Below are 57,671 nucleotides of genomic sequence, written 5' to 3' on the forward strand. Positions count from 1 at the left end.
CCTGGGAAAACACTCACTTGCGCCAAAACCTTGCCCTGGGTGCGGTCGGTCTCAATTTTGAATTTGCTTTAAAACTCAAAAAAATTCCTCTGGGGGCGCCCCGCTACGGGGGCCCGCTTCGGCCGCCGGAGCCAAGGCTGGCGGATGGTTGCGATCGAAGAGTGAACTCTATATACTTAAGGTAAGTTACCTTTGGTATATAGGCATGTCAAGCATACCGAACAAAAGCCAAGCCACGGAGAAACGCGTTCGTCTCAGTCGCGAGCAGCGGCTAAGCCAGCTCCTTGAGGTGGCAAGGTGGCTGGTTCGCGAAGAAGGCACCGACGCGTTGACGCTGCCGCGCCTGGCCGAACAGGCCGGTGTCGCCAAGCCGGTGGTCTATGACCATTTCCGGACGCGCAACGGTTTGCTGACCGCCCTCTATCAGGATTTCGACGCGCGCCAGACGGCGCTGATCGACGCCGCCCTTGAAGGAAGCGCTCCGGGTTTGGAGGAGAAAGCTTCTGTCATCGCATCGTCCTACGTCGAATGCGTGCTGGCCCAGGGCCGTGAGATCCCCGGCGTGCTGGCCGCGCTGGCAGGCTCGCCCGAACTGGAGACCGTCAAGCGGGATTACCAACTGGATTTTATCGAGAGGTGCCGTACGGCGTTGGCCCCGTTTATCGGGCCAAGGGGGGTTATGCAGGCCGGTTTTTGGGCAATGCTGGGCGCGGCCGACACCTTGTCCAATGCTGCCGCGACGGGAGAAATCACCGCTCAACAGGCGCAGGACGAACTTCACGAGACGATCGTTGCTATGATCGAGAGAAGCAATCGTTGACGCATGCGTCCTGGCCAAAGGTTGGAGTTCCACCCGATCCATCGGAGATCAGGTTCTAATCCTTTCCCCAATGAGGCCGGCGCATCGAGAAGATCTCGCTGACGCTGGCATAATCCATATAGCCGAGACGGCCGACATTGCCCGCGCTGACGATATCGAAGATGCCGTCTTTCAGGAAGGCATCGTCGATATGCACGCCGACGACTTCGCCGGCGACGACGATGGCGCCGGTCGGTGTCCCGTCCAGCGCCTTTGGACGCATGATCTCCGTCACCCGGCATTCAAGCGCCGCGGGCGCCGCCGCCACGCGGGGTGGCGCAACCAGCCGCGACGGCGCCATGGCGAGATCGGCATAGTCGAATTCGGTGACGCCGCGCGGCGCATCGACTGCGGTGCGGACCATTTTTTCAGCGAGATCGCGGCTGACGAGATTGGCGACGAACTCGCCCGTTTCTTCGGCGAAGGTGGCGCTGTCCTTCTCGCCTTCGGACGAAAACCAGACGATGAAGGGCCGCGTCGAAAACGCATTGAAGAACGAATAGGGGGCGAGGTTGACCTCGCCGGCCTTGTTCACCGTCGAGATCCAGCCGATCGGCCGTGGCGCCACGATCGCCTTGGACGGATCATGCGGCAGCCCATGCCCCTTTGCCGGCTCGTAGAACATTCAGCCCACCCATGGCCCTGCATAATCGGCATAGAGTTTTGCCGGATCCGGCCGCGGCCGCTCCGGCGCCGGCCCTTGGTAGGTGCCGATATGGATGAAGCCGACCACCCGCTCATGCGGCGCCAGCCCCAGGATCGCCCTGCCCTCCGGCACGTCGGAATACCAGTTGCTGATCATGTTGGTGCCATAGCCCAGCGCATTGGCGGATAGCATCAGGTTCATCGCCGCCATGCCGCCGGACAGGAACATCTCCCATTGCGGGATTTTTGGGTTCTCCTTCGGGCTCGACACCACGCCGATCACCAGCGGCGCGCGCGAAAAACGCGCCAGTTCCTGGTTATGGCGGCCATCCGGCAGCGGCCCTTCGCGCTGTGCGGCAAGGGCTGCCAGCTTCTTGCCGATCTCGACGCGCGCCTCGCCCCGGTAGAGGATGAAGCGCCAGGGCTCGAGCCGGCCGTGGTCCGGCACCCGCGAGGCGGCTGCAATCATCGTCGCGATGTCAGCGTCGCTGGGCGCCGGTTCCTTCAACTCCGGGATCGGCGCGGAATTTCGGGTCATCAGAAAGTCGATGATCGGCGACGCCATGGGCGCAAGACTCCTTGGAATTTAAGCTGAAGCGCACCATCGGGGCATCGGGCGGCTCGGGCATTGGCGCGGCGCGCCGACAAAGAGCCTCTAGCAGAAGCTGATCAGACTCTTAAGCCTTGAAATTGCCACCGCCTTGGGCTTCAACGCAAGCCATGTTTGAGGGGACATTGCGACTTTTCCCGATCTGGCTCGCAGCCGCACTGTTGATGGTGCCGGTGTCGCTTGCCGTCGCGCAGGATGCGGACGGCCTCGGTGATCTGAAACTTCCCGGAATGTCGAACTATGCGCCCCCGAAAAGCGATGCACCGCTGGCAGCGGCGAGCAGCGGGGCGATCACGCTGTCGGCGCAATTGACCGACAAGGGCGCCGACATCACACGCGGCATCGTCTGGCGCGTCTTCAAGCCTGACGCCACCGGCGACGGCAAGCTGCCGATGGTCGCTTCCGCCCATGGCGGCAGCGCGGTGTTCCAGCTCGAGCCCGGCAGCTATCTGGTCCACGCCTCTTACGGCCGGGCCGGAGCCACCAAGCGCATCACCGTCGGCAAAGACGCCAAGCGCGAAAGCCTCGTGCTCGATGCCGGCGGACTCAAGCTCGACGCCGTGCTGTCAGGCGGGGTGCGCATACCGCCGAAGAAATTGCGCTTTTCGATCTATGAAGGTCAGGCCGAGGCCAATCACGATCGCGCCCTGATCATACCCGACGTCGAGCCGAACAGCGTCGTGCGGCTGAACGCGGGCGTCTATCACGTCGTCTCGACTTATGGCTCGGTGAATGCGGTCATCCGCTCAGACATCCGCGTCGAGGCCGGCAAGCTGACCGAAGCGGCCGTCGAGCATCGTGCGGCGGAGATCACCATGAAGCTGGTGCGCGAGCCGGGCGGTGAGGCGATCGCCGACACCTCCTGGTCGTTGCTCAACGAATCCGGCGACCCCATCCAGGAAACCGTCGGCGCCTTTGCTTCGATGGTGCTTGCCGAGGGCGATTACACCATCATCGCCAAGAACCGCGACCGCATCTACCAGAAAGATTTTACGGTCGTGGCCGGGCAGAACAAGGAAATCCAGGTTTTGGCCACGGAGGCCTCGGCGATCGATCCCCAGGAAGGCGCGGACTAGACATCCGAACCCTGTGCGGGAACCGGTCCAGCAGCGTGTGATTTGCCGATCAGGCCGCGTTACGCATGCGTCGCGGCAAAAACTGGCCGCGGCCGCGGGGTTCGGCCGGAGCCAGATCGAAGACAGCCCCGTATAGCCGCTCGAGCAAAGCCTTGCGGTCGCGCACCGGCTCCAGTTCGTCCCATCCCAGTACGTCGCCGACGCGCACATCGATCGATTTGCCGGACAGCCGACCGAATTCGTGGATGAGCAGCGAAGTACGCAGCGTCAGCGAAGCCCTGCCGACGAACTTCGCCACGCGCCCGTCACGCTCGGCCAGGTTCATGGGTCCGCTGACCAGGTGGAACAGCCGCCCGTTCTGGCCGGAAAAGTGCATTGGGACAACCGACGCCTTGGCATCCCTAACGAGACGGGCCGGAAACATCTTCCACGGCAGGTCGCGCGCCCGGCCAAAACCTTTCGGCGCGGTGGCGACGCCGCCCGCGGGGAAGACAACGATGATGACGCCGTCTTTCAGCAGCCGCACCGCCTCATGGCGCACCGCCATGTTGTTCCTGAGCGCGTCCTTGGTCTCGGAAAAGTCGATCGGCAGCGAATAGGGCCTCCATCTCGCGGATCTTGAGCAGATCCTTGTGGATCATGACACGGAACGGGCGCTGAAGCTGCTCGGCCAGCGACAGCACCGCAATGCCGTCGCCGATGCCGAACGGGTGGTTGGCGACGATCACCAGCGGCGTGTCAGGCAATTTTTCCGGCGGCCATTGGCCGGTGGTCCGCACCCTGACATCGATCAGCTCCAGCATGCGGCTGAACACGCGCTCGCCGCTCGGCGCCACATGGCGGCGCCAAAAGTCATAGAGCGCCGCGAAGCGATCGCGGCCGGACAGGCCTTCGATGGAGTGGATGAACCAGCGCGTCAATGCCGGCTGATGCGAGCTGGCATAGGAGAGCTCCGGAAACGGTCTTTCGCGCATCTTCAGCTTGAGCATGAGGCTCGTTACTAGGCTGGCGTGACAAGCGAATGAATTGGCGGGTATCTGAAAATGGCGGTGGATCGCTCCACCGCCATTTCGTCGACAATCCGGCTGAACTCAGGCCACTCGTTTGCGCCTGCGGTCGGGCGTCACCGCTTCTTCGGCAAGCATCGCCACCGCCTGGCCAAGGCCGAGCGACTCCTGGTCGCGCGAGCCGAGCCGACGGATGTTGACCGTCTCTTCCTCCGCCTCGCGCTTGCCGCAGACGAGGATGACCGGAACCTTGGCCAGGCTGTGCTCGCGGACCTTGTAGTTGATCTTCTCGTTGCGAAGATCGGCTTCCGTCAACAGTCCGGCCGCCTTCAGTTGCGCGACGACTTTTTGCGCGTAGTCGTCGGCATCGGAGGTGATAGTTGCAACCACCACTTGCAGCGGCGCGAACCACAGCGGGAAATGGCCGGAATAGTTCTCGATCAGGATGCCGAGGAAGCGCTCCATCGAACCGCAGATGGCGCGATGCACCATCACCGGCTGCTTTTTTTCCGAATCCGAGCCGATGTAGAAGGCGCCGAACCGTTCCGGCAGGTTGAAATCGACCTGCGTGGTCCCGCATTGCCAATCGCGGCCGATGGCGTCCTTCAGCACATATTCGAATTTTGGCCCGTAGAACGTGCCCTCGCCCGGATTGACGCCGGTCTTGATCCGGTTGCCCGACCGCGCTGCGATCTTGTCGAGCACGTCCTGCAGCACGCCCTCGGCATGATCCCACATAGCGTCGGTGCCGACCCGTTTTTCGGGACGCGTCGCCAGCTTGACGGTGATTTCGTCGAAGCCGAAATCGGCATAGGTCGACAGGATCAGGTCGTTGATCTTGATGCACTCGTCGGCGAGCTGTTCCTCGGTGCAGAAGATGTGGGCATCGTCCTGGGTAAAGCCGCGCACGCGCATCAGCCCATGCAGCGCGCCGGACGGCTCATAGCGATGCACATTGCCGAATTCCGCAAGTTTTACCGGCAGATCGCGGTAGGACTTCAGCCCGTGCTTGAAGATCTGGACGTGGCCGGGGCAGTTCATCGGCTTCAGTGCAAACATCCGGTCGTCGTCGGTGTCGTCGCCGGCAACCGTCACCTTGAACATATTGTCCCGGTACCAGCCCCAGTGACCTGACGTCTCCCACAGACTCTTGTCGAGCACTTGCGGCGCGTTGACTTCCTGATAGCCCTGCTCGTCGAGGCGGCGGCGCATGTAGTTGACCAGGTTCTGGAACAGTCTCCAGCCCTTGGCATGCCAAAAGACGACGCCCGGCCCCTCCTCCTGGAAATGGAATAGGTCCATCTCGCGGCCGAGCTTCCTGTGGTCGCGCTTTTCGGCTTCCTCCAGCATGGTCTGATAGGCATCGAGCTGCGCCTGATCGGCCCAGGCCGTGCCATAAATGCGGGTCAGCATCGGGTTGTTCGAATCGCCGCGCCAATAGGCGCCGGCCACCTTCATCAGCTTGAAGGCGCTGCCGATCTGTCCGGTCGAGACCATATGCGGGCCGCGGCAGAGGTCGAACCAATCGCCCTGCGCATAGATCTTGAGCTCCTGATCTTCGGGAACGGCGTCGATCAGTTCCAGCTTGTAGCGCTCGCCCTTGTCGGCAAAGATCTTCTTCGCCTTCTCGCGCGACCAGACCTCTTTGGTGAACGGCTTGTTACGCGCGATGATCTCGCGCATCTTCTTCTCGATCACCGGGAAATCGTCGGGCGTGAACGGCTCGTTGCGGGCAAAATCATAGTAGAACCCGTTCTCGATCACCGGGCCGATGGTCACCTGCGTGCCCGGCCACAATTCCTGCACGGCTTCGGCCAGCACGTGCGCTGCGTCATGTCGGATGAGCTCCAGTGCGCGCGGGTCTTCGCGGGTGATGATCTCGACCTTGCCGGACTTGCCGAGCGGGTCAGAAAGATCGCGCACCACGCCATCAATCGAGTAGGCGACCGCCTTCCTGGCCAGCGACTTCGAGATCGATTCCGCCAGGCCGGCGCCGGTCATCGCCGCTTCGTAGTCGCGGACGGAGCCATCGGGAAATGTCAGGGAAACGGAATTCAGCATAAAATTCTCCTATCCAGTCCCGCAAACGAGCGCGGGTGGTGAAATGCATGTCGCCCAAAAGTGTGCAGCGGTTTTTGGCCGACGACATGCATAAAGTAAAAAGCCGGATGCGTCCGGCGGCAGTCTTTTATGGGCAGATTTTCGTGCCGTAAAGGCGAATGGCCGATCACTTGCTGTTGTTGATGAGATTCGGCAGCTCTTTCAGGAACATCGCCCGCGCCTGAGGCCCCTTCGGCGTATCGGAACGTTTCGTATCGATTACCAGGCGGGCAAAGACGATGTTGCGCGTATCCTTGTTCGCCCAGCCGACAAACCAGCCAAGCGAGCGCCAGCCAAGCGAGGACTTGTCGGCGCTGTCGCCAAGCCTGGTGGTCCCGGTCTTGCCCTGCACCGTCCAGCCACCTGACCGGAAGGTCGGCAAGATCGCTTTGGTCATCGCGTGGGCCTTGTCGGAAACCGGCAGTTCGCCGGCAAGCAGCCGGCGCATGAAATTCACCTGTTCGACCGGCGATATCTCAAGCGAAGAATTCACCCAGGACCGGGTGAGGCCATCATTCTTGCCGGCATTGCCGGCAACATCGGTGTTGCCGTAGTCGAATTTCGAGACATAGCCGGCAAACCGCTCGTTGCCGAGCCGGCGGGTGATTTCCTGCGAAAACCATATCACCGAGTCTTTTTCCCAGATCGTCGGGTCGACGGTTTTCTGATCCCGCTTTGCCGCCTTGAACTCGGGCTTGTAGTCCCAAACCGGCGTGTGCTCGTCGCTCAGGATTCCCGCGTCATAGCCGATCAGGGCCAAGGGGACCTTGAAAGTCGAGGCGGGACTGAAGCGCTGGTCGCAGACCCCGTCCCGATACAGCGTTTCACCGCTTGCGGCATCCAGGATCAGCGTGCATTCGACCTTTCCCAGCGGCGCCGATTGTGCGCGGATCGGAAAACCAAAAAGCCAGGCCAGAAGGTAGATAACCACTGCGAAAACGAATGGACGGCGGTCTATCTGGCGCATTGGCAATCTCTCCTGATGGCTATCAGGAGCGGCTTAGCGAGGCGTCTTGTCTCGATTTTGTCTTAAATGCGCAACGTGCGGTTAAGGTTTGCAAATCGTAAATAGTCATTGCAATTGACGTAATTTCTCTAGCGCCTTGGGTGCCGGTGCATAGCCCATCTTAGCGGCCTTTCGCAGCCAGGACTCACCCTCGCTAACATTTCTGGCCACGCCCAGGCCATATGCATACGCAAGTCCTAAATTGTGAATTCCGCTCATTTGATTTTGCGCAGCGGCTTTACGAAACCAGACAACAGATTCAGTATAGTCTTGCTTTACGCCGCGGCCATCTCGAAGCATTTCTCCGAGCCCGTTCTGTGCAGGTGCGAAACCTTGTTCGGCCGCTTGTCGATACAGCCTCGCAGCCTCTTCTTCATTCTTTAGCAGCCCGCGGCCCCTCTGATACATAGAAGCCAAACTTGTTATGGCTGGCGCATTTCCCTGTTCAGCCGCCTTGCGGTACCAGATAGCAGCTTGGTGGTAGTCTTCCCGCAGACCGTAACCGAAGTCATAGGCTGCACCTAAATAGCTTTGTGCGTTGGCATAACCTTGGTCGGCGGCTTTACGAAACCAGGCTACCGACTCTACATCATTTTTAGGAATGCCCCTACCAACCAAGAGCATTGCGCCTAACCGAGTTTGTGCATCCGCGAGTCCCTGATCCGCGGCCCTACGGTACCAAATGGCTGCCTGCGAAGGATCTTTGGCCACTCCCAGCCATCGTTCAAGCATTTCGCCCAGTGCCACCTCAGCGTTCGCAAAGCCTTGATCGGCAGCTTTGCGATACAGTTCAACTGCCTTTCCATCATCCTGCGGCACACCCTGACCATTGTAAAAAAGGATAGCCAAATTAGTTTGAGCAGGAGCGAACCCTTGGTCGGCGGCTTTGCGATACAACTCTGCCGCCTTTCCATAATCCTGCGGTACACCCTGACCATTGTAAAAAAGGATAGCCAAACCGGTTTGAGCAGGAGCGAACCCTTGGTCGGCGGCCTTGCGATACAACTCTGTCGCCTTTCCATAATCCTGCGGCACACCCTGACCACTACGAAAAGCGTTCGCCAAATTAGTTTGAGCAGGAGCGAAACCTTGGTCGGCGGCCTTGCGGTATAGTTCTATTGCCTTGGCAACATCCTTAGAAACTCCGTCACCTTGCACGTAAAGCACAGCCAGGTTATTATGCGCCCGAGCGAACCTCTGAGCAGCCGATTTGCTGTACCATTCGGCGGCTTTTTTCAGGTCTTTCTTTATTGCGCCTTGGCCGAAGTGATACATTCGACCGATGTGAAATTCAGCCTCAGGGTCTCCCTTGTCGGCACGCGGCTGAAACAGCTCCAATGCTGTGGCAAAATCACCTTTTTCGTAGGCGTCACGTGCATCGTCGGCCCAGGCTGAAATAGACAAGGACAGCACCAAGCAAGCAGCTGACCAAGATCTCTTCAGCATTAATTTCCCCAACCACCACCATCTTCGCCCGGTGAACGGTAACACCGCTGAATTGATACGGGAAGCTCAGCCGTTTGCGGCCGGATCCTTTTTCCCGATCCGCCAGTACCGCCAGGGCGTGAACCAGACATAGCGCTCGGCCAGCACCTCCGGGACACGGTCGATGCCATGCGTTCCTCCCGGCCCGCAGCGCAGCACGCGGAAAAACCCCATCCAGCCGCCGGCCCATAGCCCATGGCGGGCGATCGCTTCGTGCGCGTATTCGGAACAGGTCGGCAAATGCCGGCAGGAATTGCCCACAAAGCCGGACAGCGTCAGCTGGTAGAAGCGCACGAGTGAGGTGCCGAGGATTCGGCCGGGCGTCTTGCGCCAAGGGCCCGGCCAGTTGCGTGTATATCGCCGCCTCTGATGCGTGTGATCCGTCGCCATTTGACGGCTACGCCGCCTGTTCGGCGCGCTTCTTCTCGATCTGGCCGATCGCGTCGACCACCGCATCGAAGGTCAGCATGGTCGAGGCATGGCGCGCCTTGTAGTCACGCACCGGCTCGAGATATCTGAGATCGGCGAAGCGGCCTTGCGGCGGTGCGCCGTTTTCCTTCAGCATCTTCAGCATCGTCTCGCGAACGCTGCGCAACTCATCCGCGCTGGCGCCGACGACATGCTGCGCCATGATCGAGGACGACGCCTGGCCAAGCGCGCAGGCTTTGACGTCATGGGCGAAATCGGTGACGACGCCGTCGTCCATCTTCAGATCGACGGTCACCGTCGAGCCGCACAGCTTGGAATGCGCGCGCGCGGTTGCATCGGGATGGTCGAGCCGGCCGATCCGCGCGATATTCCCGGCAAATCCCAGAATTTTCGCATTGTAGACGTCGTCGATCATATTTTTCCAATCCGTCGCCGCCAAGCGAACAGCGATTGCCGCTGACGGTCTTCCTTTCGCTCGCAACGATCATATATAATGCTGGTACTCGGGTATGGACAAGGCAACCAACGACCGCGTCCCTGCTCAAATCACTTCACGCCGCTTACGGGCTGGAAACAGGGCACGTTTCTAACACCCGAAAGGTCGTGGTCCGTTCAACTCGTTCCTCCTGAGAGGGGAACTACGGGAGACGCCTTTATGGATGCCGTCATCAAGAAATTCATGCCCCCTTCCGTCTATATGGAAAAGCCGGTCACCGATCGACCGACCGAAGCCGAAGCCGAGGCCGCGGTTCGCACGCTGTTGCGCTGGACCGGCGACAATCCGGACCGGGAGGGCCTGGTCGATACGCCAAAGCGTGTGGTGAAGGCCTATCGCGAAATGTTCGGCGGTTACGACAAATGCCCGGCCGAAGAACTCGGCCGCACCTTCGAGGAGGTCGCCGGCTATGACGATCTTGTTCTCGTCAAGGATATAACGTTCCATTCGCATTGCGAGCACCACATGGTGCCGATCATCGGCAAGGCGCATGTCGGCTATCTGCCGGACGGCAAGGTCGTCGGCCTGTCCAAGATCGCCCGCGTCGTCGATATCTTTGCCCAGCGCCTGCAGACCCAGGAAGCGATGACCGCACAGATCGCCGGCGTCATCCAGGATGTGCTCAATCCGCGCGGCGTCGCCGTCATGCTCGAAGCCGAGCATATGTGCATGGCCATGCGCGGCATCCGCAAGGAAGGCTCGACGACGCTGACCTCGACCTTCACTGGCGTCTTCAAGGACACGCCCGAGGAACAGGTCCGTTTCGTCACCATGGTGCGCGGCGGCAGGGGCTGAACGAGCCTCGCCGGCCGCCAGCCGTGGTCGCGAGAAATGAGAACCGGTTCTCGGATCAGATCATGGCCAAACAACAAGACAGAGCCTCGCCCGTTCCGATCCGATCGTGCTCGGCGAGGCTCTGAACAAGGACCGGCGATGTCGGCAGTGGAATTTCCGAAAGCTCCATCAGACAAGAAAGCACTGGAAGAAAGCACGGTCTTTTCGCCGCGCTTCGATGCCGGCGGCCTGGTCACCGTCGTCGTCACCGATGCCGAAGACGGCATGCTGCTGATGGTCGCGCATATGAACGCCGAGGCGCTGGCGCTGACGCTGGAAACTGGCATCGCCCACTACTGGTCGCGCTCGCGCAGCGCTCTGTGGAAGAAGGGCGAAACATCCGGGAATGTCCAGAAAATCGTCGAGATGCTCACGGATTGTGACCAGGACGCAATATGGCTGCGCGTCAAAGTGATGGGCCACGACGCAACCTGCCACACCGGCCGGCGTTCATGCTTTTATCGGACGGTGGGACTGATCGACGGCAAGGGGATGCTTGCCAACGATGGCAGCAAGCCGCTGTTCGATGCGCAAGAAACGTATCGAAAGCCTCATGAACCATCCATTTGAACCATTCGCCGAACTGCAATCACGTATATTCATGATTTCGATACGGCCTGCCGATAATTTAGCCGCGGGACAAGGGAGATTGTGATGCTCGAATGGGCGTCATTGCATAACAGACCAGACGTTCGGGAGGCCAATGGCCTGTCATCCTCCGCCGGTGCATCCGAAAAGAGCCCCGCCAGGAAAACAGGCATTTCGCTGGCGCTGGGCGGCGGCTGCGCGCGTGGCTGGGCCCATATCGGCGTGCTGCGCGCGCTCGACGAAGCCGGCATCGAAGTGTCGATGATCGCCGGCACCTCGATCGGCGCGCTGGTCGGCGGCTGCTATCTTGCCGGCAAGCTGGATGAGCTGGAAGAATTCGCCAGAAGCCTGACCAAGCGACGCATTTTTGGTCTTCTCGATCTCAACCTGCGCGGCAGCGGACTGTTCGGCGGCATGAAGCTCGATGCACGGCTGCGCGAGCACATGGCCGGCATCCGTTTCGAGGATCTGCCAAAACCTTTCGTCTGCGTCACCACGGAGATCCGCACCGGCCATGAAATCTGGCTGTCGGGCGGCTCGCTGATCACCGCCATGCGCGCCTCCTATGCCCTGCCCGGCGTATTCGAACCGGTCAGTTGCAACGGTCGCGTGCTGGTCGACGGTGCGCTGGTCAATCCGGTCCCGGTCTCGGTCTGCCGCGCCTACGAGCAGCCGCTCGTGGTCGCGGTGAACCTTCACTACGATCTGTTCGGCCGCGCCGCCGTCATCAAGCACAGCGCCGGCGAACTGGTCGTCGAGAAGGACGCGCCAAGGCCCGGCCTGATCGACACAGGGCACCAGTACCAGACACGGCTCGGCATCACCGGGGTTATGGTCGAAGCCTTCAACATCATCCAGGATCGCATTTCGCGGGCGCGACTTGCCGGCGACCCGCCCGATATGTCGCTGCAGCCAAAACTCAGCCACATCGGCCTGACCGAATTCCATCGCGCCGACGAGGCGATCCGCATCGGCTATCAGGTGACGATGGCGCAGATCGACGAGTTGGCCCGCCTGCAGGCGGTTCTCGCCTGAAGCGCGACCCGAACTGAAGGTCCGCGCAGAAAACGGAAGCTGTCCTCAGGCGCGAGCGGCATCGACGATGCGGAACTGCACCGTGCGGTTGCCGTTCCAGTGATTGCCCGACAGCGAACCGGCGACATGCACCGGCTTGCCCCTGTTCTTGAACAGGAATTCGCCGAGCGCCGTATCGACGGCGCGAAACGCGATCGCCTGGATGCGGCCGCCGCTTTCCGACTGCAACTCGGCGCGGATGTGATTGGTGCCGACCGGCCTCGCATCGGCAAGGCGATGGCGCGGCAGCGCGAAGACCGGTGCGACATGCCCGGCGCCGAACGGGCCGGCTTTCTCCAGTGCATCGAGCAGGCCAAGCGTCGCGCCTTCGGCGGCCAGCGCGCCGTCGATCGCCAGGCTTTCCTCGCCTTGCAGCCGGAACACCTCGGCCGCCGCTCGTTCCTCGAAGAAGGCCCTGAGCGCGCCAAGTTTCACCCGCTCCACCGTGATGCCGGCCGCCATGCCATGGCCGCCGCCCTTGACGATCAGCCCGGCAATGGCCGCCTCGCGCACCAGCCGGCCAAGATCGAAGCCCGACACCGAACGGCCGGACCCGGTGCCGACACCATTGGCGTTGAAGGCGATGGCGAAAGCCGGCCGGCGCGCATGGTCCTTGAGCCGCGAGGCCAGCAGGCCGACGATGCCCGGATGCCAGTTGGAGCTGGCGGTGACGACGATGGCCGGGCCATTGCCGCCGGCAAGCTCGGCATCGGCCTCGACGCGCGCCGCGGCCAGCATTTCCAGTTCCATCTGCTGCCGCTCCTGATTGAGCCGATCCAGCGTCTCGGCGATGGTGCGGGCCTCGACGGGATCGTCGGTGGCGAGCAGGCGGCTGCCGAGTGCTGCGTCGCCGATGCGCCCACCGGCATTGATGCGCGGGCCGATCAGATAGGCCAGATGAAACGTGCTGACCGGCTCGCCGATGCGCGAGACCCGCGCCAACGCCGCCAATCCTTCGTTCCTCTGCTGGCGTGCGATCTGCAGTCCCTTGACCACGAAGGCGCGGTTGACGCCGGTCAGCGGCACCACGTCGCAAACGGTGGCCAGCGCAACGAGGTCGAGCAAACCGAGCAGGTCCGGCGGTGCGGCATCGGGCAACCGGCCGCGCAGGATCCTCGCCGTCTGCACCAGCGCCAGGAAGACGACGCCAGCGGCACAAAGATGGCCCTGCCCCGAAAGGTCGTCCTCTCGATTGGGATTAACGACCGCAACCGCTGCCGGCAGCGGACCGCCGAGCTGGTGATGATCGAGCACCACGACATCGGCGCCGGCAGCGTTCGCCGCGTCGACGGAGACGGCGCTGTTGGTGCCGCAATCGACGGTGACGATCAGCGTCGCGCCGCGCGAGACGAGTTCGCGCATCGCTTCCGGATTGGGGCCGTACCCTTCGAAGATACGGTCCGGTATGTAGATCTCCGCAGGCACCGAGAAATGCGTGAGGAACCGCTTGAGCAGCGCCGACGAGGCCCCGCCATCGACATCGTAGTCGCCGAAGATCGCCACCTTTTCCCTGGCAACGACTGCCCCGGCGATGCGGGCGGCGGCCTTTTCCATGTCGGTCAGCGACGCCGGGTCCGGCAAAAGGTCGCGGATGGTCGGATCAAGGAACCGCTCGGTCTGCTCGGCGGCAACACCGCGCCCGGCAAGCACGCGCGCAACGATGTCCGGCACGCCATAGCCTTGCGCTATGGCAAGCGCGGTCATGTCCTGCCGCTCGGTCAACCGGTGCTCCCAGGAAACACCTGATGCCGACTGCCTGACATCGAGGAAGATACGGTTTTCGCCCGTCATGCGACGCGCCGTCTGCGGATTGTCATTTCTCACAATATGCGACGGCAAACCCGAGTCGGGAATCAAAACTTTTCCAGATCCTGGTGCCTGGCCTTGATCTCGCGCACGGTGCGCGACGACGAGCGCAGCACGATCGTATGCGTGGTGATAAAATTGCGGCCGAACTTGACGCCGGCCAGCATGTTGCCGTCGGTCACGCCGGTTGCCGCGAACAGCACGTCGCCGCGCGCCATGTCTTGCGCGCGGTAGACCCGCTTCGGGTCGAGGATGCCCATCTTCGCCGCGCGCGCCAGCTTTTGCGGCGTGTCGAGGATCAGCCTTCCCTGCATCTGGCCGCCGGTGCAACGCAACGCTGCCGCCGCCAGCACACCCTCCGGCGCGCCGCCGGTGCCGAGATAGATGTCGATGCCGGTTTCGTCCGGATCGGTGGTATGGATGACGCCGGCGACGTCACCATCGCCGATCAGCCGGATCGCAGCGCCCGTGGCGCGCACCGCCTCGATCAGCGCGCCATGGCGCGGCCGGTCGAGGATGCAGGCGGTGATCTCCGACACCGCCACGCCCTTGGCCCTGGCCAGGCTGGCGATGTTTTCGGCCGGCGCGGCATCGATGTCGATGACGCCGTCCGCATAACCCGGGCCAATGGCGATCTTGTCCATATAGACGTCGGGCGCGAACAGAAGGCTGCCCTTTTCCGCAATGGCGATGACCGCCAGTGCGTTGGGCAGGTTCTTGGCGCAGATCGTCGTGCCTTCGAGCGGATCGAGCGCAATATCGACCGCCGGGCCTTTGCCGGAACCGACCTCTTCGCCGATATAGAGCATCGGCGCCTCGTCGCGCTCGCCTTCGCCGATCACCACCGTGCCGTTGATGGCGAGGCGGTTGAGCTCTTCGCGCATCGCGTCGACCGCGACCTGGTCGGCGGCCTTTTCGTCGCCGCGTCCGCGCAATCTGGCTGCCGCAACGGCGGCGCGTTCGGTGACACGCACCAGTTCCATTGTGAGTATCCGGTCAAGGCCGGCGACGATGTTCTGGGCAACGTTCATCGGTGGACAATCCTCGTTGGCACATTGCCTCCCGCCAGAGGCGCGCCGGTTGTGTCAAAGCTCCATGACAACAGCAAGACCTCTGCGGGTCTTTTTTGAAAACACAACGAGATCAATCGATTGAAGGAGAAAAGCGATACGCCTATTCCGCCCGCTCGATGCGGATGACCTGCGGCTTGTCGGTCAGATGGTCGTCCCTGGTGATGCCGTCGACGGCCTTGCGGACCGCCGCTTCCGTCGTCTCGTGGGTGACGAGAATCACTGTCTTCTGCAAGGCGGTATCCGGCCCGGCGGCGTGCTGCACGATCGATTCCAGCGAAATCTCGTTGTCGGCCATGCGCTTGGCGATGGCGGCAAAGACCCCGATGCGGTCATGCACGGTCAGCCGGATGAAATAGCCGCCCGCATGGCTGCGCATCTGCGCCTTCTTGTACGGCCGCAATTCCTTCGCCGGCAGGCCGAACACCGGACCGTGCTGGAAGCCGGGCCGGCTCTTAGCGATGTCGGCAATGTCGCCGACCACCGCCGATGCGGTGGCGTTGCCGCCGGCACCGGGACCGGAGAGCAAAAGCTCGCCAAGGATATCGGTTTCGATGGCCACCGCATTGGTGACGCCGTGCACCTGCGCGATGACCGAGGCCGTCGGCACCATGGTCGGGTGCACGCGCTGTTCGATACCGCTTTCCGTGCGCTGGGCGACGCCGAGCAGCTTTATCCGGTAGCCGAGATCGCCGGCCGCGCGGATGTCGGCCTGGCTGATGTTGGAAATGCCTTCCATATAGATGTCGTTGGCGGCAATCCTCGTGCCGAAGGCAAGGCTGGTCAGGATCGACAGCTTGTGCGCGGTATCGTGGCCCTCGATGTCGAAGGTCGGGTCGGCCTCGGCATAGCCCAGCCGCTGCGCATCTTTCAGGCAGTCGTCGAACGACAGGCCCTCGGCTTCCATGCGGGTCAGGATGTAGTTGCAGGTGCCGTTGAGGATGCCGAAGACGCGGGTCACCGAATTGCCGGCCATCGCCTCGCGCATCGTCTTGATGACCGGAATGCCGCCCGCCACCGCCGCCTCGTAATTGAGCAGCACGCCCTTCTTCTCGGCGGTCTCGGCCAGCGCCACGCCATGTTTGGCGAGCAGCGCCTTGTTGGCGGTGACGACGTGGCGGCCGGCTTCAAGCGCCGCTTTCACCGATGAATGCGACGGCCCTTCGTCGCCGCCGATCAGTTCGACGAAAACATCGATCTCGGCGGTCTGCGCCATTCTTACCGGATCGTCGAACCACTTGGCCGCGCCGAGATCGACGCCGCGGTCGCGTTTGGGATCGCGGGCCGAAACGGCCGACACGACGACCTCGCGGCCGCATTGCCGAGTCAGTTCCGCCGCCTTGTCGCGCAGCACGCGCGCCACCGAAGCGCCGACAGTGCCGAGACCGGCGATTCCAACACGCAACGCTTCAGCCATGTCCGGCGACGCCCCTCAAGAATTTGGTCGATGTGATCTGTGGCAACTCAACGATGCGCGGCGAGCGGCACCACATTGTTGGGCTGTTTGGCGCTGGACGCCAGGAAGCGCTTGATGTTGCGCGCCGCCTGCCGGATCCGGTGCTCGTTCTCGACCAGCGCGATGCGCACATGATCGTCGCCATGCTCGCCGAAGCCGACGCCCGGCGCCACCGCCACGTCGGCGTGCTCGATCAGAAGCTTGGAGAATTCGAGCGAGCCGAGATGCTTGAACGGCTCCGGGATCGGCGCCCAGGCGAACATCGACGCCGCCGGCGCCGGGACGACCCAGCCGGCGCGGCTGAAGGCGTCGACCATGACGTCGCGGCGCTTGTGGTAGATGTCGCGCACTTCCGCGATATCGGCGCCGTCGCCGTTGAGCGCGTGCGCGGCAGCCACCTGGATCGGCGTGAAGGCGCCGTAGTCGAGATAGGATTTCACCCGCGTCAGCGCCGAGATCAGCCGCTCGTTGCCGACGGCAAAACCCATGCGCCAGCCGGGCATCGAAAAGGTCTTCGACATCGAGGTGAACTCGACCGCCACGTCGATCGCGCCCGGCACCTGCAGCACCGAGGGCGGCGGATTGCCGTCGAAATAGATTTCCGAATAGGCAAGGTCAGACAGGATGATGATGTCGTTCTTCTTGGCGAAGGCCACCACCTCCTTGTAGAAATCGAGCGAGGCGACCTGCGCCGTCGGGTTCGACGGATAATTGAGGATCAACGCCAGCGGCTTCGGGATCGAATGGCGGATGCCGCGCTCCAGCGCCGGAATGAAGCCGTCGTCCGGTTCCACCTGCAACGAGCGGATGACGCCGCCAGACATGATGAAGCCGAAAGCGTGGATCGGATAGGTCGGATTTGGGCACAGGATCACGTCGCCGGGCGCGGTGATCGCCTGCGCCATATTGGCGAAGCCCTCCTTCGAGCCCAGCGTCGCCACCACTTGCGTGTCCGGGTCGAGTTTCACGCCGAAACGGCGGGCATAGTAATTGGCCTGGGCGCGGCGCAGGCCCGGAATGCCGCGCGACGATGAATAGCGGTGCGTGCGCGGGTCGCGCACGACCTCGCACAATTTGTCGACGATGGCCTTGGGCGTCGGCAGGTCCGGATTGCCCATGCCAAGGTCGATGATGTCGGCGCCGCGCGAGCGGGCACTGGCCTTCAGCCGGTTGACCTGCTCGAAGACGTAGGGCGGAAGCCGGCGGACCTTGTGAAATTCTTCCATGTCGTTTCCAGTGGTGGGTTCAATTCCAGACGGTCAAAGTGGTTTTTGGCAAAGGTGCCCGTCGGTGGTGCTTGTCGGTCGCGCGATATAATCCTATTTGCAGGTAGGGTCGAGGGCGGGATCGCATTTGGCTTCGATCTGCTTCAGCGCATCGGCGCCATGCTGCTTCGCCAATGTGTTCAGCGCCGCCGGGTTCGCGACCTTGACCGCGCCGCCCTTTGAGCCCTGCGCCTGTGCCTCCGCCTTCAACTGGGCGAGCTTGGCGTTCTTTTCCGCCTCGGTGAATTGCTCCGCCGCCGCCTGCGGCGAGATATTCAGGTTCGGATAGGTGCCGGTGTTCTTCGGCCCGTCGGTAGCCGCGACAGGCGTGGCGCCCTCGATGTTGGTGCTCGAACAGCCGGCGATCGCCAAAAAGACGACCGCCGCGCCCATGTGGCAAAAACGACCAGTGCCAGAAAAAACAGTCTTGCCAGTACCAGTCGTCATATTGTTTCCCGGGCAGCCAAGATAGAGCGCGTTGGACCCTGTTGGATGTGCCATGATACTATGTCAAGAAAACGCTTCGGGAGGAACCCCGCGAACCATGTCCAAAACACCCGATTCGGGCAAAGCGGAAGATGACCGGCCTTCGACCGTCGAGCAATATCTGGTCAAGGATCCGGAGCGCTTCGCCTTGAACATGGCGCGCATGATCGAGCAGGCCGGCAAGGCGGCTTCCGCATGGGCCGAGCCGCGCGAGAAAGGCGACGTGCGCGATCATGTCGCCGAGCCGGTCGTCGATATGGTGAAAACCTTCTCCAAGCTCAGCGAATACTGGCTTTCCGATCCGCAGCGCGCGCTGGAGGCGCAAACGCGGCTGTTTTCCGGCTACATGACCGTCTGGGCCAACTCCATCCAGCGCCTCAGCGACGGCGGCGAAGACGCCGAAGGCGCGTTCAAGCCCGAGCCCGGCGACAAGCGTTTCCAGGACCCGGAATGGGGCCGCAATGCCTTTTTCGATTTCCTCAAACAGGCCTATCTCGTCACCTCGCGCTGGGCGAACGACCTGGTCGAGCACGCCGATGGCCTGGACGAGCACACCCGCCACAAGGCTGGTTTTTACGTCAAGCAGGTGTCCAACGCCATCTCGCCGTCGAATTTCATCCTGACCAACCCGGAACTGTTTCGCGAGACCATCGCTTCGAATGGCGAAAACCTGGTGCGCGGCATGAAGATGCTGGCCGAGGACATCGCCGCCGGCAAGGGCGACCTGAAACTGAGGCAGGCCGACTATTCGTCCTTCGAGATCGGCAAGAACCTGGCCACGACACCCGGCAAGGTGGTGGGCCGCAGCGACGTCGCCGAGATCCTGCAATATGATCCGGCGACCGAGACCGTGCTCAAGCGGCCGCTGCTGATCTGCCCGCCATGGATCAACAAATTCTACATTCTCGATCTCAACCCGCAAAAATCCTTCATCCGCTGGGCGGTCGAGCAGGGCCACACCGTCTTCGTCATCTCCTGGATCAACCCGGACGAGCGGCACGGCACCAAGAGCTGGGAGGCCTATATCAGAGAGGGCCTGCAATACGGCCTGGACACGATCGAAAAGGCCACCGGCGAACAGGACGTCAACGCCGTCGGCTATTGCGTCGGCGGCACGTTGCTGGCAGCCGCCCTGGCGCTTTTGGCGCAGGAGGGCGACCACCGCATCAAATCGGCCACCTTCTTCACCACGCAGGTCGATTTCACCCATGCCGGCGACCTGAAAGTGTTCGTCGACGAGGAGCAGGTCGCGGCCGTCGAAAAGGCGATGAACGAGAAAGGCTATCTCGACGGCACCAAGATGGCGACCGCCTTCAACATGCTGCGCTCGGGCGACCTGATCTGGCCCTATGTCGTCAACAACTACATGCGCGGCAAGGATCCCCTGCCCTTCGACCTGCTCTACTGGAACGCCGATTCGACCCGCATGGCCGCAGCCAACCACTCCTTCTACCTGCGCAATTGCTATCTCGAGAACAGACTTTCGCAAGGCGAGATGGAACTGGCGGGCCACGTCGTATCGCTGAAGGATGTCACCATCCCGGTCTACAACCTCGCCTCCAAGGAAGACCATATCGCGCCGGCGCTTTCGGTGTTCCTCGGTTCGAAATATTTCGGGGGCGAGGTCGACTACGTCCTGGCCGGCTCCGGCCACATCGCCGGCGTCGTCAATCCGCCGGCGGCGCAGAAATATCACTTCTGGACCGGCGGCAAGCCAACCGGCGACTTCAACGAGTGGCTCGCCAAGGCCACCAACCATCCCGGCTCCTGGTGGTCGCACTGGCAACGCTGGATCGAGGCCAGGGACGACACCCGCGTGCCGGCCCGCAAACCCGGCAAGCACATGAAAACCCTGGGCGATGCGCCGGGCACCTATGTCAAGGTGCGTGTGTAACCTTCTGTAATGTGTGGTGAGTTGACGCGCCGGTAAAAGAGGGCGAAATGGTGTCGTCAACCCTTAAGCACTCCCGATTCTTCTCTAGCCGTCGAATTACTCTGGGGCTTGCGGATTTGACACAGGTCTCGTTTCCGTTCGGGGACAAGGGTTTATTGCGGCGAGACGTTTCGGTGCCGCCAATGAAGTACCGACCGGACATCGAGGGGGAATTTTGTTTTGAAATCAGCAGGATCGCGCCTCGCGAAGGGAGAAAGCCGCGCCATTGCGGCCGCGCTTTTCTCCGTGCTCCTGGCGTCCTGCACCTCGGCCGGCGACCCGTCGCTGTCCGTCGGCATGCCTGGCTACAATGCCTCCGCTACGGACACGGCCGCCGGCACCCAACAGGTCACCACCGATTCATCGTCGCAGATGACGACTTCGCAAATGACGATGACCGCCAAGGGCGACGCAAGCCTTCCCGAGCAGGTCGCTTCTGTGCCGGCGGCCAAGCCAGGGGCGCAGGCCCTCCAGGGAGGCGCCAAATCGGATGCCGGCTTCCCCGTCGCGGCTACAGCGGGCGCAGAGACGGCTGCGGGCCAAACGCCGCAGCCACAGGCGGCGCAGACGGTTGAACAGGCCGACGCTGCTGCGCAGAAGACTGAAACCGCCGATGCCGGCACGGCCACGCCGAAGTCGCCGAAATCAAAGGCCGAGGCCGCCGCGCCGGCGATGAACAACCCGGTCTATGTGACCGCCGCAGAGCCACAGGCCTATGCGCCGAGGAAAAAGGGGTTTTTCGCCTCTTTGTTCAGCGCCACGCCCGCCTCGGCAGCCCCGCAGGCCAACAACAGGTCGGGCGAGCAACCGTCGGCGGCGCAGCCCAAGGCCGCGCAGCCCAAGGCGGTGGCAAAACCCGCCATCACCCTGGCCTCGGCCAAACCGGCTGAAAAGCCGGTGCAACTGGCTTCGCTCGGCGATACCAGCCGTTTCACCGAGGACGCGCTGCCTGGCGTGCGCAAGACCGCGCTTTTCGAGATCAAGCGCAAATCCGGCCTCGACGACGACAGCGACGTCGACCTGAACGAGGATGACGCCTATCAGGTGGCATACGCTCCCGGACTTGCCCGGCTGGCGCCCAACGGTCTTTTGAAGCAGACCGAGAATGTCGACGTTGCCTGCCTGAAACCTTCGCTGGTCCGCGTGCTGAAGACGATCGAGGGCCACTACGGCAAGAAGATGATCGTCACCTCCGGCTATCGTGACCCGGCCCGCAACCGCCGCGCCAACGGCGCCAAGAATTCGCTGCACATGTATTGCGCCGCCGCCGATATCCAGGTTCCAGGCGTCTCGAAAGCGCAATTGGCAAGCTACATCCGCAGCATGCCAGGGCGCGGCGGGGTCGGCACCTACTGCCATACCGAATCCGTCCACATCGACGTCGGTCCCGAGCGCGACTGGAACTGGCGCTGCCGTCGGCGGCGGTAAAGGCTGGTTCTCCTCTCGTCCATGCAACGCCCGCAGTGCTGTCTCAGCACGGCACGCGATGCTGCGTCGAACCGGGGAAATCGCCGAAAATGCGCGGTTTTGCGGTCACCGAAAAAAGTTGTCGCAGGTAGCGGCAGACGGGTTGCCGGTTTGGTGCAACGCAACTATAAGCGCTCACATCTGAGCGCGCCCATCGTCTAGCGGTCAGGACACCGCCCTTTCACGGCGGTAACAGGGGTTCGATTCCCCTTGGGCGTACCAGATAAAGTCAAGCTGGCTGCTTCCCCCATCCTGCCACGTCGAATCCAGGTCGAACAACTGTCAGTGAACGCTGGCGGACTTTCCCGCTATTTCCATTCAAACCTGTCGGTCGGCTCAAGGCTGGATTGAAACGTTTGGCGAAGCGCCGCCAGAGCCGCCGTGTTCCCATTCAGGTAGGCATCGAAGAACGCCACTGCTCCATCTTGGACGACGCGCGTGTAGCGGGTCTCCTCCTCGGGGCCGTGGGCGTGTGGTCCGTGCTTCAGGCCGGAAAACGCATTGTGGCCAGCACCGTCGAGAACGAGCAGATATTGATGAGGGATGGTCAGCGCTGCGTAAGGGAGGGTCCGCTGTATCGGATCGAATTCCTTGTTGCCGGGCACCGCATTGCCATCTTTTGTGCCGGTGATGTGAAAGAGCGGGATATCGATATCGCGGTAAAGGGCGGCCAAGTCGCCGCCCTGGATGGGTATGTTCGGGCTCATGACCAGGCCAGCGCGAATTGTTGGCTCCTTGAACGACCACTGCCCGCCCGGGCCCATTCTCTGCCCTGCTGCAACCATCGTCGAGACGCCTCCATAAGAATGTCCGGCCATGCCGATGCGTGTCAAATTTAGGCGGCCGGCGAGCCGCCCCTCGCCGTTCATGCGTGCAAGCTCGCGCAGGGCAAAGGGCACGTCCTGAAATCGCGCGCGCGCCGCATTGGCGTCCCACATGGCTTCACGAAGAATGCGGTAGACTTCCGCAAGAGAGTTTGCGTGTTGCCAGATCGAACTGTCCGTCCCGGTATGCTGCAGTTGCACCGCCACGTAACCGCTTTCCGCCAGGCGCCGCCCGAGGTAAGGCATCGCCTCGCGCGATCCGCCAATGCCATGCGACACAAGGATCACCGGGTAAGCGCCAGAGAGGGGAGCCGGGGCATAAAGCCGGTATGGCACCGAACGGCTGCGCGATTCGTCGCGAAAGGCGCCATCAATGATAGTATATCCCGAAGGTGAATCGTCCACGCTTTCGTTCATCCGCCAGTCTCACAAGAGTGTATGCTCGAGAGCCTCTATTGTTCGCCCGGTTCCTTGACCCGCTGGGCCGAAAGCATTAAGGCAATTTCAGGTGGAATCCACATCCAAGACAATCTATTACCCGCTAGGTCCGTGCTATGGTGGTGTTTGAAACAAGCGCTCACTATTACCGCTTCTTTGCCAACGAGTCTCGTCGTGGCGGCTCTCCCCTCTATGAAAAGCTGTCGCTTGGGATGGCGGACAACGTCGCGCTGCAGCGCCTGGCGGCAGGGCGCAGGAAGGGTCAGCCGGCGGCGAACCTTGTCTTCGGCGCGGTACAGTATCTCCTGCTCGGCGGCGTCGACCATCCGCTCAAGGATTATTATCCGAGTCTGGGCGGAACGCGGCCGGCCGACGATCGCGCATTCGAACTTTTCGCCGCTTTTTGCGGTGCCCACGAAGCCGAACTCGTCGACATCATCTCGAAGCGCGCCACCAACACCAACGAGGCTGGCCGCAGCGCGCTGCTGCTGCCCGCATTCGATCTGGTTGCGCGCGAAGCCGCCGCTCCGCTTGGCCTCGTCGAGATCGGATCCAGCGCCGGCCTGAACCTGAACTTTGACAGCTATGGATATCGGTATACGGACGGGACAGGCGCTCCGAAGCTGGAGCGGTGGACCGATGCGGATTTCGTCCTTTCCTGCATCCTTGAAGGGCCTGGCGTGCCTGTTTTGGGGATGTTCCCGCCCCCCGTTTCATCGAGGATCGGCCTCGAACTTTATCCGACCGATGTTCGGGATGAAAATGAACGCCGGTGGCTCAAGGCGCTTGTCTGGCCCGAGCGCATTGACCGGCTTACAAAACTGGATGGCGCCTTGAAGGTCGCCGCCGCGCATCCGCCCCGGATCAAAGGCGGCGACGCCGTGCTGAACCTGGCCTCTGCGCTGGCGGAGATTCCGCCTTACCAAGCCCGGTGCGTGTATCACACGATAATGGGCTATCAGCTTTCCGGCGAACAACACCGACGCATAAACGATATCCTGTTGGAGGCGAGCAAGACGGCGCCGGTCTGGCGCGTCACCGTGGAAGGCGAGGTCGCACACCCCAACCCCACTGAGACGTTCAATCCTCTCAAGGTCAGCAGATACTTCAATGGCGAGCGCAGGGTCAAAACGCTCGCGATCTGCGATCCGCATGGGCTGTCGATGGAGTGGAAAGGTTAGCAGGTCGACGGTTTATCCGGCCATTCCTGTCCTTGACCAGATGCAAACGCGATGCGCTTTACTCTAAGGTGTCCACATCATCGGCGATGGACAAACGATCGCGCGGCAGGGGCACACGCAACTGGTTGCGATTGGACAAGGCCTTGGTAAAGTCCGGTTTGAGCGTCAGCGCCTCGTCAAAGCTGGCGAGTGCCTCATCAATGCGCCCCAACGCCCGCAACGTCACCCCCCGATTGTTCATTGCCTGCACGAAATCGGGTTTCACCCCGATGGCTTTCTCGTAGCACGCGAGAGCCTCGTCATACCGTTTCAGGCCGCGCAAGGCATGCCCCCTGTTGTTGTACGCAGCTGCGGCTTTCGGATTGATCTCAGTGGCGCGAGCGAGGTAGGTGTCCGCTGCCTGATACCGACCGGCCTGAAGACATAGAACGCCCAACAGATAATTAGCGTCGTAATGCCGGGGATTTGCTGTCAGTACCTGCAGATAAATCCTCTGGGCATCCAAAAATTGCTTGCTCCGATGGCATTGCAGCGCACGCGCAAATTGCTCCTCGATACGCCTAGCCGCCACAAGCTCGTCCAGAAGCCGGCGCGCCTCCAGATTGCTCGGTTCAGTTTCGAGCACCTGCCTGCAACCGCGCTCGGCCAGATGGAACTTCCCCTCCTGACGCAGCTTTCGCACCGACGAAATCACCGAGGGAAGGCTTCTTCGATCCAGCCTGTTTCCGCGGCTGTTGGTGGAGTCGATCCGGACACCCTCTACAAGCCGCTCCTTCGATCCGAAACTGTACTTGTAAGAAAAATCTCCAGTGCCAAGGTCGTAGGTCCTGAGGCCGTTTTGAATTGCCCAACGGATGCTGTAGGCGTGAAGCACCAAGCCCGGTGGAGGCTTCCGAATTGCGAGATTGCGGCTGACAAGGAAACAGACGAGTGAACCCTTTGACCTGTCGATAAACGTAATGTGTACTCCTAATGGAGTATCGCCTTTCCACAATACGGGCGCGAACAGCACACCCGTTTTGTGGCACTCAAGTAACATATGGCGGCAGTTGGCAATAACACCCTGAGCATAGACGCGGCTTTTGGCCTCCCACTGCGCAAGCCAAAGTTGATAGAAAACCTCCAGGTCGCTTTGGATTGTCTCGAAGTCCGCCAAACTTATCCGGTATTCTCCGCTATTTTCGACCTGACGAAGAAAATGGCGGACATCACGACGGGTTTTCGGGCCAAGGTTGCCATCCAGGAATTCGTCCCAATCGGCTGGCAAATCGACATACATATAGATGTCATGATTTATGTTTTCGCCTGTTCGGGTTGTATGGCGACGTCGTTCAATCTTTTCTTTCACAAAATCATTGTCGGAAAAGCTTCCAAGCAGCATTTGACGGCGCCTGGCCGATATCGAAATGTCGTCGCAGTGTAACGTTGCCCAATTCAGCGCCTGCAGGCGATCGGCGAACGACGAAATGACTTGCTCTTCGAATTCGGGAACGCAGATGAAGCCCGTATAGGTGGCGAAATACGAGCCGGCCATCCTTATGCTGCTATAAAACCCCGTCTGCTCATCAAGCCCGGTGACGAGTTGCAAAGGGAAGAAGGCGACATACTCGTTCGACCCGGGAGATCGCGCAGCCAAAATCACCCAATTTGGGCGTCGCAGCCAATTCGACATCCATGGCCACGACAGGAAGAAGTTCGCCTCCGGATCGGAGTCATATACCCGGTCCCAATTCTCTCTCAGCGGCTGCAACGCTTCGAATTTGTCGACCATATCGATTTGCATGCGCTGACCATCACTGAAGTGCCCTATCGAGCGTTGCGGCTATCTTTGCCGCTTTCTCTGACGCCTGAGACTGTGCGTCAAAACATGTCCCACCAGTTCTTCATACTTGATCCCATGCAGGGCGGCCGAACGATAGACCGCCGAGGCCGGCGCCATGTTGCAGGCGATGTTCACTTCGATGAAAACGGTCCGCCGCGTGTCGGGATCATAACGGAAGTCGAAGCGGGCATAATCGAATGGCGACATCTCGGCCACCATTCGTGCGGTTGCCTCCGAAACCTCTTCAGCTCCCGGTCCGTCGTAAGGAGCGGACTTGTAGGAACTGTTGAGCCCTCGCTTTGCTTCATTGGTCAGAACATTGTCGCCAGGGCGGCCGCGCTCCTCGAAGACCGCCAATGAACCCGGGGGGAAGCCCTCGACAATTGGAACCGTCAGATTGAGGCCCGGCACAAACTCTTCTGCAATGAATTCACGGCCGCCGTGACGCGGATCCGAGATGGTTGTCAGCGCATCCCGCCAATCCGCTTCGTTCTCGACCTTTACAATTGCGTCGGAAGCGATACCCCCTCGCGGCTTGACAATCCACGAACCGGGCAGGCTGAACTTGTCATTGCTGACCTCACCGGGCTGCATGATCCTGTGCTTGGCGACATCGAGCCCCAGCGAAGCAGCCAGTTGCTTGGCCAATACCTTGTCTTCCGAGACCGCCCGACTTGACGCCGATGCGCCGAGACACGGGACGCCACGATAGGCCGCGATTGCCGGCGCCAGGAGCTCGTGACCATCGAATATCGCATGCGAATGAATGGCATAGAGGAAATCAAAGTCGAAAGGCCCGAACAGCACCTCGTGCTCGCTCGCCGGCGTGACCCTGAAACCCAGCCCGCGCAGCGTTTCGAGCATGATGGCATGGTAGACGACGTGGTAGCCGTACTTGGCCCTGCGCTCCGGGCTGGAGTCGAGGGCATGACGCGCCAAAAACAGCACATGGGTTTGCGCCAGCTCTTCCGGCGATGGGGTCAACAGGTATTCCAACGTCGGCATTTATGAGCCTGATGTGTTCAAAACGCTTTTCCATGCTTGCATCATGGCTTGAGCCGGTCAAGCAGAACCATGGGCAATATTTTGGGTGGCGTTGAAGGTCGAAATGGTACAGATCCAGACTGGGTTGCTGGCCGCACTGCCCGGGTGAAGAAACGCAGGAGCAGTTCGGGGCTCCCGGCTGTCCTTTGACGGGAGTCAAAGCCCCAGCTCGAATGTAGAAGCCTGCTTGCTTCCGAGAAAATTCCCCAAGGCCTGGATAGCGTCTATCGTATGCTGGGCATTGTCTATGCGAGCCCACCTATTTTTCTCTGCATTGGTCCTGATGGCTCCTCGGTACGCATAAAAAGGAAGAGAAGATTCATCCAGTTTTTCTCTATACTGCAAAGATGCGATGTTTTTCAACGAGAGCATAATAGCGTCAAGGTATCGCCCTGCCCTCACCTCATCCCCTGTCCGCTGCGCCATCTCGAATGCATAAGCCAGCCCCTCGGTATAAACTCCGTCCGAGGACGCGTGCGGAAGGCCGTACTGAGGGGTTTCTGGATTGAAGAATCGTCCAATCCTGTACGACCGGTCCTGAAGTTCAAGCAATTTGTCGTTCAGAGTAAACACCGCCTCGGCGAATTTATCGGCTTTCGTCAACTCATATAGATGCCGATAAGCGATGGTGTGCCAAGGCACGTATGCCGGGTAATAATTATCTGCGATATTGCGGACATATTCATCTAAATAGAATTCTGCACTGCGCGCCGCTTCGTCAAAATAACGGGTTAATCCAGTTCGGAAATAATATTCCAGCAAAGCTACCAGTGCTTCCCCTGAGTAAAATGTTAAGAGATATTTTGCGTCGAAGGAATAATTCGGCTCCTTTAGCCAAGGGCGAAAAGACCCGTCTGCATTCTGGAGCGCAAGGATGCCCTCCGCGGCTGCCCTAGCCTTTGACTGGAACTGTCCAAAATGAGGGCTTGCCGCGAATGTGCGAAGCAGCATCGCATTCGCCCCGAGTTTTGACTTGCCATCATATTCAATATAACCAATGCCACGCTCTTCCCTATACCATGTATTCATGATGAACGATAAATTGCGGCGATGAACAGGGCGAAGCGAGAGATTTCCTACGCTCATTTCCGCCAACGTGCGCGATGACATAAGCTGTCTCAGTTCATTGTTTTTTTCGGATTTCTCGCCCGTATACGGATTGATACTGTAGGTAAACAGGCCCTTTTTTCCAATATTACGGATTGTCCAGGCTTCCGCCAAGTCTCGGATCCTTGCCATCTCCTCCGGCAGCGACACGTCCGTCCGTCGTTCGGGAGACCGTTCGGCGCGATGAAAGCTCGTCTTCGGCATGAGGCGTTTGGAGGTTTGAACCCGGTGGGCGGACATGGTTTCGCCGAGATTGATCGAGATTTGGGCTGCTCTTCAACCGTCGACTGTAATGGCAGGGTCTATGCGGTGGCAACGGCCTCGGCTGTAGGGCCGGGCTCCAAATGAGCGTAGAGAGCCGTGAAGATCCTGGTTTGTCGCTGCAATTGAAGGGCCGGTCTGCGACGAAGCCCGGCGCGGAGGAGTGAAGATAGCTTCGCGGCCGATAGTCACCCTCGCGCCGGCCCTCCAGTTCAGTATCCTAAACGGAAGGTGAGCGCCTTTAGACGCTCACCTTCGCGATTATCGAGCGAACATCTGGTGGGGTCGTTAGCCGCCGCTGCCGCCGCCACCGCCGCTGCCGCCGCTACCACCGCCGCCGCCGCCGCCGCCACTGCCGCCACTGCCGCCGCTGCCGCCACTGCCGCCACTGCCGCCGCTGCCGCCGCCGCCGCCATTGCCGCCGTCGCCGTCACCATCGCCGTCGCCGTCACCGTCGCCATCGCCGTCGCCGTCACCATCGCCGTCACCATCGCCGTCGCCGCCATTGCCGCCGCCGCCGCCATTGCCGCCGTCACCATCGCCGCCATCGTTCAAGGCGGCGGTGATAAGGGCCGTGGTAACCGGCGGGCACATGTCGATTTGCGCGGCGGAAAGAATGCTGGTGCGGTTGGCTGCAATACAGCAAAGCGCGAAATTGGCTTCAGTGAGAGGTTGGCACTGTGCAGCCGCAAGCCGAGGACGTTGACTCTGCTGTGCGGTGGCCGGTGTGATCATTGCCACCGTGAAGGCAGCGGATGAAAGGAGCAGTATTCTTAGAATCGTGCTTGAGACGTCAGGGTACAGGTGCATTTTCTTCCTCCTTGAGGGAAAAAAAGGCGCTCCCGTCCCCTTGGTTGCGCGAAAGGGTCAATATTACCGACCATCGGTAACACTTTGTTAAGTATGGCAAACAATTTGTTCCTGCGCAATCGCGATTCTCAGGATTGATTTACCAATCCCCATAAGGATTATGGCGACCCACCAAAAGGGGACACTCAGTGATTCGTTCAGCGGCGCTTCTCGCGGCGGCTATTTTGTTGGCCGGCTGCAGCAATCAAACAACCGGAACAGCAACGAAGATGGCCACGCAAGGCTACGCCTTTGCACCGGCCGCCTTCTACAAATTCTGCGCCAGCGATCCGGCGCTCTGCAGCACCCGCGGCAAGGTCAAAGCGGTCGAACTCACGCCGAGGCTGGAAGCGGAACTTGCGAGCGTGAACAAGTCGGTCAATCGCCGCATCAAGGAGAGAGGCGACAGAGACTCCGCAGGCCGAGCCGACGTCTGGGGCTTGCCGACCGGCGAAGGCGATTGCGAGGATTTCGCCATCCTCAAGAAAGCTGAGTTGTTGAAACGCGGGTGGCCCGCATCCGCCATGTTGCTGACCGTTGCGACGCTTGGCGGCGCAGGTCATACGGTCCTGACGGTGCGGACGAACCAGGGCGATCTGGTGCTGGACAACAGGACGGGCGCGATCAGGAATTGGTCACGGACCTCGTACCGTTATTTCGCTCGGCAGTCCCAGTCCGAAAACGGCAAGTGGACGCGGATAAGAACCTGACACCCGTGCCTTGATCGCCCGGCGCCGATTTCACTCGCCGATTCCCCGGGGCGCAAACCAGATCTATCTTCGATCTGGCGTCCTCAGCCCGGCGGTTGGGAGCTACCGTCACCGGCTCTGCGCGATAATGCGTACAGGCAGAGGTCACGGCGGCCTGATCGTGGCCCACGTCAACCTCGATGCGCGGCATCACAGGGCAAGCAATTCAATGCGGAAAGGAATTGCTTTCGACGACCCGCCAAATATCCTTGTTGATTGCGCTGATCGCCTGGATGGAGGCGCTGATCCGCTTCATCTCGGAATCGTCGAGCTCCTCGATCTTCCCATATTTGATTGCATCCTTGCTGTCGAAGATGCGCATTAGTTGCGTGCTCGCGTGCGTTCCCGTTTCGTCGAACGAATAGATGCAGTGGCTGTATTTGTTGCGCAGCTTTCCCTGCCGGGTAAGCTGGCTGGCAATCTCCAGGACCTGGCGTCGGCATTCAACCGGTGTTCCCGCCATCTTCGCCAACCGCTCGACCAGCTCGATCCGTGCACGCGTGGTGTTCAGCGTCAGGAAAATGACGATCGCAGTCTCCTTGTCTACTTTCGCCAGACCCGCAATCAGGTAAATCAGCAAGCTTTCCGTGTTGGTCCATGTGTAGTTCAATTGACCAACAAGCAGTAAAATCTCCTGGAAGCGTGGCATCGACCTGCTCACGTGAGAGTTGAGATCACCGGGCGATCCGCACCGGGGACCATTCCGGCGGCCGCAACCCGTCTGGCATGAAAAAGGGCTGCGGCTTCAGTCCTGTTGTGGGCGCCCAGCTTGTTGATGATGTTGTGCATGTGAATTTTGACGGTGTGTTCGGAAAGGCGAAGTGCGGCCGCTATGGTTTTGTTCTGCAGTCCCTGCGACGCCATCTCCAGGATCTGACTCTCCCGACATGTCAGCTGGCCTGACTCCTCGAGTGCGGCTTGCCGTTTGATGGCGGGCTTCGCTTCCTTCGCGTCGCCATGCGGGATGCCGTTGTTCAGGTACGGCTGGAACATGGCCAAGGGAAAATACTCGCCTCCGCGCAGCATGAGCCTGATCACGGAAAGCCACACATCCAGCTTCAGGTTCATGGGAAGCACGCCGCGCACCACTCGCGACGCAAAGACTTCATCGGGGGAAAGTGGCCTCCTGCCGTCGTCCTGCATCACAGCGGTCATGGCTGCCGGGTGGAAGCGGGCCAGCTGGGCGGAACAGGAATCGATCTCGCTCAGAAACACCGCATCGATCAGAATAAGGGAAACCGAAGGATCGAACGCAGCCCAAGTGGCGGACAGGTCGCGAACGCGCTCAGCCCCGATCCACGGAAATTCCCTTTCGACGGCATGCACCAGGCTATCGGAGATCGTGTCGTCAGGGGCGATGAACAGCAAGGTTCGTCGGGCCCAGGATTCTCTATCGGCTGTATCAGCTCGACCTCGTCCGCTCGCCTCCACCCCATCCACCCCATTCATGGCCCACCTGTCTACTAACACTCACAAAAGGCCGGGAACCCCTAACCCGGACGACACACGTTAACGACTTCCTAACTCAAAAATAGGCGGAAAAATATAGTCCTGACGAGCTAGGCAATTGCTGGGGCAACCCGTGCTGGCAGCGGCGCGGCGCGTAACTGTCCGCGATTCACGATTGCTGCCGACCTAGTCACCGTCCAGGATTTAACCCTTCATGGCGAGCAGTTCGTCCCAAACGGGCTAGCTCCAACTATCAGCTTACAATTTACGGCTGACGGTCACAGACTTCCAATGTTCCGAATTGGGAGCTTGGGGAACATCCAGAGAGTCACGAGAGCAGCGAGCGACCGCACCGTTGGGCGGCGCAGGCGGAAACTCGTGCGCAACCTGGCTGCCTCGCTCCCCCGTCAAAGGGAGGTGACGCCGTACAAACAGACGATGACCGGATCTCCGGCCTTAGTCCCCTAGGCGCAGGCGATCCAAAACCAACCACATGAAAACTTAACGGCCGCGAGCAGCCCAAGACCACGTCAGAATGAATGTGGTTCGGTTGTCGCGGCCCCTAACCGAGGGAACGACAATGACTACTCGCACCAACAATAACACCGGTTGGCAGTTCATCGGCGACGTCGCCGATGCCGAAGCCGATGCAAAATCCGACGCTGACTCCAAGAGCGACGCCAGCGCCGACGCCAAGAGCGACGCCTACGCCGACGCCAAATCCGATGCCGATGCAAAATCCGACGCTGACTCCAAGAGCGACGCTGACTCCACCGGTGTCGGCGTTGGCGTAGGCGTGGGTATCGGAGCTGGCATCGGCATTGGCGACGCTGACGCTACGGCCAATTCGACCAGTAACAACAACAACAACAATAGCAATTCGAGCAGCAACAACAACAGCAACAATAGCAACAACAACAACAACAACTCCAACTCCAACACCAACCACACCGACGTTAAAGCCAGTGTTAGCGCCCACGCGTCGTCGGACGGAAAGTCGGACGACGATTTCGCTGACCTCGACCACGTGGCTGTCGGCCTCGGCGGCGTCATGATGTTCAGCCGCGACGGCGACATCAGCTTCGATCCGGGCGATGACGTCAGCTTCTCGGACGTCCTGAACGGTGCGTTTGCCGGTGCCGGCAATGGCCACAGCGCCACCATCATCAACCAGACCGGCGACATGAAGGACAACGACTATCTCGGCAGCGCGACGGTCAAGAATGATGGCTACTTCGGCAACAAGGGCGACGCCAAGGGTGGCTACGCCAAGTCCGAGGAAGGCATTGATGCCGGCGGCGACGGCGGCCATGCCGGCGATTCGGTCGCTTTGGGCGGCTTCGGCGCCAAGGGCGGCGATGCCGATAGCGGCGACGCCAAGGGCGGCGACGCCAAGGGCGGCGGCGTGGCCGTAAGCGTGCCGATTGTCGTCGGCTCCGCGGACGCCAAGTCCGACGGCGGCAACGCCAATGGCGGCGACGCCGTGCCGATCGCGGTTAGCGGCGACGCCAAGGGCGGCGACGCGACCGGCATAGCAGTCGGCGCAGGCCTCGGCGGTGACGGCAAGGGCGGCTACGGCGACAGCGGCGAAGCCGATGGCGGCGACAGCGGCGACGCCAAGGGCGGCGACGGCGGCGACGGCGTCGGGCTCGGCCTGGGCCTCGGCCTGGGCGTTGGCGTCGGCGGCGACTCCAAGGCCGAAGGCGGCGATGCCGACGCCAAGGGCGGCGACGCTGGTGCGCTTGGCTTTGCCGACGCCAAGGGCGGCGACGGCGGCAACGGCGGCAATGGCGGACGCGGCGGCGACTCGACCGCGGTACCTGTCGCCCTGGCGCTGATGGACGATGCCGAAGCTGGCAGCGACAGCGATGCCTGGTCGTCTAAGGATGACAACGTCGCCGTAGCTATCCCGATCGCCGCGAATGGCGACACCGATGCCGGTAACACCGGCGGCGGTGGCGGCGGTGGCGGCGGTGGCGGCGGCGGCGGCGCGAATGCCGGCAATTTCGCCGATGTCGATGGCGGCGCTGCAACCTCGACTGGCGGCGGCGCAAACTCGACCGGCGGCGCTGGCTCTGGCACTGGCACTGGCACTGGTTCTGGCTCTGGCGTCGGCGGCGCCGGCGGCAGTGGAACCAGCGGCGCGGGTGGGGCTGGCACGAGCGGCGACGCAACCGGCGGAGCCGGCAGCGGCGGCGCCGGCAGCGGCCTGGCCAGCAACGTCAACACCGGTGGCGCAGCCACCAGCGGTGCGGCCACGAACGGCGACGCGACTGGCGGCGATGCGACTGGCGGCGCTTCGACGGCGACCGGTGGAACGGGCGCGGTTGCTCTCAGCGGCGCTTGGGCTGACGGAGCGGACGGTGGCTATGCCTGGAGCGGCGACGCCACGGGCGGCGCTGGCGGCAACGGCGGCGCAGCGACTGCGACCGGCGGCGCGGCTGGCGCTGGCGGCGACGGCGGCAGCTGGGGGTCGAATATCGGCCACGACCAGCACATTGAAGCCATAAGCCAGGCCAACGCCAATGGCACCATCGACATGAACGGCTTCAACCAGCAGATCGTGATGGGCGCCAACCTGCAAGGCCACTCGGTCGACATGACTGTAGTGGGCGGCAACCTCACCAGCTCGCTGGTAGGCGAAGACGACGCGGCATAACTGGCATGGCAGGTCTCGCAACGGCGGGACCTGCAAAAAGGGACTGCGCGGGGGAAAACCCTGCGCAGTCCTTTGAACCAGAGAAGAGAAGCGCGACCCGGCAAGGGCGCGGATGATCTCGAAAACCGGAGGAAACTTCCGTGTATATGGACAAGATCACCGAGGCGATCAGCCACTTTGTGGGACTCTTTGAAATCACGCTGGAGCAAGCCCGTCTCAGGAAAGCCTATGACGAATTCAAGGCGGCCCAGGCGGTCGAGGAAGAAACGCCGGAGCTTGCCAGTCAAACGGTCAACGTCGACGCAGGATACACTTTGAAGGATTTCGTTCCCTCCATCGAGTATTCGCCAGTTCCACCAAAACTTGTCCTGTCGACACCCTGGTCGGATTTCCAATTCGTTCCTCCAGACATCCCTGCAATCCCGCAGCCGGACGTCGCCTATCCAGGTTTCCTGCTTCCCCAGGAAGCGTACCCGATGGGGAGTGCGCCTTCACGCCTGATCCTGCCCCATATCGAGCCCCCTGGCTCGGTGGCGGTCCTTATCAATCAGGAGGTTCGGCTCTCCGACAACGACTATACAGGCGCTGGCGGACATGGCCTGAAATTCTCTCCCGCAGCAGCGGACCATGCTGCCGAAATGGCGACCTTGCTGGGCGCGGCGGCGGATCTGTCGCCGATCGACGATCTGGAAATGCCGGGTTCGTCCGAGGAGATAGTGGCTGTCATCAAGACAGCCGGCGAACGGCTCAACGGCTATCCGGAGGAAACGGATGGCGAAGCCGATGTTTTCGTCGTCAAGGCAGACGTCATCGAAGGCACTTACGTCAATGGGCAGTCCGTGGACGAAGCGCCCAAGCTCGACGATCACCTCCCGGAGAAGCACCGTCGAGCCGAGGAGGAGGAGGAAGAGGAAGAAGAGCCCGAGCAACCCTCCTACACGCCTGGGTCCGGAAGCATCGACATCGATGTTTCGGTCGAGCTGGAAGCCGGCGGCAATCTCCTCGTCAACAGCGTGGCGATGGCCAACAATTGGCTGCAGTCGCCGGTTTGCGCGGTGATGGGCGACCATGTCGAGCTCAACGCGATCATTCAGATCAACGTCTCGTGCGACAGCGACCTCGTCAGTTCCTCCGTCAACGGTTGGGGCCTGAACGCCACCGATCCGACCCAAGGCTTCAATATCGCGATGTTCAAGCGCATCGATCCGTCGGCGGAAGCTGCGGCGTCGCAGGCCAAGCAGGGTGACTTCCCCAAGCACTGGGTTGTCACCGAGGTCGAAGGCGACCTGCTCATCATGAACTGGATCCAGCAATACACCTTCATGATGGACAATGACGTTTCCGTCCTGTCGTCATCGGGAGTCAAGACGCTGGTGACAGCCGGCGCCAACACGGCGGCCAACGACATTTCGCTGGACGAACTGGGCTTCAATTACGACCTGATCGTCGTCGGCGGAAACATTTATGACGCCAACATCATCCATCAGTTGAACGTGCTCCTGGACAACGACCTGATCGGCGCGGTCGATGGTTTCCAGACAACCGGCGAAGGCGCGGCCTCCACCAGCGACAATCTGCTTTGGAACCAGGCCAACATCGTCAATTACGGCGCCGGCGATCGCTTCGAGGCGATGTCTGAAGCTTATCGCAAGGCGTGTGAAAGCCTGCAAAACGGCAAAGCTGACCTTTCCGACATACTGAACGATGGCGCATTCGCGGGCATCGGGGCGATTCGCGTGCTCTACATCTCCGGCGACATCCTCAATCTGCAATACATCAAACAGACCACCATTCTTGGCGACAGCGATCAGGTAGCATTGGCCATGAATGCGCTGGCGCATCCGGAGGCGGACTGGACAATTTCAACGGGAACCAACTCGCTGGTCAATTATGCCTACATTGCCGACGTGGATTCCACCGGCAAGACCTATGTCGGCGGCGGCATCTATTCGGACGAGATCCTCATCCAGGCGGAGCTGATTTCCACCGGCCCCGATCTTGGCGGCCAGAATCCCGACGTGCTGGTGAATGAAGCGGTCGCTTTCCTCGATGACGACATGCTGGCGCCGGAAGCCTCTCAAAACGTGGCGTATCCCTCGCTCGTGCCTGAGACCTATTCCGATCCGATGCAAAGCGTTCTCGCGTGATTTTCGAACCGGGGTGGCAGCAATGACCGAAGATCGCGATCAAACCGGGCGCGCTTTCGCCCAGGAACCAGAATGGGATCGGCCGGATGACGGCGGCGAAGCAGTCGGGCGAAGCGCCGCCGAGCCGATCGCACAGACTTGGTTTCGTCACAGCAGGGCGGTCGATCGTTCGGTGGAAAAACTGGACGATGTCGTTGCCGAATTGTGGCGCATAGTGGACGCCCGGCCAACCGAAACGCCAACATCGCTTCGCGACGCGACGCCAGCCAAGGTCACCGAACAGGCCAAGGGCACCGAACAAGCGCGCCCTTCCACCGCGCCTTTACCTGGTGCTAGAAGCGCTCAGCAACGCGAGGTGCAACCACCCTCCCCGCAAGCAAAAGCGCCTTCGGCTCCGCCGTCGGCCACGCCCATTGCTCCAGCCGCAGACAGCATAAGAGGCCCCGACCCCATCCGGCCACCGAGCCCTGGGATCTCCGAGCCGGCTCAGCGTGCCGTATCACCAAAGGAAGAGCCGGCGCGCAAGCCCGAGCCGGAAATGCTGGAACGCAAGACGCCGAACGCACCGAAGGACGCACCTGGCAATCAGGACCAGCCGAGCGCGCGAGTAGGCGAGCCGCCCACGCAGGAGATCCGGCCACCGAGCCCTCGGATTTCCGAACCGGCCCAGCGCGCCGCATTACCAAAGGAAGAGCCGGCGCGCAGGCCCGAGCCGGAAATATTGGAACGCAAGACGCCGAACGCACCGAAGGACGCGCCCGGCAAGCAGGACCAGCCGAGCGCGCGAGGAGGCGAGCCGCCCACGCAGGAGATGCGGCCACCGAGCCCTCGGATTTCCGAGCCGGCCCAGCGCGACGTATCACCAAAGGAAGAGCCGGCGCGCAAGCCCGAGGAGGAAATGCTGGAACGGAAGATGCCGAACGCGCCGAAGGACGCGCCCGGCAAGCAGGACCAGCCGAGCGCGCGAGTAGGGCCGTCCACGCAGGAGATCCGGCCACCAGGCCCTCGGATCTCCGAGCCGGCCCAGCGCGCCGTACCGCCAAAGGAAGAACCGGCGCGCAAGCCGGAGCCGGAAATATTGGAACGCAAGACGCCCAACGCTCCGAAGGACGCGCCCGGCAAGCAGCACGAGCCGAGCGCGCGAGTAGAGCCGCCCACGCAGGAGATGAAGAACAAGCCGGTTCTGCCCGGCGTGACAATCGAGGGCGACCGCGGTCCCTTGCTTGCCCGGGAAGTGCCTGGCGGCGGCGGCCCGACCGGAACCGGCAAGGGGGGCGGCGGTGGCGGCGGCAATGGCGGCGGCGGCGGCGCATTCCACAAGCGTCTCGGCCCGGTCGATCTCTCGGCAAGCCTCACGGCCGGCCTTCGCGCGGTCAAGAAGAACCTCATCGCAGTGATGATCTTCACGATCGCGACCAACGTGCTGGTGCTGGCGATACCTGTCTACCTCTTCCAGATTTCGGATCGCGTGCTGACGAGCCGCTCGGTCGACACCCTGGTGATGCTGACGATCGTGATCGTCGGCGCAGTCATCCTGCAGTCGATTTTTGACGCCATCCGGCGCTTCATCCTCATGCGCACAGCGGTCGAGGTCGCCGCCCAACTGGGCGGACCAATCCTCAGCGCAGCCGCCAGGGCTTCACTGCACAGCAATGGGCGCGAATATCAGACGCTGGGGGATCTTCAGCAGCTGCGCACGTTTCTGGTGTCCGCCACGTTGCTGTCTCTTCTCGATGCGCCGATGGCCCCGTTGTTCATGCTGGCGATATTCCTGATCCACCCCGACCTCGGCTTCATCGTCGTGGCGACGGCGCTGCTGCTGCTGGCCATCACGCTCGCCAACCAGCGCGCAACCGCCAAGCCGTTCGGCGAGGCCAACACAAGCCAAACCAAAGCCAACCTCCACGTCGATTCGATGTCGCGCAACTCGCAGATCATCAACGCGCTCGCGATGATCCCGGAAGCCGTGTGGATCTGGGGCAAGGATACCGGCAACTCGCTCAGATGGCAGGTCATAGCCCAGGACCGAAACATAGCCTTTGCTTCTCTTTCCAAGGGCGTCCGGCTGCTGACTCAGGTCATAATGCTCGGCTGGGGCGCCTATCTGGCCATCGAAGGCTCGGTCACCGGCGGCATGGTCATCGCCGCGTCAATCATTGCCGGTCGCGCACTTGGCCCGATCGAGGGTGCGATTGAAGGGTGGAACCAGGTTGTGCAGTCACGCGCCGCCTTTGGCCGCATCAGTGCGCTGCTGAAGGAATCCCCGCTGAACTTCGAACGCCTGAAGCTGCCGCGTCCGGAAGGGCGCCTCGATGTCGAGCGGCTGCTGTTCGTGCCGCAAGGAACCAAACGTGTCGTGCTCAATGGCATCGGCTTTGGGCTGGAGGCCGGAGACTCGCTGGCGATCATCGGCAATTCGGGCGCCGGTAAAACGACCCTGGGCAAAATGCTCGTCGGCTCGATCCTTCCAACTTCGGGAAGCGTGCGGCTCGACCTGATGGACCTGCGGAACTGGGATCAGCGGCAATTTGGTGAAAGCATCGGCTACCTTCCCCAGGACGTGCAGCTTTTCCCGGGGTCGATCAAGGCGAACATCGCCAGAATGCGCGAAGACGTCGACGATGGCGCAATTTACGAAGCCGCCAAGCTGGCCGACGTGCACGAACTGATCGCCTCGCTCCCGCATGGCTACGAAACCTTTGTCGCCGCCGATGGCGCGCCGCTTTCTGGCGGGCAGAAGCAGCGTATCGCTCTGGCGCGCGCCTTTTTCGGCAGCCCGAAACTGGTGGTCCTCGACGAGCCGAATTCGAACCTCGACACCGCTGGCGAGTTGGCTTTGTCGCGCGCTCTACAGCAAGCCAAAGAGCAAAAGATCACGATGGTGACGATCACGCAGCGGCCTGCTTTGCTGCAGACCGTGGATAAGATCCTGGTGCTCGTCAACGGCACCGTGGCTCTTTTCGGGCTGCGTCAGGACGTGCTCCAGGCTTTGGCGGCGCGCGGCATGAGCCTCGATGGCGGCCATTTTGCCAATATTCAGGTCAAATGAGAGAGAGAGCGGCCGTGAAGGAAATAGCCAAGATCGAAGACGCTCAATGGTATGGCGCCGTTCCGCGTTCCATTTGGAAGCAGACGACCGCCGGATTGCTGCTGATGGCCGTCACCTTCGGCGGATTTGGCACCTGGGCATTCACGGCACCGCTCGCAGCCGCGATCGTCGCGCAAGGAAGCTTCGTGGCCACTGGGCAGAACAAGATCATCCAGCACCTCGAAGGGGGTATCATCAAGCAGCTTCTGGTTAGCGAAGGCGACCATGTCGTAACCAATCAGCCTTTGGTGCTGCTCGACGAAACGGCCGCGCGGGCAAAGGAACGGCAGTTGTTCTTCCGCCAGGCGCGCCTTGAAGCGATCGTGGCGCGCTTGACCGCCGAGGTGCACGGGGCGGAGACTATAGAGTTCCCGGCCACAATAACCGAAAATCGCGACGACCCGGAAATTGCTTCGATCGTGCATAGCCAGCGTCTCAACTTCGAGGGCTCGCGCACCAAAATGAGCAGCGAGATCCGATTGCTCGACCAGAACATCGGCGCCCTGAAGTTCCGGGCGGGCGGTTATGAGCAGTTGCTGAAAGCGGTCACGATACAGCTCGGTCTGCTACGCGAGGAGTATACCGGCAAGAAGACCCTGCTCGACCAAGGATTGATCCGCGCGACCGAGATCAAGGCGATTCAGCGCGCCATAGCAGATGCCGAAGGGCAGATGGGGCGGCTCTCAGCCGAGATATCCGAGACCGGCGCCCAGGTCGTCAAGCACGAACAGGAGATGCGGCAGACAGAAAACGCCTACCGCCAGGCGGCGCTCGACGAGCTCGAGGGCGTTGAAACCGAACTGGACAGCATCCGTGAACAGTCCCGCGAGGCGCAAAACGTGCTGCGCCGAGCGACGATCAATGCGCCGGTTTCGGGCACTGTCGTGCGGTTATTCTACCACACGTCCGGCGGCGTGATCGAGAGCGGCAAGAGCATCATGGAGATCTTGCCGGCGAATGTGCCGCTTATCATAGAAGCGCAGGTGCCTCGCACCGAGATCGACAATGTCAAGGTCGGACAAAAGGCGACGGTACGGCTGGTCGCGCTCAACGCGCGCACGACGCCGGTTCTGAACGGCGAAGTCTACTACGTCTCTGCCGACTCGCTCCCCGACGCTTCCGGTCCGACCGCAAAGGAGGTCTATTTGGCGCGCGTCAACCTGCCAGTCAGCGAACTGGCTCGCGTGCCTGGATTTGTTCCGACGCCAGGCATGCCCGCTGAAATTCTCATCCAGACGGCGGAGCGGACCTTTTTCAGCTACCTGTCCAAGCCGATCAAAGACAGCATGGCTAGGGCATTTAATGAGCGCTGACCGTAGAGGCGGGGGGTAAGTATGCAAATCGACGTCTTGACACGCCCGGAAGAACTGAACGGGCTTCGCGACAACTGGGACGACCTCTACGCCAGGGATCCCGACGCGCATTTCTTCGTCTCGTGGGACTTTCTTTCCCACTATCTTCGACGCTTCGACGGTGAATGGTTCATTTTGGCGGCACGCAAGGGGCCGCCGGGCTCTCCCTATGTCGCGCTTCTGCCGCTCCGGCTGCGCACCAGCATGAGGAAAAAAACCGGCGAAATCTACCATGAAGTGTATATGGGGGGGAACCTTGCAGCCGATTATACCGGCATCCTCTGCGCGCCGGAATACGCCTACCGGGCCATCGCCGTTTTCGCCAAGCATCTGAAGACGATGCATTGGGCCAGCCTGCATCTGGAAAACCTGCGGATGTCGGAACGCAGGACAGGCTGGCTGATGGAGCAGCTTTCCGACAATCGGCTGACGATGCGTCGGATGCGGCGCGTCAACCAGGTTGACAATGTTGACAACTGCATATGCCCGGCGATCGACCTCCCGTCCTCATGGGAAGATTATCTTCTGCACAATCTCAGCGCCAACACCCGCCAAAAGATGCGGAGATTTCTCCGGAAGCTGGAGAACTCTGACGAGTTTCGCATAACGCATGCCGACGCCTCTACCATCGAGCGCGATATCGACATCCTGCTCGAGTTCTGGCGCATCAAGTGGACGCCGCGAAAGGGGAATCTCGTTCCCGGCCTGGTCAAGAGCAACCGATCGCTGTTCAGGCAAGCTTTCGAACGGGGCACGCTGTTTGTGCCTGTACTTTGGCACGGCTACCGGCCCTTGAGCGCTCTCGCGATCTTCCTCGATCCGGTCAAGAAGAGCATGCTGTTCCACATGGTCGGGCGCGACGAGACGGCCGACATGCTGCCGTCGGGACTGGTCCTGCACGGTTATTGCATCCGCCGCGCGATAGAGAGCGGTTTCCGGACATATGATTTCCTGCGCGGCAACGAACCTTACAAATATTCCTTCGGCACCCACGAAACCGTCCTCAACTGCACTCTTGTGCGGACCAAAACCGGCCGGAACCTTGGCGACCAGTTGGACAGGCGATCCTTGGTCGGCGCGTTGCAGCAGGCGGCCGGCCTCCACAAGAAGGGTTGGATCATCCAGGCCGAAAACATCTATCGCCAGATCCTGAACACCGAGCCGACGCATGATCAGGCCCTGTACGGGCTCGGTCACGTTCTGGGCACCAAGGGCGATCACCGTCAGGCTGCGGAATGCTTCGGCGCGCTTGCAGCGATGTCGCCGCAATCTGTAAACGCCTGGCTTTGCCTGGGCATTGCGCAGCAGTCGCTAAACGCCCACTCCGCAGCCATCGAGTCGTTTGGGCGAGCAACGGACCTCAATCCAGGCCTCATTCTAGCGCGTTATGCCCTGGGCCGCAGCCTTCTCGCCCTGCAGCGGACGGATGAGGCGGCCCAGGCTTTCACTCTGGTCCTTGAGAATGGATCGCCCGCCCCCGCGGAAACCGCCCTGCGCGCCAAGGCCCGGCGACAATTGCAGCAGCTGAGGACAGCCAAGGCGCCCTACATTCTAAAGAAACCCGAGCGCGAGAAGCCCGTCATCCAGCCGTCATTGCCGCTGGGGCTGACGACTCTGCTCACGGTTGCGCGGCCGGCAACCGCAAGCCGCTCCACCTCTTCCGTGGCTTGACGAGGGCGTCGTTGCCTGCCTGCCGCTGCAAGTCGCTCAAACGACTCGTGCTGCCTCGTCATGAAGCCGATTGAGGCCAGCGCTGTAGCGCAGCACGGCCAACGTCGGTAAGCGCATAGACGCCGCGCTCGGCCCTAGCGAACCAGCCATAGACATTGTGAAGCAGGATATTGGCGGCGCGTGGCGAAATGGTTTTCAGATCGCGCGGGCGTTTTGGGCCGTCGACCATGGCAGCGGCGCAGGCCAGCGCGTCCTGCCGGTAAGCGGTCATGACCGGCGTACGCGAGCCGCCGCCGACTACAGGGTCGCCGCGCCGGCGCCGATGCTCGTCCACCAGGCGCGATCTTCGCCTCGGGTCTCGCCGGGGCGACAAGGCGGCCGGACTGAGCAGCAATTCGACGTTGCCGGCGGAGCCAACCCCGAGAAGGCCGAAGCCGAGCCGCCGGCACAGCGCACGGAACCGGCGATCGTGCTCGCGGCCCTTGCCTCGACTTGACATCCTCGCCGCGAGCCAGACCTCATCGCATGACGCAGCACGGTCAACACCTTGAAGAATGAGTTCGAGGTTGAACTGCAGCTTCAATTCGCAGATGACGAGCACGGGCGGCTCGCCGTCACGCAGTCCAACAACGTCGCAGCCGCCAACCTCGCCTTTGACAGTGAAGTCCAGACTCTCAAGAAACCGCTTCACCGGCATGTAAAGAGACGTTTCCTGCATGCCGCAGGCATAGCCGATTCGTGGCTGGTTGGCACAGCATCCCCGACAGGCGTTACCACCGAGGGCAAGCTATGCATCACGCAATTTGCTGGGACTTGCCCGCTCGGCGTTAAGCCCTCAGCCTCCTCGCCTCGCCTCCGCGCTTGCGCGGAACCATCATATCCCTGGCCAGCAGGCGGCTCACCCGGCAGAATGCCATGAGCGCCCGGCAAGCCGCCTCGGTCTCGACCAGGTCGACGGTGGCGCCGAAGCAGGCGTTGAACGCAGCCTGATAGACTGGGCCCTGGCGGCGAACCGGCCAGCCTTGCAGGAAATCCAGCGCCTGTTCGACGCTGTATATTTCCTCAACCGGCAGGCCAGGCGCGGTCGTGATGCGCACCGGCACCTCGAATTGCAATCTGTCCATTCCTATCTCTCCAGAACGCGCAGCAACGCCACTCGCCGCAAAAAGTTGCTTTGACCAGCTTTCCGCTTAGGCTCCGCTTCTTGCCCAGAAACTTCTTGCTCACAAAATATGTCGTCAGTGCGGACGAACGGCCCGGCATGGGGCCGAACACGCACAAGATGAAGCCGCAAAGCATGAATATCGCCGGCTTGAGCCCAATCGCCGGCAGTTCGTCCTTGAACCTGGCGCCGTCCGGTGCCAAATCTGGAGGACTTTTCTCGCGGGCTCAACAGAAGCCCTTTCACCCGGCAAGACGGACACAATGGTCACCTATCTCGACGCCGCCACGGCACCGCTCAGAAACACCGGCCAGATCCGCCTCTATGGCGAAGAAGGCTTTGCCGGCATGCGCAAGGCCTGCGATCTCACCGCGCGCTGCCTCGACGAACTGGTGTCGATCGTCGCGCCGGGCGTCACCACCGAAACCATCGACCGCTTCGTCTTCGAGTTCGGCATGGATCACGGCGCATTGCCGGCGACGCTCAACTATCGCGGCTACACCAAGTCATCCTGCACCTCGATCAACCACGTCGTCTGCCATGGCATCCCCGACAGCAAGCCGTTGAAGGACGGCGACATCGTCAACATAGATGTCACTTACATCCTCGACGGCTGGCATGGCGATTCCTCGCGCATGTATCCGGTGGGCACGATCAAGCGCGCCGCCGAGCGCCTGCTCGAGGTCACGCATGAATGCCTGATGCGCGGCATCGCCGCGATCAGGCCCGGCGCCCGCACCGGCGCCATCGGCGCCGCCATCCAGACCTATGCCGAAGCCGAGCGCTGCTCGGTGGTGCGCGATTTCTGCGGCCACGGCGTCGGCCAGCTCTTTCACGATGCGCCGAACATCCTGCACTATGGCAGCGCCAGCGAGGGCGTCGAGATGCGGCCGGGCATGATCTTCACCGTCGAACCGATGATCAATCTCGGCCGGCCGCACGTAAAAGTGCTGTCGGATGGCTGGACGGCGGTGACACGCGACCGCTCGCTGTCGGCGCAGTACGAGCACACGATCGGCGTCACCGAGACCGGATGCGAGATTTTCACGCTGTCGCCAAAAAACCTCGACCGCCCCGGCCTGCCAGCATAGTGTTTGCGCGAGGGCCGGATCTTTCCGGTCAAGACAATGCAGGCGGCCTATGGGAAAGACCAGCGACGATGACGAACGGATCTTCTTTCCCGAAACACCGATAAAACCGCTCGCGAAAGCCAATTCGGTCGATAAGTCGCCCGAAAAGCCGCACTATCTCGGCCATCGCGACCGCTTGCGCCAACGGTTTGCGGCCGGTTCCGACGCCCTCCCCGACTACGAATTGCTGGAGCTCTTGCTGTTTCGCCTGATCCCCCGCGCCGACACCAAGCCCGTCGCCAAGGCATTGCTGGCACGCTTCGGCACGCTGGCCGAGGTGCTTGGCGCCTCCGTCGCACGGCTTGAGGAGGTCAGCGGTATCGGTCCGGCAGTGGCACTCGATCTGAAGATCGTTGCCGCGGCCGCCCAACGCGCGGCGCGTAGCGAGATCAAGGGCCGCGAGGTCCTGTCGTCCTGGACGCAGGTTCTCGGATACTGCCGGTCGGTTATGGCCTTCGAGGAGCGCGAGCAGTTCCGTATCCTGTTTCTCGACAAGAAGAACGCGCTGATCGCCGACGAGGTGCAGCAGGTCGGCACCGTCGACCACACGCCGGTCTATCCGCGCGAAGTGGTCAAGCGGGCGCTCGAACTCTCCGCCACGGCGATCATTCTGGCGCATAATCATCCGTCAGGCGACCCGACGCCGTCGCGCGCCGACATCGAGATGACCAAGCTGGTCATCGAGACGGCCAAACCGCTCGGCATCGCCGTCCACGATCACATCATCATCGGCAAGAAGGGTCATGCCAGCATGAAGGGCCTGCTGCTGATCTGACGCCCTGTTTGGACAAGCATCGGCCCCAAAGCGTCCGGTCTCGAGTCATGACACGCCAGGCAGCGACGGGCGTGCCGCGAGAACGCGGCCTCCGACCGCAACGACGAGCGCGACGATGATCAGTATTGCCGCGACTGCAAACGTGATCCGCATACCGGTCGCGACGGCGTCGGGCCGCGCCGTTGCGATGTCGATGGCCTCTGAGGCGAATGCGAACACAGCGCCCATGACGGATGCGCCGGTGATGAGCCCGAGATTGCGCGACAAATTGAGCAAGCCGGAAATGACGCCCCGCTGGTCCGGGCGGATATCCGACATGACAGCGGTGTTGTTTGCCGTTTGAAACAGCGCATAGCCAGATGTGATGACGGCGATCGGGGCGATGTAGCCAGGGATGCCCGATATTGCCGGCATCACGGATAGAATGAAGCAACCGGCGGCTATCGCGATAAGCCCAATGATGGTCATGCGCCCAGCGCCAAAACGGTCGGCTATGCGACCAGCCGGCACACCTGTCAGCGCGGCGACAAGCGGACCGACCGACATGACGATGCCAACAACAGCGGCGTCGAGCCCGAGCGCACGAGACAGATAGAACGGCCCGACCACCAATGTCGCCATCATCACCGTCGCCACGAGCGCGCTCATGGCGAGGCTCGCGCTCAACGTCGTATTGCCGAAAGCGGCCAATCGGATCAAAGGCGACGCCACTCTCGCCTCGACAAGCACAAACAAACCGGCCGCGAAGACTGCAGCCACGAATAGAGCCAGGTTGAGCTGACCAAAACTGCCACGCCCGATCGTCATCGCGAGCGCATAGGCGCCAAGCGTCAGGGCAAGCAGCAGCGTGCCGACAACGTCGAAGCCGGCCCGATCCGTCTTCGGCACCGGGCGATCAGCCGGCAGATAGCGGTAGGCGAGACAAAATGCCAGCAAGCCCAGTGGCACGTTGACGAGGAAGATCGCCCGCCAACCGGCTCCGGCAATCAGCAGACCGCCGAGCGAGGGACCGAGAGCGGTGCCGATCGCCGACATCGTTCCGAGCAGCCCCATGGCGCTGCCGGTCCTTGCCTTCGGCACCGTCTCACCGACAAAAGCCATGGTCAGGGTCATCATGATGGCCGCCGCCAAGCCCTGGGCCGCCCGGGCTGCAATCAGCAGCCAGAGCGTCGGCGCAACGCCACACAGGACCGAGGCCACCGTAAACAGGAACAGCCCGGCCAGCAGCAGCCGCCGGCGACCGGTGATGTCACCCAGTCGCCCGACGCTGACGATCAGGGTGGTGATGGCGAGGAGGTAAGCCAGCACGATCCACTGGACCTCCTGGAACGAGGCGTCGAACGCCTGCGTCAACGTCGGCAAGGCGACATTGGCGATGCTGATGCCGAGCGAGGACAGCAACATCGATAGCGAAAGGCTGGCGAGCGCCCAGCGAACCGCAGGTGCCCGTTCTGGATTTTCGGCGACTGCCCGTGCTGCATCGATTGGCTTCAACATGAACTCCGTTTTCTGGCGCGACTCCCGAAACGGAGCTGGCAGACAGGTAGTCCTTTGCTTGAGATGGCGGAAGGCGCATCATTTGCACGTAATCATTGCGTTTGACGACATGTCAGATTGTTCCGGCCATGCTACGATCATCATATGTCGCATCCCGACCTCAATCTGCTTGTCACGCTTGACGTGTTGTTGACGGAAGGCAGCGTGGCGCGCGCCGCCAGAAGGCTGCGGCTGAGCCCGTCGGCGATGAGCCGGGCGCTGGCGCGATTGCGTGAGACGACGGGCGATCCGCTGCTGGTCAGGGCCGGACGCGGCCTCGTTCCGACACCTCGGGCCCTCGAGCTCCGCGAGCGCGTCGGTCAGCTTGTGCAGAACGCCGAAGCCGTTTTGCGTCCTGTCGAGATGCTCGACCTGAAACGGCTTGAGCGGACCTTCACGCTTAGAAACAGGGATGGCTTTGTCGAGAATTTCGGGCCGGATCTCATTGCGCGCGTCGGCGAACAAGCACCGGGCGTGCGGCTGCGTTTTGTGCTGAAGCCGGACAAGGACAGCACGCCTCTGCGCGACGGTAGCGTAGACCTGGAAACCGGCGTTGTCGGAAAGGCCACGGGACCGGAGATGCGCGCGCAAGCGCTGTTCCGTGATCGTTTCGTCGGCGTCGTGCGGATGGGACATCCATTGTGCGAGGTCACGATGACCCCTGCCCGCTACGCAGCCGGCCGGCACATCCTCATCTCCCGTCGCGGACTCGACAGGGGACCGATCGACGATGCCCTTGCGCCGTTAGGGTTGAAACGGGAGATCGTGACGGTCGTCAGCGGCTTTTCGGAAGCTCTGGCTCTGGCGCGTGCCTCAGACCTGATCGCCAGCGTTCCCGAACGCTATACGGGAAACCTGCGCGATGGAATGGTCTGGTTCCCTCTGCCGGTTCCCCTGCCGGAAATCGCGGTCTCACTTTTGTGGCACCCGCGGCTGGATGCCGATCCGGCGCACCGGTGGCTGCGCGTCTGCGTTCGAGACGTTTGCACCGGAAAAGCCCACTGGATCTCTTAAAGCGTAGCGGTCAAGGGAGCGTTGCTGATTCGATCACAGCAACTCTATGTTGCAGGTGCCGGCGATTCCGACCGACCGCCTCGCTGAACCCGGTTAGGTCGAAAACGGCCTCGCCTCGCCCCGACAGCAGCCGAATCGCCAGGACAGCAGGAGCCGGTCTGGCGGAAACCAATCGCCTGATCTCGTCGGCACAATCCCGAACCAGCCTCCTCCCCCGCGAGCCGGCGGCCTTTCACGATCCGGCAGGACGCCGTGTTGTTCGGTGCCCCAGCAGGTTTTTTCTTCGCCGCAGCCTTCTTCTTCTTGGGTTCTTCCACATCATCGCCATTGCGTTTTCGTCTGACGGGAAGACCGCACTAGAATTTCGACCGGAAATCGAGCTATGATGCATTTGGCATTTCCTGGGACGGCTTCGCGCCCTTGGAATGCCGGGAGGAACGGGATATGGCCATAGCGCTTGTACTCGTTTTGGTAGTTGTGGGCTCAGTGTTGTTCCACTTCCTGAGCCCATGGTGGTGGACGCCGATTGCCTCTAATTGGGACTATATCGACAACACCATCATCATCACCTTCTGGATCACCGGCGTCGTCTTCGCCGCCGTCGTCCTATTCATGGCTTATTGCGTCTTCCGCTTCCGTCACCGGGAGGGCAACCAGGCTGCATACGAACCCGAGAACAAGCGGCTCGAATGGTGGCTGACGATCGTCACCGCAATCGGCGTCACCGCCATGCTGGTTCCCGGCCTGTTCGTCTGGAGCCAGTTCGTCAGCGTCCCAAGCGACGCAACCGAGGTCGAAGTCGTCGGCCAGCAATGGCAGTGGAGTTTCCGCTTGCCCGGCAAGGACGGCAAGCTCGGCACGTCCGACACCCGCAACGTCAGCCCTGAAAATCCTCTCGGCGTAGACTCCAGTGACGCCAACGGCCAGGACGATGTCGTCGTCGAAGCCGCCGATCTGCATCTGCCGGTCGGCAAGCCGGTCAAGATGCTGCTCCGCTCGATCGATGTGCTGCACGATTTCTACGTGCCGGAATTCCGCGCCAAGATGGACATGATCCCGGGCTCGGTCACCTATTTCTGGTTCACCCCGACCAAGACCGGAACTTTTCAGGTCCTGTGTGCCGAGCTTTGTGGCCAGGGGCACCCGTTGATGAATGGCGTGGTGATGGTCGACACGCCGGAAGACTATCTGGCGTGGCTCGGCGAACAGCAGACTTTTGCGCAATTGTCGGCCCCCCAGCAGGTGGGCTCGGCAGAGTAGACGCCGGCAAAGACGGCGATTTGGGTTGAAATTGCGGCACGGCTCGAAACTGTCGAGCCTGGCCGAAAAGGACACGGAGGTGTTCCTATATGGTCGATGTCACACCTGCAGATGGGGTACCGCCGGCCGAAGTCGCGGAGATGGAACTCTACCATCCGCATAGCTGGTGGACGAAGTACGTCTTTTCGCAGGACGCCAAGGTCATCGCCATCCAGTATTCGGCGACGGCGACGGCAATCGGCATGGTGGCGCTGGTGCTGTCCTGGATGATGCGGCTGCAGCTCGGCTTCCCCGGCACCTTCGACTTCATCACCCCGGAAGCCTACTACCAGTTCATCACCATGCACGGCATGATCATGGTGATCTACCTGCTCACGGCACTGTTCCTGGGCGGATTCGGCAACTACCTGATCCCGCTGATGGTCGGCGCGCGCGACATGGTCTTTCCCTATGTCAACATGCTGAGCTACTGGATCTACCTGCTCGCCGTGCTGGTTTTGGTGTCGAGCTTCTTTGCGCCCGGCGGACCGACCGGCGCCGGCTGGACGCTTTATCCGCCGCAGGCGATCATGACCGGCACACCAGGCGGCCAGGACTGGGGCATCATCCTGATGCTCGTCTCGCTGATCCTGTTCATCATCGGCTTCACCATGGGCGGCTTGAACTACGTCGTGACGGTGCTGCAGGCCCGCACACGCGGCATGACGCTGATGCGCCTGCCGCTGACCGTCTGGGGTATCTTCACCGCGACAGTCATGGCGCTGCTCGCCTTCCCGGCGCTGTTTGTCGCCTGCGTGATGATGCTGTTCGACCGTGCGCTCGGCACCAGCTTCTTCATGCCGGCCATCGTCGAGATGGGCGAACAACTGCAGCACGGCGGCGGCAGCCCGATCCTGTTCCAGCATCTGTTCTGGTTCTTCGGCCACCCCGAGGTCTACATAGTGGCGCTGCCGGCCTTCGGCATCGTGTCCGACCTGATCAGCACCCATGCGCGCAAGAACATCTTCGGCTACCGGATGATGGTCTGGGCCATCGTCGGCATCGGCGCGCTGAGCTTCGTGGTCTGGGCGCACCACATGTATGTCAGCGGCATGCATCCCTATTTCGGCTTCTTCTTCGCCACCACGACATTGATCATTGCCGTCCCGACCGCGATCAAGGTCTACAATTGGGTGCTGACATTGTGGCGCGGCGACATCCACCTCACCGTGCCGATGCTTTTTGCCCTGGCCTTCATCGTCACCTTCGTCAATGGCGGGCTGACCGGACTGTTTCTCGGCAACGTCGTCGTCGACGTTCCGCTATCGGACACGATGTTCGTCGTTGCCCATTTCCATATGGTCATGGGCGTTGCCCCGATCCTAGTGATCTTGGGGGCGATCTATCACTGGTACCCCAAGGTCACTGGCCGGATGCTGAACGAGGCAATGGGCCAGTTCCATTTCTGGGTCACCTTCCTCGGGGCCTATCTAATTTTCTTTCCCATGCACTACATCGGCCTGATGGGCGTGCCGCGCCGCTACAACGAACTGACCGCCACGACGGTGATGACCGAGTCGGCCCACGATCTGAACGCGTTCATCAGCATCATGGCGTTCCTCGTCGGCTTCGCCCAAATCGTGTTCCTGTTCAATCTGATCTGGAGCATTCGCCACGGCCGCGAGGCCGGCGGCAATCCGTGGCGCGCCACGACGCTTGAATGGCAGACGTCCGAAACACCGCCCGCCCATGGCAACTTCGGCAAGGAACTGCCGATCGTCTATCGCTGGGCCTATGACTACAGCGTCCCGGGCGCCAAGGAGGACTTTATCCCGCAAAACATGCCGGGCTCCTTCGGATCCTCCAGGGAGCCGGCATGAGCGTCATTCTGGTCTTCCTCCTCGTCATCGTCGGCTTTGTCGGATGGTGGCTTTCCCATCAGCGGCTGATGGCCAAGCCATGGCTCGAGCAAGGTTTGATCGGGGATATTATAGGCCCGGAAGGATCGGCGCTGCCGACTGCCAAGATCGGGCTCGGCGTCTTTCTCGCCGTCGTCGGCTGCCTGTTTGCGCTTTTCACCAGCGCCTACTTCATGCGCATGGCGCTGTCGGACTGGCAGGCGCTGCCGCTGCCGCGCGTGCTCTGGTTCAACACCGGCGTGCTGGTCCTGAGCAGCATCGCGCTGCAATGCGCCTCGGTCGCTGCGCGCCGGGGCGAGATCGACGCGGTCAGGCTCGGCCTCGTCACGGCTGGGCTCACCGCGCTTGCCTTCCTGGTCGGACAGCTTGCGGCCTGGCGGGAACTGACCGCCGACGGCTACTTGCTGACCGCCAATCCGGCCAACAGTTTTTTCTACCTGATAACCGGGATGCATGGGCTGCACATACTGGGCGGGCTGGTGGGCCTGGGCAGAACAACTGCCGGCGCCTGGAACGGAGCACGGCCGGAGCGGCTTCGCCTCAGCGTCGAACTGTGCGCCATGTACTGGCATTTCCTGCTTTTCGTCTGGCTCGCCATTTTTGCACTTCTGGCCGGCTGGGCCGCGACTTTTATCGAAATTTGCCGACAGCTGCTGACCTAGGAGGGCCGGACGGATGGCAGACACGACAGTGACGCATACCGGCCAAGCACAGGCGCGGCCGGCTGGCTTGCAAGGCGTCGCCGCCGACTGGTCCTCGGATCAGCGCGCGTTCAAGAACGTGTCCTGGGGCAAGGCCATGATGTGGATCTTCCTGCTCAGCGACACCTTCGTCTTCGGCTGCTTCCTGCTCTCCTACATGACCGCGCGCATGTCCACCCGAGTGCCGTGGCCCAATCCGAGCGAGGTCTTTGCCCTTCATATCGGCGGCTCGAATATTCCACTGATCCTTATCGCCATCATGACCTTCGTGCTGATCTCGAGCAGCGGAACGATGGCCATGGCGGTGAATTTCGGCTACCGCCACGACCGCCGCAAGACGGCGATCCTGATGCTTTTGACCGCAGCGCTCGGCGCAACCTTCGTCGGCATGCAGGCCTTCGAATGGACCAAGCTGATCTCCGAGGGGGTACGACCCTGGGGCAATCCGTGGGGTGCGGCGCAGTTCGGGTCATCCTTCTTCATGATCACCGGCTTTCACGGCACCCATGTGACGTTCGGGGTGATCTTCCTGATCATCGTGGCGCGAAAGGTCTGGCGCGGAGATTACGAAACCGGCCGGCCCGGGTTCTTCACCAGCCGCAGGGGCAGCTACGAGCACGTCGAGATCATGGGACTCTACTGGCATTTCGTCGACCTGGTCTGGGTGTTCATTTTCGCATTCTTCTATCTTTGGTGAGAGGCAGACATGGCTTTGGTGAGAGGCAGATATGGCTGAAGCAACCGCAAACGGGCTGGGGCAACATACGCTGCACGGAACGCAAGCGCATGATGCGGCAGCAGCAGGCATTGCCCCTGCGGAGGTCCATCAGGAGCACCCGATCAGGCTCTATCTGGTGGTCTGGGCATGGCTGTTCATCCTCAGCGCCTGCTCCTATCTGGTCGACTATGTCGGCCTCCACGGCTATCTCAGATGGTCGCTGATCCTGATCTTCATGATGCTCAAGGCCGGGCTGATCGTCGCGGTCTTCATGCACATGGCCTGGGAGCGGCTGGCGCTGACCTATGCGATCATATTGCCGCCGATCCTGGTGCTGGTGTTCGTGGCAATGATGGTCTTCGAATCGGAGTACACGCTTCTCACCCGGATGCTGTTTTTTGGGGCCGAGCCCTGACGCGCAATCCGGGTTCGGGCAGCATTTCCCGTCGAGGGCCGGAGGGGCTGTTCACGGCCCGCTCTGCGTTGCCTTGAAACGGTCGACAGCTGGCCCATTTTTGTCACCACCGGAAAACGACAGAAGGAGAACGATTTTCGTCGGTTCTCCGTCGTGAACTCCAGGAAGGGAGGCTCAAGATGACGATCGCAAACAGATTGAAGGACTTTATCGACGAGAAAGGAATTTCCTACGATACCGTCGAGCACCACCGCACGTCGACAAGCAGGCAGTCCGCCTTAGCGGCACATGTGCCCGGCAGCATAATGGCCAAATCGGTGGTGGTTCACCACGGCGGTGGCTATGCGCTGGCCGTGGTCCCGAGCACGCACAGGATCGAGCTCGGCACATTGCAGGACGTCATGCACCAGCGCATTGGGCTCGCCTCCGAGGACGAGGTGGTTTCGCTCTTCGAGGATTGCGACACCGGCGCCATCCCGCCGATCGGCGCGGCCTACGATGTGCCGGTGATTGTCGATGAAAGCCTCGGCAATGCCGGCGATATCTATTTCGAGGGTGGCGACCACAGGACGCTCGTGCATGTCAGCGGCAAGGATTTCCGCAACCTGACCAGCGACGCACAGCAAGCCCGCTTTAGCTACCCGGCTTACTAAAACGCTCTTGCCAACCTGCCGCAGCGGCCTCTCGCCGGTGCGGCAGGGCAGGATTTTTTCAGTCCGCCGGTCTGGTGGAGGCCGGCGATTCCACGACTTTCCGATAGACGTGCCAGGTGGCGTGACCGAGGATCGGCAGCACCACCGCCAGCCCGGCGAACACCGGCAGCGAGCCTATGATCAGGGCGACGGCGACAATCAGGCCCCAGACAGCCATCACGATCGGGTTCGCCAGGACCACCCGCACCGAGGTATGGATGGCTTCGTAGGCGCCGACGTCGCGGTCGAGCAACAACGGGAACGCGACGACCGTGGTGCACAACACGACCGCGGCGAAGACGAAGCCGATCGCGTGGCCAACGATAATCAGCGTCCAGCCGCGCCCGGTGGCGAATATTTCACTGATGAAGCTGGACAGTGATTCCGGCGGGGCTGGACCGAACACCTGCTGATAAAATATCTGCGCGGTCAACAGCCAGGCGACGAAGATCGCAAGCAGCATGATCCCGACCGCCGCGATTGCCGGCAGCGCTGGAGAATTCCTGACCTCGAAAGCGTGGCTCCATGAGGCGTCGAGCCCGGCCTCCCGCCTCCGGCTGATCTCATACAGGCCGAGCGCCGCGAACGGGCCGATCAGCGCAAAACCAGACACCAGCGGAAATAACAGCGGCAACGTGTTGTTGCCCGACGTCCAGACAGCGAGCACGACGCCGACAAGTGGATAAATCAGGCAGAGGAAAACGATGTGCGACGGTTTGACCATGAAATCGTCGACGCCACGCTTGAGCGCGTCGAAAAGGTCGGAAACGCCTATCTTTCGAATTCTGGTGTGCTCCAGCGTCTCGCTGGCGCCTGCAATCACGTGAAAACTTGCCATGACCATTCCTCCAGACCAGGTCCGGTAAAGGTCGCGATTTCACGGTGCTGTCGTTCAGCGTGACTGGCCACGCAAAACCGCGACCTGCACCATGATCAACATACGCTCTTGCATGGCATTTGTCGCCGCCCTTTGTCTGCGGGGACGGCTCCGGTGATCCCGCTGGCTCTAACGGCCTTTCTTCGCTAGTCTCAAAGCTGGGTTGAAGGGTGAAGGTCATGGATGGAAAGACCGTTCTTATACTCGGCCTTGGCATAGTTATTCTGCTGGTGCTGGGATTCTGCGCAGTGCCAACGTGAGGTTTGAGCAGGTTCGGACGCACCTCGTTCAGCAATCGCCGATTCTCAACCCGGCAAACAATCCGAGAACATCAGGATTCAATGCAGCCACGAGGCAGGTCATGCCGTCAATCTCCGGCTGACATGACGACACGCATTGCAACGGTATCGGCAAGCAGCACGGCAAAGATCGCGAACAGATAGAGAATCGAATAGGCAAACAGCGCCTTTGCGCGTTTCATCTCCCACCCTTCAGCCAATCTTTTGTCGACCAGAAGCTTCCAGGCATGCCAGATGAAACCCGCGCCCAATGCGGCCGAAACAATCCCGTACAATCCGCTCGCGAATCCGACAGCCCAAGGGAGCACGCCGATTGGCGCCAGGATCAGCGAATAGACGAAGATTTGCTTTCTGGTCGAAACCTGGCCGGCCACGTTCGGCATCATCGGAATGCCGGCCGCAGCATAGTCGCCGATCTTAAACAGCGCGAGCGCCCAGAAATGCGGCGGCGTCCAGAGGAAAATGATCAGAAACAGGACGAGACTTTCAACCCCGACGGCGCCGGTGGCGGCCGCCCACCCGATGACCGGAGGAAGCGCACCCGCGGCGCCACCTATGACGATGTTCTGCGGCGTCGAGCGTTTCAGCCACATCGTGTAGATGACGACGTAGAAGAAGATGGTGAAGGCCAGCAGCGATGCGGCGAGCCACCCCACCAGCACGCCGAGCGTCATGATCGAAAGTGCGGAAAGCACCATGCCGAAGCCGAGCGCTTCGCCTGGCGTGACCCGGCCTGACGGGACCGGCCGCTTTGAGGTGCGCGACATCAACGCGTCAATATCGGCATCGTACCACATGTTGAGTGCCCCGGCCGCTCCCGCTCCAACCGCAATTGCACCGATTGCAATCACGGCGATGACCGGATTCATCGCCCCGGGCGCCACCATCAGGCCGACGAAAGCGGTAAAGACAGCAAGCGCCATGACGCGTGGTTTCAGAAGCGCGAAGAAATCACTGACCGTCGCTTCAGAGATCTGGATACCGGTATCCTTGAGGCCGCTTTCCCGAGCAGACATTTCAGGCGACTACCGATTGGCACACGCAATCTGGCCGGCCAATCGGCCGATGGAAGAACCGGGTTACTTCCTGGCGGAAGAACCGGGTTACTTCCTGGCGGAAGAACCGGGTCATTTGGAGAATTGCTTCAGATAGGCGATGACGTTGGCGAGATCCTCGTCCTTCTTGAGGCCGGGAAACGCCATCTTCCCACCTTTGATCATGGCCTTGGGATCGCGAAGATAATTCGTCAGCGTGGCGTCGTCCCATTTGACGCCGGATTTACCCGCCTCGGTCATGGCTTTAGAATACTTGAAGCCCGGATGCGTGCCGGCCGTCCGGCCGATGACGCCGCTCAGCGACGGCCCGACCTTGTTCTGGTCCTTGTCAACGACGTGACAAACCTTGCATTTGGCGAAGACCTTCTCACCGGCGGCGGCATCCTGTGCCTGGGATTGGCTCGTGACAAAGGTCGCAACGGACACGACTGCGAAAAACGCGATTGCACGCATGGCATTTCCTCCAAGATCGCCAAATCTGCCTTGGACGATCTGCGCCTGCCGACACTTTCGCCGTCATGCGCCCCTTGCACGACAGAGCGGAATATCCGCGTCTCCCGCATGGAATTGCGGCATCTACATACCACAGAATCCGGCCGGCAGATAGAAGAAGTCGACCCGCGGGATCGCGGCAGAGGCGACGAGGCAGGCCGATCGGCGTCGAGCGCAATCGGAACGCATACCGGGTAATGGCGTTAAACCAGCTACGGTTAAACATCTGGAAGATCAAAAGATCAGAGAAGTGTATGAACGACAGGAGCGACCTGGAGGTGCGCCACGGCACCCGCACGATCGACGGCGACACCGTCTTTTACAGACAAGCAGGTCCTGAAACCGCGCCGGTGTTGCTGCTTCCGCATGGCTATCCCTGCTCATCCTTCCAATATCGCCGGCTGATGCCGGCGCTCGCCGATCGGTGGCGGACGGTCGCGCCGGATTTCCCCGGCTTTGGCTACAGTGGCGATCCGGCACGGTTCGGTTATGATTTTGATGCCTATGCAACGTTCCTGGAGCGGTTCACCGACGCGCTGGAGCTCGGCAGCTACGCGTTATGGCTGCACGACTACGGCTCGCAGATCGGCCTGCGCCACGCCATAGCGCGCCCATCGCGGATCAGGGCCCTGATCATCCAGAATGGCGACATCTACGCCGATGCTCTTGGCCCGAAATACGAAACGATCCGGCGCTTCTGGCGTGATCCTTCGCCAGCCAACCGTGCACCGCTCGAACAGGCGGTGAGCGAAGACGGCTTTCGCGCCGAGTTCGTAGGCGAAGTCGATGACGACGTCGCTCGACGTGTCCCGCCCGATCTGTGGAAGTTGCATTGGCCGCTGATGGATACGCCTGTGCGCCGTGCGCTTTCAGTCGGACTGATGGAGAAGCTCAAGGCTAATCTCGACTGGTTCCCTCGTTACCAGGCATACCTGCGCGAGCGGCGGCCACCGGCAATGATCCTCTGGGGACCGAAGGACGAATACATGCCCGAGCCGGCAGCGCGCGCCTATCTGCGCGATCTCCCTGAGGCCGAGCTGCATTTGCTGAACGAAGCAGGGCACTGGCTGCTGGAGACCCATTTCGAGGTCGCCCTGCCACTGGTGCGACGGTTTCTGGGCAAGGTCCTGCATTAATCGCCCGCACAACACCGCAGCGGATTCCGCCATTGCTGACCACCCATCGAGAGGAGCGCACTCCATGATCGACAACGCCACAATCGCCCGGATCTGGCGGGGAACGACACGCCGTGATCTGGCGGACGCCTACGAGCCATACCTACGCCGCGAAGGCATTCCGCCGCTTCAGGAGAAG

The 57,671-nt window shown here is 61.4% G+C and carries 49 protein-coding genes, 1 tRNA gene and 2 pseudogenes (1 of these 52 running past the window's edge); 26 read left to right on the forward strand and 26 right to left on the reverse strand.

All coding sequences use genetic code 11. From position 1 onward, the window contains the following. Window positions 1-205: 205 nt before the first annotated feature. A complete protein-coding gene (locus tag AC0L18_RS01450) occupies window positions 206-820 on the forward strand; it encodes a TetR/AcrR family transcriptional regulator (RefSeq protein ID WP_473490439.1) in 615 nt (204 codons plus the stop codon). A 55-nt stretch (window positions 821-875) separates the two neighbouring features. On the opposite strand, the gene AC0L18_RS01455 is transcribed toward AC0L18_RS01450, so the two are convergent. Next, window positions 876-1,484 carry a flavin reductase family protein gene (locus AC0L18_RS01455; RefSeq protein WP_473490324.1) on the reverse strand — a complete coding sequence of 203 codons (609 nt, stop codon included), beginning with the start codon at window positions 1,482-1,484 and terminating at the stop codon, window positions 876-878. Beyond that, complete coding sequence (locus tag AC0L18_RS01460; protein WP_473490325.1) at window positions 1,485-2,069, reverse strand: nitroreductase family protein; 585 nt, start codon at window positions 2,067-2,069, stop codon at window positions 1,485-1,487. Between the two features lie 155 nt (window positions 2,070-2,224). On the opposite strand from AC0L18_RS01460, the gene AC0L18_RS01465 reads away from it, so the two are divergent. Further along, window positions 2,225-3,190 (forward strand): hypothetical protein, encoded by a 966-nt coding sequence (locus tag AC0L18_RS01465; RefSeq protein WP_473490326.1) that lies wholly within the window; start codon window positions 2,225-2,227, stop codon window positions 3,188-3,190. Between the two features lie 49 nt (window positions 3,191-3,239). Here the strand turns inward: AC0L18_RS01465 and AC0L18_RS01470 are convergent. The 6 genes and pseudogenes from AC0L18_RS01470 to AC0L18_RS01495 all read right to left on the reverse strand — a co-directional run bounded on the left by AC0L18_RS01470 (window position 3,240) and on the right by AC0L18_RS01495 (window position 9,632). Further along, a pseudogene (locus tag AC0L18_RS01470) lies at window positions 3,240-4,179 on the reverse strand (lysophospholipid acyltransferase family protein). A 102-nt stretch (window positions 4,180-4,281) separates the two neighbouring features. Continuing rightward, on the reverse strand, window positions 4,282-6,258 hold the full coding sequence (gene thrS / locus AC0L18_RS01475) for a threonine--tRNA ligase (RefSeq protein WP_473490327.1): 1,977 nt from the start codon (window positions 6,256-6,258) through the stop codon (window positions 4,282-4,284). 166 nt (window positions 6,259-6,424) lie between these two features. Beyond that, a complete protein-coding gene (gene blaOXA, locus AC0L18_RS01480; protein WP_473490328.1) occupies window positions 6,425-7,264 on the reverse strand; it encodes a class D beta-lactamase in 840 nt (279 codons plus the stop codon). Between the two features lie 105 nt (window positions 7,265-7,369). Next, window positions 7,370-8,749, reverse strand: coding sequence for a tetratricopeptide repeat protein (locus AC0L18_RS01485; protein ID WP_473490329.1), 1,380 nt, complete (start codon window positions 8,747-8,749; stop codon window positions 7,370-7,372). Window positions 8,750-8,815: 66 nt separating this feature from the next. Next, window positions 8,816-9,178, reverse strand: coding sequence for a membrane protein insertion efficiency factor YidD (yidD, locus tag AC0L18_RS01490; protein ID WP_473490330.1), 363 nt, complete (start codon window positions 9,176-9,178; stop codon window positions 8,816-8,818). Window positions 9,179-9,185: 7 nt separating this feature from the next. Beyond that, window positions 9,186-9,632, reverse strand: a complete 447-nt coding sequence (locus tag AC0L18_RS01495) for an iron-sulfur cluster assembly scaffold protein (RefSeq protein WP_287303237.1) — start codon at window positions 9,630-9,632, stop codon at window positions 9,186-9,188. Window positions 9,633-9,872: 240 nt separating this feature from the next. Here AC0L18_RS01495 and folE point away from each other — a divergent pair, with 240 nt between their 5' ends. The 3 genes from folE (at window position 9,873) to AC0L18_RS01510 (ending at window position 12,170) form a co-directional block, all read left to right on the forward strand. Then, on the forward strand, window positions 9,873-10,508 hold the full coding sequence (folE, locus tag AC0L18_RS01500; RefSeq protein WP_473490331.1) for a GTP cyclohydrolase I FolE: 636 nt from the start codon (window positions 9,873-9,875) through the stop codon (window positions 10,506-10,508). A gap of 138 nt (window positions 10,509-10,646) precedes the next feature. Then, entirely contained in the window at window positions 10,647-11,117 is a 471-nt protein-coding gene (gene hisI / locus AC0L18_RS01505; protein WP_473490332.1) for a phosphoribosyl-AMP cyclohydrolase, read from the forward strand. Between the two features lie 84 nt (window positions 11,118-11,201). Continuing rightward, entirely contained in the window at window positions 11,202-12,170 is a 969-nt protein-coding gene (locus AC0L18_RS01510) for a patatin family protein (protein ID WP_023801041.1), read from the forward strand. Window positions 12,171-12,215: 45 nt separating this feature from the next. Here AC0L18_RS01510 and recJ read toward each other — a convergent pair whose 3' ends face one another. The 5 genes from recJ to AC0L18_RS01535 form a co-directional block, all read right to left on the reverse strand. Beyond that, window positions 12,216-14,000, reverse strand: coding sequence for a single-stranded-DNA-specific exonuclease RecJ (gene recJ, locus AC0L18_RS01515; protein ID WP_473490333.1), 1,785 nt, complete (start codon window positions 13,998-14,000; stop codon window positions 12,216-12,218). A 62-nt stretch (window positions 14,001-14,062) separates the two neighbouring features. After that, window positions 14,063-15,046 carry a class II fructose-bisphosphatase gene (gene glpX, locus AC0L18_RS01520; RefSeq protein WP_023801039.1) on the reverse strand — a complete coding sequence of 328 codons (984 nt, stop codon included), beginning with the start codon at window positions 15,044-15,046 and terminating at the stop codon, window positions 14,063-14,065. A 142-nt stretch (window positions 15,047-15,188) separates the two neighbouring features. Beyond that, window positions 15,189-16,502, reverse strand: a complete 1,314-nt coding sequence (locus AC0L18_RS01525; RefSeq protein ID WP_473490334.1) for a homoserine dehydrogenase — start codon at window positions 16,500-16,502, stop codon at window positions 15,189-15,191. Between the two features lie 47 nt (window positions 16,503-16,549). Continuing rightward, on the reverse strand, window positions 16,550-17,767 hold the full coding sequence (locus AC0L18_RS01530; RefSeq protein ID WP_077383891.1) for an LL-diaminopimelate aminotransferase: 1,218 nt from the start codon (window positions 17,765-17,767) through the stop codon (window positions 16,550-16,552). Window positions 17,768-17,860: 93 nt separating this feature from the next. Then, on the reverse strand, window positions 17,861-18,253 hold the full coding sequence (locus AC0L18_RS01535; RefSeq protein WP_473490335.1) for a hypothetical protein: 393 nt from the start codon (window positions 18,251-18,253) through the stop codon (window positions 17,861-17,863). A 97-nt stretch (window positions 18,254-18,350) separates the two neighbouring features. Here AC0L18_RS01535 and phaC point away from each other — a divergent pair, with 97 nt between their 5' ends. From phaC to AC0L18_RS01550, 3 genes are all read left to right on the forward strand, one after another. Then, window positions 18,351-20,186: a class I poly(R)-hydroxyalkanoic acid synthase gene (gene phaC, locus AC0L18_RS01540; protein WP_473490336.1), complete on the forward strand. Its 1,836-nt coding sequence runs from the start codon at window positions 18,351-18,353 to the stop codon at window positions 20,184-20,186. A gap of 336 nt (window positions 20,187-20,522) precedes the next feature. Next, window positions 20,523-21,653 (forward strand): YcbK family protein, encoded by a 1,131-nt coding sequence (locus tag AC0L18_RS01545; RefSeq protein ID WP_473490440.1) that lies wholly within the window; start codon window positions 20,523-20,525, stop codon window positions 21,651-21,653. A gap of 186 nt (window positions 21,654-21,839) precedes the next feature. Next, window positions 21,840-21,914, forward strand: a tRNA-Glu gene (locus AC0L18_RS01550). Between the two features lie 86 nt (window positions 21,915-22,000). Here AC0L18_RS01550 and AC0L18_RS01555 read toward each other — a convergent pair. Continuing rightward, complete coding sequence (locus tag AC0L18_RS01555) at window positions 22,001-22,933, reverse strand: alpha/beta hydrolase family protein (RefSeq protein WP_473490337.1); 933 nt, start codon at window positions 22,931-22,933, stop codon at window positions 22,001-22,003. 137 nt (window positions 22,934-23,070) lie between these two features. Here AC0L18_RS01555 and AC0L18_RS01560 point away from each other — a divergent pair, with 137 nt between their 5' ends. Continuing rightward, window positions 23,071-24,135 (forward strand): DUF2332 domain-containing protein, encoded by a 1,065-nt coding sequence (locus AC0L18_RS01560; protein WP_473490338.1) that lies wholly within the window; start codon window positions 23,071-23,073, stop codon window positions 24,133-24,135. Window positions 24,136-24,193: 58 nt separating this feature from the next. Here the strand turns inward: AC0L18_RS01560 and AC0L18_RS01565 are convergent, their stop codons facing one another. The 4 genes from AC0L18_RS01565 to AC0L18_RS01580 all read right to left on the reverse strand — a co-directional run bounded on the left by AC0L18_RS01565 (window position 24,194) and on the right by AC0L18_RS01580 (window position 28,908). After that, complete coding sequence (locus AC0L18_RS01565; RefSeq protein ID WP_473490339.1) at window positions 24,194-25,918, reverse strand: GNAT family N-acetyltransferase; 1,725 nt, start codon at window positions 25,916-25,918, stop codon at window positions 24,194-24,196. Window positions 25,919-25,957: 39 nt separating this feature from the next. Then, complete coding sequence (locus AC0L18_RS01570) at window positions 25,958-26,962, reverse strand: D-alanine--D-alanine ligase family protein (RefSeq protein WP_473490340.1); 1,005 nt, start codon at window positions 26,960-26,962, stop codon at window positions 25,958-25,960. Window positions 26,963-27,157: 195 nt separating this feature from the next. Next, window positions 27,158-28,222: a glycoside hydrolase family 88 protein gene (locus AC0L18_RS01575; protein WP_473490341.1), complete on the reverse strand. Its 1,065-nt coding sequence runs from the start codon at window positions 28,220-28,222 to the stop codon at window positions 27,158-27,160. A 359-nt stretch (window positions 28,223-28,581) separates the two neighbouring features. Then, window positions 28,582-28,908 carry a hypothetical protein gene (locus AC0L18_RS01580; RefSeq protein WP_473490342.1) on the reverse strand — a complete coding sequence of 109 codons (327 nt, stop codon included), beginning with the start codon at window positions 28,906-28,908 and terminating at the stop codon, window positions 28,582-28,584. Between the two features lie 492 nt (window positions 28,909-29,400). On the opposite strand from AC0L18_RS01580, the gene AC0L18_RS01585 reads away from it, so the two are divergent. Further along, window positions 29,401-29,928: a transglutaminase-like cysteine peptidase gene (locus AC0L18_RS01585; RefSeq protein WP_236389063.1), complete on the forward strand. Its 528-nt coding sequence runs from the start codon at window positions 29,401-29,403 to the stop codon at window positions 29,926-29,928. Between the two features lie 205 nt (window positions 29,929-30,133). On the opposite strand, the gene AC0L18_RS01590 is transcribed toward AC0L18_RS01585, so the two are convergent. Beyond that, window positions 30,134-30,616, reverse strand: coding sequence for a hypothetical protein (locus AC0L18_RS01590; RefSeq protein ID WP_027156248.1), 483 nt, complete (start codon window positions 30,614-30,616; stop codon window positions 30,134-30,136). 8 nt (window positions 30,617-30,624) lie between these two features. Further along, window positions 30,625-31,335 carry a helix-turn-helix transcriptional regulator gene (locus AC0L18_RS01595; protein WP_473490343.1) on the reverse strand — a complete coding sequence of 237 codons (711 nt, stop codon included), beginning with the start codon at window positions 31,333-31,335 and terminating at the stop codon, window positions 30,625-30,627. Between the two features lie 661 nt (window positions 31,336-31,996). Here AC0L18_RS01595 and AC0L18_RS01600 point away from each other — a divergent pair. The 5 genes from AC0L18_RS01600 (at window position 31,997) to AC0L18_RS01620 (ending at window position 42,333) form a co-directional block, all read left to right on the forward strand. Next, window positions 31,997-34,075, forward strand: a complete 2,079-nt coding sequence (locus AC0L18_RS01600) for a hypothetical protein (RefSeq protein WP_473490344.1) — start codon at window positions 31,997-31,999, stop codon at window positions 34,073-34,075. Between the two features lie 146 nt (window positions 34,076-34,221). Then, window positions 34,222-36,222 (forward strand): type I secretion protein, encoded by a 2,001-nt coding sequence (locus AC0L18_RS01605; RefSeq protein WP_473490441.1) that lies wholly within the window; start codon window positions 34,222-34,224, stop codon window positions 36,220-36,222. A gap of 898 nt (window positions 36,223-37,120) precedes the next feature. Continuing rightward, entirely contained in the window at window positions 37,121-39,271 is a 2,151-nt protein-coding gene (locus AC0L18_RS01610) for a type I secretion system permease/ATPase (RefSeq protein ID WP_473490442.1), read from the forward strand. 14 nt (window positions 39,272-39,285) lie between these two features. Next, entirely contained in the window at window positions 39,286-40,623 is a 1,338-nt protein-coding gene (locus AC0L18_RS01615) for an HlyD family type I secretion periplasmic adaptor subunit (RefSeq protein WP_473490345.1), read from the forward strand. A 21-nt stretch (window positions 40,624-40,644) separates the two neighbouring features. Then, on the forward strand, window positions 40,645-42,333 hold the full coding sequence (locus AC0L18_RS01620; protein ID WP_473490346.1) for a GNAT family N-acetyltransferase: 1,689 nt from the start codon (window positions 40,645-40,647) through the stop codon (window positions 42,331-42,333). Between the two features lie 58 nt (window positions 42,334-42,391). Here AC0L18_RS01620 and AC0L18_RS01625 read toward each other — a convergent pair whose 3' ends face one another. Continuing rightward, entirely contained in the window at window positions 42,392-43,051 is a 660-nt protein-coding gene (locus AC0L18_RS01625) for a DUF2161 domain-containing phosphodiesterase (RefSeq protein ID WP_473490347.1), read from the reverse strand. 109 nt (window positions 43,052-43,160) lie between these two features. Beyond that, window positions 43,161-43,457, reverse strand: coding sequence for a DUF982 domain-containing protein (locus AC0L18_RS01630; RefSeq protein WP_473490348.1), 297 nt, complete (start codon window positions 43,455-43,457; stop codon window positions 43,161-43,163). A gap of 301 nt (window positions 43,458-43,758) precedes the next feature. Here AC0L18_RS01630 and map point away from each other — a divergent pair, with 301 nt between their 5' ends. Both map and radC read left to right on the forward strand, forming a co-directional pair. Continuing rightward, window positions 43,759-44,586, forward strand: coding sequence for a type I methionyl aminopeptidase (gene map, locus AC0L18_RS01635; RefSeq protein WP_023802538.1), 828 nt, complete (start codon window positions 43,759-43,761; stop codon window positions 44,584-44,586). 49 nt (window positions 44,587-44,635) lie between these two features. After that, window positions 44,636-45,400 (forward strand): RadC family protein, encoded by a 765-nt coding sequence (gene radC / locus AC0L18_RS01640; RefSeq protein WP_473490349.1) that lies wholly within the window; start codon window positions 44,636-44,638, stop codon window positions 45,398-45,400. 45 nt (window positions 45,401-45,445) lie between these two features. Here the strand turns inward: radC and AC0L18_RS01645 are convergent, their stop codons facing one another. After that, a complete protein-coding gene (locus AC0L18_RS01645; protein ID WP_473490443.1) occupies window positions 45,446-46,894 on the reverse strand; it encodes an MFS transporter in 1,449 nt (482 codons plus the stop codon). Between the two features lie 147 nt (window positions 46,895-47,041). On the opposite strand from AC0L18_RS01645, the gene AC0L18_RS01650 reads away from it, so the two are divergent. The 7 genes from AC0L18_RS01650 (at window position 47,042) to AC0L18_RS01680 (ending at window position 53,595) form a co-directional block, all read left to right on the forward strand. Next, window positions 47,042-47,950: a LysR family transcriptional regulator gene (locus tag AC0L18_RS01650; protein ID WP_473490350.1), complete on the forward strand. Its 909-nt coding sequence runs from the start codon at window positions 47,042-47,044 to the stop codon at window positions 47,948-47,950. 444 nt (window positions 47,951-48,394) lie between these two features. Next, window positions 48,395-49,210 carry a cytochrome c oxidase subunit II gene (gene coxB, locus AC0L18_RS01655; protein ID WP_473490351.1) on the forward strand — a complete coding sequence of 272 codons (816 nt, stop codon included), beginning with the start codon at window positions 48,395-48,397 and terminating at the stop codon, window positions 49,208-49,210. 89 nt (window positions 49,211-49,299) lie between these two features. Next, window positions 49,300-51,069, forward strand: a complete 1,770-nt coding sequence (gene ctaD / locus AC0L18_RS01660) for a cytochrome c oxidase subunit I (RefSeq protein ID WP_023802544.1) — start codon at window positions 49,300-49,302, stop codon at window positions 51,067-51,069. Beyond that, the gene (locus tag AC0L18_RS01665) at window positions 51,066-51,770 is read left to right on the forward strand and encodes a cytochrome c oxidase subunit 3 (RefSeq protein ID WP_287240594.1); all 705 of its coding nucleotides are present in this window, start codon (window positions 51,066-51,068) and stop codon (window positions 51,768-51,770) included. The genes ctaD and AC0L18_RS01665 overlap by 4 nt, the downstream gene beginning before the upstream one ends. A 13-nt stretch (window positions 51,771-51,783) precedes the next feature. Further along, window positions 51,784-52,506 carry a heme-copper oxidase subunit III family protein gene (locus tag AC0L18_RS01670; RefSeq protein ID WP_128169954.1) on the forward strand — a complete coding sequence of 241 codons (723 nt, stop codon included), beginning with the start codon at window positions 51,784-51,786 and terminating at the stop codon, window positions 52,504-52,506. A 31-nt stretch (window positions 52,507-52,537) separates the two neighbouring features. Beyond that, the gene (locus AC0L18_RS01675) at window positions 52,538-52,942 is read left to right on the forward strand and encodes a cytochrome C oxidase subunit IV family protein (RefSeq protein WP_023802547.1); all 405 of its coding nucleotides are present in this window, start codon (window positions 52,538-52,540) and stop codon (window positions 52,940-52,942) included. Between the two features lie 179 nt (window positions 52,943-53,121). Then, window positions 53,122-53,595: an aminoacyl-tRNA deacylase gene (locus tag AC0L18_RS01680; RefSeq protein WP_473490352.1), complete on the forward strand. Its 474-nt coding sequence runs from the start codon at window positions 53,122-53,124 to the stop codon at window positions 53,593-53,595. Between the two features lie 58 nt (window positions 53,596-53,653). Here AC0L18_RS01680 and AC0L18_RS01685 read toward each other — a convergent pair whose 3' ends face one another. The 3 genes from AC0L18_RS01685 to AC0L18_RS01695 all read right to left on the reverse strand — a co-directional run bounded on the left by AC0L18_RS01685 (window position 53,654) and on the right by AC0L18_RS01695 (window position 56,318). Further along, window positions 53,654-54,472: a DUF2189 domain-containing protein gene (locus tag AC0L18_RS01685; RefSeq protein WP_473490353.1), complete on the reverse strand. Its 819-nt coding sequence runs from the start codon at window positions 54,470-54,472 to the stop codon at window positions 53,654-53,656. Window positions 54,473-54,878: 406 nt separating this feature from the next. Further along, window positions 54,879-55,826, reverse strand: a complete 948-nt coding sequence (locus AC0L18_RS01690; protein WP_473490354.1) for a heme o synthase — start codon at window positions 55,824-55,826, stop codon at window positions 54,879-54,881. A gap of 111 nt (window positions 55,827-55,937) precedes the next feature. Beyond that, the gene (locus AC0L18_RS01695; protein WP_023802551.1) at window positions 55,938-56,318 is read right to left on the reverse strand and encodes a c-type cytochrome; all 381 of its coding nucleotides are present in this window, start codon (window positions 56,316-56,318) and stop codon (window positions 55,938-55,940) included. A gap of 293 nt (window positions 56,319-56,611) precedes the next feature. Between AC0L18_RS01695 and AC0L18_RS01700 the strand changes: the two genes are divergently transcribed. Both AC0L18_RS01700 and AC0L18_RS01705 read left to right on the forward strand, forming a co-directional pair. After that, window positions 56,612-57,493 carry an alpha/beta fold hydrolase gene (locus AC0L18_RS01700; protein ID WP_473490355.1) on the forward strand — a complete coding sequence of 294 codons (882 nt, stop codon included), beginning with the start codon at window positions 56,612-56,614 and terminating at the stop codon, window positions 57,491-57,493. Between the two features lie 64 nt (window positions 57,494-57,557). After that, a pseudogene (locus AC0L18_RS01705) lies at window positions 57,558-57,671 on the forward strand (antibiotic biosynthesis monooxygenase family protein); it runs 213 nt beyond the window's last position.

The organism is Mesorhizobium sp. WSM4819 (assembly GCF_055811215.1).

Bases quoted from the DNA above. Each gene is read 5' to 3' on its own strand.
- AC0L18_RS01450 (WP_473490439.1), top strand. From the start codon at position 206: ATGTCAAGCATACCGAACAAAAGCCAAGCCACGGAGAAACGCGTTCGT.
- AC0L18_RS01455 (WP_473490324.1), bottom strand. From the start codon at position 1,484: ATGTTCTACGAGCCGGCAAAGGGGCATGGGCTGCCGCATGATCCGTCC.
- AC0L18_RS01460 (WP_473490325.1), bottom strand. From the start codon at position 2,069: ATGGCGTCGCCGATCATCGACTTTCTGATGACCCGAAATTCCGCGCCG.
- AC0L18_RS01465 (WP_473490326.1), top strand. From the start codon at position 2,225: ATGTTTGAGGGGACATTGCGACTTTTCCCGATCTGGCTCGCAGCCGCA.
- thrS (WP_473490327.1), bottom strand. From the start codon at position 6,258: ATGCTGAATTCCGTTTCCCTGACATTTCCCGATGGCTCCGTCCGCGAC.
- blaOXA (WP_473490328.1), bottom strand. From the start codon at position 7,264: ATGCGCCAGATAGACCGCCGTCCATTCGTTTTCGCAGTGGTTATCTAC.
- AC0L18_RS01485 (WP_473490329.1), bottom strand. From the start codon at position 8,749: ATGCTGAAGAGATCTTGGTCAGCTGCTTGCTTGGTGCTGTCCTTGTCT.
- yidD (WP_473490330.1), bottom strand. From the start codon at position 9,178: ATGGCGACGGATCACACGCATCAGAGGCGGCGATATACACGCAACTGG.
- AC0L18_RS01495 (WP_287303237.1), bottom strand. From the start codon at position 9,632: ATGATCGACGACGTCTACAATGCGAAAATTCTGGGATTTGCCGGGAAT.
- folE (WP_473490331.1), top strand. From the start codon at position 9,873: ATGGATGCCGTCATCAAGAAATTCATGCCCCCTTCCGTCTATATGGAA.
- hisI (WP_473490332.1), top strand. From the start codon at position 10,647: ATGTCGGCAGTGGAATTTCCGAAAGCTCCATCAGACAAGAAAGCACTG.
- AC0L18_RS01510 (WP_023801041.1), top strand. From the start codon at position 11,202: ATGCTCGAATGGGCGTCATTGCATAACAGACCAGACGTTCGGGAGGCC.
- recJ (WP_473490333.1), bottom strand. From the start codon at position 14,000: ATGACGGGCGAAAACCGTATCTTCCTCGATGTCAGGCAGTCGGCATCA.
- glpX (WP_023801039.1), bottom strand. From the start codon at position 15,046: ATGAACGTTGCCCAGAACATCGTCGCCGGCCTTGACCGGATACTCACA.
- AC0L18_RS01525 (WP_473490334.1), bottom strand. From the start codon at position 16,502: ATGGCTGAAGCGTTGCGTGTTGGAATCGCCGGTCTCGGCACTGTCGGC.
- AC0L18_RS01530 (WP_077383891.1), bottom strand. From the start codon at position 17,767: ATGGAAGAATTTCACAAGGTCCGCCGGCTTCCGCCCTACGTCTTCGAG.
- AC0L18_RS01535 (WP_473490335.1), bottom strand. From the start codon at position 18,253: ATGACGACTGGTACTGGCAAGACTGTTTTTTCTGGCACTGGTCGTTTT.
- phaC (WP_473490336.1), top strand. From the start codon at position 18,351: ATGTCCAAAACACCCGATTCGGGCAAAGCGGAAGATGACCGGCCTTCG.
- AC0L18_RS01545 (WP_473490440.1), top strand. From the start codon at position 20,523: ATGCCTGGCTACAATGCCTCCGCTACGGACACGGCCGCCGGCACCCAA.
- AC0L18_RS01555 (WP_473490337.1), bottom strand. From the start codon at position 22,933: ATGAACGAAAGCGTGGACGATTCACCTTCGGGATATACTATCATTGAT.
- AC0L18_RS01560 (WP_473490338.1), top strand. From the start codon at position 23,071: ATGGTGGTGTTTGAAACAAGCGCTCACTATTACCGCTTCTTTGCCAAC.
- AC0L18_RS01565 (WP_473490339.1), bottom strand. From the start codon at position 25,918: ATGCAAATCGATATGGTCGACAAATTCGAAGCGTTGCAGCCGCTGAGA.
- AC0L18_RS01570 (WP_473490340.1), bottom strand. From the start codon at position 26,962: ATGCCGACGTTGGAATACCTGTTGACCCCATCGCCGGAAGAGCTGGCG.
- AC0L18_RS01580 (WP_473490342.1), bottom strand. From the start codon at position 28,908: ATGGTGACGGCGGCAATGGCGGCGGCGGCGGCAATGGCGGCGACGGCG.
- AC0L18_RS01590 (WP_027156248.1), bottom strand. From the start codon at position 30,616: ATGCCACGCTTCCAGGAGATTTTACTGCTTGTTGGTCAATTGAACTAC.
- AC0L18_RS01600 (WP_473490344.1), top strand. From the start codon at position 31,997: ATGACTACTCGCACCAACAATAACACCGGTTGGCAGTTCATCGGCGAC.
- AC0L18_RS01605 (WP_473490441.1), top strand. From the start codon at position 34,222: ATGGACAAGATCACCGAGGCGATCAGCCACTTTGTGGGACTCTTTGAA.
- AC0L18_RS01610 (WP_473490442.1), top strand. From the start codon at position 37,121: ATGCTGGAACGGAAGATGCCGAACGCGCCGAAGGACGCGCCCGGCAAG.
- AC0L18_RS01620 (WP_473490346.1), top strand. From the start codon at position 40,645: ATGCAAATCGACGTCTTGACACGCCCGGAAGAACTGAACGGGCTTCGC.
- AC0L18_RS01625 (WP_473490347.1), bottom strand. From the start codon at position 43,051: ATGCAGGAAACGTCTCTTTACATGCCGGTGAAGCGGTTTCTTGAGAGT.
- AC0L18_RS01630 (WP_473490348.1), bottom strand. From the start codon at position 43,457: ATGGACAGATTGCAATTCGAGGTGCCGGTGCGCATCACGACCGCGCCT.
- map (WP_023802538.1), top strand. From the start codon at position 43,759: ATGGTCACCTATCTCGACGCCGCCACGGCACCGCTCAGAAACACCGGC.
- radC (WP_473490349.1), top strand. From the start codon at position 44,636: ATGGGAAAGACCAGCGACGATGACGAACGGATCTTCTTTCCCGAAACA.
- AC0L18_RS01650 (WP_473490350.1), top strand. From the start codon at position 47,042: ATGTCGCATCCCGACCTCAATCTGCTTGTCACGCTTGACGTGTTGTTG.
- coxB (WP_473490351.1), top strand. From the start codon at position 48,395: ATGGCCATAGCGCTTGTACTCGTTTTGGTAGTTGTGGGCTCAGTGTTG.
- ctaD (WP_023802544.1), top strand. From the start codon at position 49,300: ATGGTCGATGTCACACCTGCAGATGGGGTACCGCCGGCCGAAGTCGCG.
- AC0L18_RS01665 (WP_287240594.1), top strand. From the start codon at position 51,066: ATGAGCGTCATTCTGGTCTTCCTCCTCGTCATCGTCGGCTTTGTCGGA.
- AC0L18_RS01670 (WP_128169954.1), top strand. From the start codon at position 51,784: ATGGCAGACACGACAGTGACGCATACCGGCCAAGCACAGGCGCGGCCG.
- AC0L18_RS01675 (WP_023802547.1), top strand. From the start codon at position 52,538: ATGGCTGAAGCAACCGCAAACGGGCTGGGGCAACATACGCTGCACGGA.
- AC0L18_RS01680 (WP_473490352.1), top strand. From the start codon at position 53,122: ATGACGATCGCAAACAGATTGAAGGACTTTATCGACGAGAAAGGAATT.
- AC0L18_RS01685 (WP_473490353.1), bottom strand. From the start codon at position 54,472: ATGGCAAGTTTTCACGTGATTGCAGGCGCCAGCGAGACGCTGGAGCAC.
- AC0L18_RS01690 (WP_473490354.1), bottom strand. From the start codon at position 55,826: ATGTCTGCTCGGGAAAGCGGCCTCAAGGATACCGGTATCCAGATCTCT.
- AC0L18_RS01695 (WP_023802551.1), bottom strand. From the start codon at position 56,318: ATGCGTGCAATCGCGTTTTTCGCAGTCGTGTCCGTTGCGACCTTTGTC.
- AC0L18_RS01700 (WP_473490355.1), top strand. From the start codon at position 56,612: ATGAACGACAGGAGCGACCTGGAGGTGCGCCACGGCACCCGCACGATC.